Below are 57,671 nucleotides of genomic sequence, written 5' to 3' on the forward strand. Positions count from 1 at the left end.
TGACATATCTCATAAGAAAACTGCTTTATATCATCTGATATTTGTTTTGACATCAGCAATTTCTTTCTATACTTGCATACGAAAATAATATGATACTGTAACAAATATTTGTGTCTGTTTTTGATTTTCACGTTTCCATAACGCAAGTATAGCACAAACCTCCGCTTCCGGCTACCTTAACCCACCGTCTAAAGCCAGTGGGATTGCGGTAGCCCTATTTCAAAGAAGGATAAATGTCAGCTGATCTGAGCATTCATCCTCTTCCATTGTTTCCTATAATATTGCTATTTAGAAGTCATCATCCATATCACAATCATCGAAGTCAATGTCATCCTCGTCGTCATCATCTTCATCGAAATCTCCGGCATCTCCAAAAAGAGCCTCGTGTTCCTCTTTGCTGGTACACATTAATTCATCCCATAAGAATCTTTCAGTTGCATCAATTTTTCCATCACCGTTAAAATCCTTCCACTTCATACCGGCGCCCTCCTTAAAGATTGCTGATTTGTTTTTCTTTGTACCCTTATCATAACACAAATGCTGTCCAATAAAACGGACTATTCATATTTATTACTTTGTTTGAAATATCTTTTTGGAATCTGTAAACTCCCTATTACCTCGTTATTGGAAATCTGGCAGTTCCAGCCTTTTTAATTTGTGAGCATCCAATCCGATAACCGTCTCCACACCGTTCACTTCGGCTATCTCCCAGAACTCCTTCCAATAATGATGTTTGTGTCGCATGGAGGAACAATTCTTTTCCAGAGGCAATCCATATTTCACAGCTGCATCAATCACCCGTACAGCAACTGCTTCCATTTCCAGAGTCCAGATTTTCTGTCTTCTGAAAATCCGATCCGGATGAGCAACGATCTTGAAACAGCCTGTTTTCATTCCCGCGATCATCGCATCGCCAAGAACTGTGTATTCGTCAACCTGTAATCGTTCTTTCGGCCATTCGAACGTATAATGCTCTCTGTCTTCCGGGTCTTCTGCCATATGCTGTCCAAGCAAAAGAATTTCCAAATCCGAATTATTGGAAAGTTCTTGATAATATCCACTCTGATCATATCTGGAAAAATACTCAATCTCCAGTCCGATATGAATTTTGATTTTTCTCTGATACTGTTCCTTCAGATTTTTAAGAGTGGATATGTATTCCGGCAGTTCCTCATACTTCATCCGTCCGCCAAACGGATTACCGGGGAATGGAGCGTGATCCGTAAAGCAGATATCAGTTGCTCTAAGACCAATCGCTTTTTTGATATATTCTTCATCGGATACCATCTCTGCATGTCCGCAGCGGAACGTATGCACATGGAAAAGATATCGTTCTCCTAATGAAATCATTTTTACGCTCTCCTTTCATGGTGCCAAACACATGACGGCATACCATTAAATACATTTTATAAACGGTAGGGTATCCGTTTGAATTGTAGAGCCGTATAATCCAGCTGTATAGCAGTTCTCCAGGATACGGCCGGAAACATGTCGGCATGGTTATTGCATTCATGTAATCTTCTCTCTTTCATCATTATTTTTTGTGAAAGAATTATGGAAAGAAAACGATTTGTTTTGGCAAAAAAAGAAGCACGGACCGTGACGATCCGCGCCTCCTGTCGTAAGTACAAATGCTTTATATTTTGGGAATACCGAGCGAAATTTCTTCTGCCTGAAATGAGATGCAGCCGTTCTGAGTAAGGGAGAAGCCGTGAGTGATCATATTCTGGCACACCTGCATATAAACCAGTACATTTTTCTGTCTGGAAACCAGATTTTGCAGATGCAGTTTGATTTCCCAATCATTGACCTCACGACCATACTTAATCGCTTTCACAATACGAAGCATCGGATGAGCGGTCTCGCGGATCTCTTTTACCCATTTCTTCCGCTTTTCCTCAAATTCTTCCATGGACATATCCATAAATTTGCCATCCTTAATGTCCGTGATGATATCCGGATACTTTTTGGTTCCCCAGATATCCAGATATGAGCAGCGGGCTTCTACCGGAGTGAACAGCACCTCCAGCAGATACTCAAAATCGGGATCCGCGTCCACTCTTGAACCAAGCCCCAACCCGATATCATGGCTTTCTTTGGAGATCAGTTCTTCCAGTGTGTCGTACAAATCAAACATCTCATGAGTGTCCGGGATAAACATAGTTTTCCATCATATGAATTTCTCCTTTCCTTCCAGAACAATAGATTTTTTTCCGTATTCTTCGTTTTCCAGTTCAATCGCATTTGCCGAAGTTTTTATTGAATCTGATCAGATATATTTTTTGATCCATTGATCAAGGAATGCCATCTGATTGTCCGTGTGAAACCAATGTTCCCCGCCTTTCATGACGGTCAGTGTGGCACCAATCTGGTCTGCAAAACAGGAAATGGTTTCATAAGATGTCAGGCTATCCCGATCCCCGTACAAAATGTGTGTCGGAACATTCCACGCAACAGGATGTTCTTTTACATAACAAAGATATTCCCATGAAAGTGTTTCACCGAACGCTGTCGGGATATTCTTCCTGCACTTAAGCTCTTCTTCCGTAACATTGGCCCACAGCATCATATCAGAAATCAGCTTTTTCATGTCTACGACTGGTGAAATAAAATAAGCTTTGCTGATTTTTTTGTCCGTTAAAGCGTTCATGGAAAAGAAAGCTCCTATGCTGTTGGCAATGATTTCCACAGGCTGAGCATTCCGGCAGACCGTGTCAAAGAATTTCGGAAATTCTTCCCTGGCCTCCCATGGTGTCTGCGATTCATAATCAAAACCAATGACATCACAGTTGCCAAAAAGCGGCTTATAATGAATGGCTTCTTCGGCATTACCGCCTTTGCCGTGAATGTATATGATAGTTTTTGCCATAAAATGATTCTCCCAGTACGTTCAATTTATTCTGTCTCCAGTATAAGCCGCCGCACGGACTGCGTCAATCACACACTTGTGTATAAGAGAAACATAGAATCCCACGCGGCACTTCGGAGACGCAGGTTGAGTGTAATTACGGCACTCCGCCTGCTGTCCTTTTTACCTGCATTATGATAGAATGGACCCATAATGATCGAACACGCAAAGGAAATGATGGGTATGAACATTGAATTAAGAAAACTTCTGGATTCGGATAAGGAGACATACTTCGAATTGGAAAATGAAACATGGGTAAACAAGCGCATGCTGCAGGACGAAGAAGCGAACGACCGATCGTGGAAAGCCATGTTTGCCGATACCGAGGCTCATTATGCCGTTCTTATGGGCGATCAGATCTGCGGATTTGCTTCCATTCTGAAACTGGGCGAAGAAGTTCAGGAATTTGGGCTGGAACTTTTTGAAAGATTCCGTCATCAGGGGATTGGATATGCCGCTTTGGTTCGGTTACTGGAAATCTGTAAGAATGAATATCATGTGAAGAAACTCCACAGCAAGGTATACCCGGATAACTTTCCAAGCATTTTGCTTATGAGAAAGATCGGCGGTACTCCCTATGAAATCACGGAGAACCCGTGCATCGAGGAATCTTTACGGACAGAGTTTCAAAAAAACAATGCTGAACTGATTTCGGATAACGTGAAAAGAATGGCGGAACTCTTTGGCGTTGAACCGGAGCTGCTGCTTTCCAATTTGCTGGTATTTCAGATCCCGCTCCAGCCTGCGGAAATACGTTTTTCTCTTTCTTTGACCGGTGATCTCAGTTATGAGAAAAAGATAGAAACCAAAGCAATCAACCACATGTATCAGGAAACAACTCGGATTCTGAAATCCATACTGGAAAAGGCGAAAAAAGGCACAGAAGAAGATTTTAGGAAAGAAATGATGGATATGATTGAAAATCTTGAATCGCGTATGTAATGCAGGACTGAGCAGGGAGATTTTTGAAATTCTGTGAATCATCGTTTTTTCAGGTAAAGAAAAAGCACGGACGCTGGGTTCGTGCTTTTTCTTTGGGTAAATTGGTGAGTTTAGATTGTTGGAATGAAGGTGCCGTTGTTCCAGGTATCTGCTCGTTTTGTGAATTCAGGATGAGACCAGTATCCTACAAACATATTTTCAAAATCGGATACATTTGTAATGTCCCAGTGTTTGATGCCGCTTTCCTGCCGATTCTGAAAGACTTTGCGGAGATCACCGGTTCCAGACTGAAAATCCAGCAAGACCCGTGGCATGACATCACGGCAACTTTCAGCAGTCAGTGCGGCATTGATATTACGCCGCGTGAAAAGAGAATGCGTATGGTCATCTCGGCCGCCGATCATATCAGCATCAATAAACAGACCGATTCCGACCGGGTGGATTTTTCTCTTATCTTCGGTTTTCCGGATGATGCAGAATAAGAAACAACAGGGATGTACGGATCAATCTAAATCCGTCATCCCTGTTTTCGTATATATACATCTCTCCTACAGCTCGTCCACCGACTCCACGATCTTTCCGTCTCTCCAGATCCTCTCAAGATCATAGAACAGACGGTCTTCCTTGGAGAATACGTGTACGATCACATCGCCGTAGTCCATGAGTACCCATGTAGAGCTCATGCTGCCTTCTTTCTGGTGGCACTCGTAACCTGCCTTGAAGAGCTTCTCCTCCACTTTATCAACTAATGCCTGTGTCTGGTTTGCGTTGGAAGCGCTCGCGAGAACGAAGTAATCCGCGATCACGGAAACGCCTTCAATGTCGATAATTTTTACATCTTCGCCTTTTTTCTCTTCCAAAGCCTCGACTGCAAGCTTTACCATTTCTTTTGACTGATTCAACTGATTGTTCCTCCTTGTCTTGATCGGTCTCTCCGGCCGCGCCGGCTGTCTCTTTCTGTTTTTCTGAAACGACACGGCGCATATCCTGGCAGGCCGCCTCCGTCATCGGATCGATCTGGCACCCGGTGCTCTTCAGATACTCGAGAATGCTCTCCATGATCTCAAAGCATGCCTGATCCAGGTCAATAAAGGCAAGCTTCCGCATTTCAGGAAGATTTGCCGCCTTGGACCGTCTCGGTTCAATATAATCCGCCACATAGAGGATCTTGTCGAGCAGACTCATGCCCGGCTTTCCCGTCGTATGGCAGGTGATCGCGCTTAAGATCTCCGGATTATCCACTCCATATTTGTTCTCAGCCATCCACGCCCCGAGTTTCGCATGGAGCAGGGACGGGTCGCGCTCTTCCTCGGCTGTCACCGGGATCCCGCGGTCCAGACATTTCTGAAGCATGACCGGATTTTCAAAGCGTTTTGCCGAATCATGCAGAAGTCCCGCAAGATCGGCTTTATCAAGATCGTACCCATACCGCATTGCAAGCGCCTGACAGGTAAATTCTACGCCGAGCGTGTGCTCGTACCGGTACGCATCGAGTTTTTTCTTTAAATGTTTTCTGATTTCAGGTACCCGACTATCCATAATGAATCTTCTTTCTGAATCTGCCCCGCCGGGATATCTCCCGCACGGTTCCTTCGTTTTCACCTGTTTTATTACAGTCAGGAGCCGGACTGTCTCCTTGCAGTTTACCTGCCTCTATTTCCTGTACAATCCTGTTTCCCTGATGTAATTTGCAACGGCTTCGGGCGTGTCTTTCGAGAGGTCCTCCCCCAGCGCCGCCCGTTTCCGGATATCCGCGGACGCTTCCTCGATCTTCGGGTTGTGGAGGATCCGGATATCAGCCCCATATTTTTTATTGAGGTAAGAAACCTCATCTTCAAGGGAAACACCGCCGTCCTCGTATGTCCTTCCGGAGACCAGGAGTACCGCCTGTGCCATCACCTGTTCGGGATGATACCAGGATTCCAGCTGATACAGGGAATCTGCCCCGATGATAAAATAGACCTCGATATCCGGGTACGCTTCCTTCAAAAGCGCCAGTGTCTGCGCCGTGTAGGTATTTCCTTCGCGTCCCATCTCAAAATCGGAGACCGAAAAATACGGAACGGATTCCGTGGCAAGCTCCAGCATCCGGATGCGCGCCGCTCCGTCTGTGATATGATGATCTTTTTTGTGCGGCGGAACATGAGACGGCATGAACCAGATCTCATCCAGCCCATACTCCCGGTGAGCCTGTTCTCCAAGGAGCAGGTGTCCGTTATGGACCGGGTCAAATGTTCCCCCAAGAATACCAACGCGTCTCATAGGATCCTCCATTACCGACAGGATTATCGTTTTTCCTGTTCTTCCCGTTCCGCAGTCCGTGCGGAGATCACTTTCGCAAATTTCCGGCACAAAGCGGACATTCAGGAATACAGGTATTTCCGCGGCAATTACGGAAGAACGATCTTCCGGTCTTTCTCTTCCTTCGCCGGTTTGTACAGAACGATCATCTTTCCGATCACCTGTACAACCTCAGAATGAGTACGCTCTGCAAGGATCTGTGCAAGGTCTTTTCCGTCATCCGCACAGTTCTTCAGAACGTGGATCTTGATCAGCTCTCTCGCGTTTAATGCTTCCTCAACGGATTTTGTGATCTCCGGTGTGAGGCTGGATTTACCGATCTGTAAAACGGCATCCATCGTCATTGCAAGTCCCTTTAAATAGGAACGCTGTTTGCTTGTCATAATAACTCCTTTTCATATATGGAAAAGCGCGGCTCCCTGGATGTTCCCATGAAACGCCCGGGAAGCTCCGGCGCATTATTTATAGTAATCAAATACGAGTCCGTACATGCGGACGGTATCGCCCTCCTGGATCCCCGCTTTTTCAAGATCTGCAAGGATTCCGGACTGCTTTAAGAATTTCTGGAAGAAGTCAAAACCTTTCTCGGAATCAAGATTCGTGTATCCGAGCATCTTCTCGATCCTCGGTCCCTCGACCACGTAAATGCCGTCCTCATCCTTCTCGACCGTGTACGGAAGGGAACGATCGCCGACATACTCGATCTCGAACTCTTTCTCGAAGATCTTCGGTGTGCGGTCTGTATTTTTGATCACGTCATAGAGATAATACAGAAGATCGTTCACGCCCTCGCCGCTGACTGCGGAGATTCCGAATACCGGGATCCCCATCGGCTCGAACTCTTTCTTCAAATCTGCAAGCGGATCTGCGCCCTCATCATAAACTGCATCCAGCTTGTTGGCTGCGATCGCCTGCGGAAGCTTTAAAAGCTCCGGGTTGTAGGCGGAAAGCTCATCCATGATCGCATGAACATCCGCGATCGGATCACGTCCCTCTACGGAAGCCGCGTCAACCACATGGAGCAGGACTTTCGTGCGCTCGATATGACGAAGGAACTCATGTCCAAGACCGGCTCCCTCGGATGCGCCCTCGATCAGTCCCGGGATATCCGCCATTACAAAGCTGTTCCCGTCACCGAGATTTACAACGCCAAGGTGCGGATTCAGGGTCGTGAAATGGTAGTTTGCGATCTTCGGTCTCGCATTGGAAACGCGGGATAACAGGGTGGATTTTCCGACGTTCGGGAATCCGACAAGTCCCACATCCGCGATCACCTTTAACTCCAGCTGTACCCAGAGTTCCTGTCCCGGCTGTCCCGGCTGGGCATATTTCGGAACCTGCATCGTCGCTGTTGCGAAGTGCATATTTCCAAGGCCGCCCTTTCCGCCCTTTAAGATCACTTCACGGCGATTTTCGCCGGACATATCCGTGATCACTTTTCCGGTTTCCAGGTCCTTAACGACAGTACCTTCCGGGACCTTGACGATCAGGTCCTTTCCGTCAGCGCCGTGGCAGCGGCGTTTTCCGCCTTCCTCGCCATTTCCGGCCGCATATTTTCTTACATGACGGAAATCTACGAGCGTATTTAATCCATCATCCACTTCGAAGATGATGTCTCCGCCTCTTCCGCCGTCACCGCCGTCAGGTCCTCCATTCGGAACATACAGTTCACGCCGGAAGCTTACATGTCCGTTTCCGCCGTTTCCTGATCTGATAAATACTTTTGCACTGTCTGTAAACATGGAAAACCGTCCTCTCAATAAATCTTTTGTAACTACTCAGTATCCTCAAGCCTGTGTCTTATTACGGTCAGCGCAGCAAGTGCGCAGACCTACTGGATTGTTACAATCTTTTACCTATAAAAAATGTAACAGCAAAACCTTTCTTTCCTGTTTCCATGAATCCCGAGTCTCACTGTTACACTGCCATCTAATCTTAAAAAAGCTCCATACCATCCAGTATGGAGCTCTTCGTTATTATTCGTTGATTGCCTGAGGATATACAGAAACCTGTTTTTTGTCTCTGCCCTTTCTCTCAAACTTAACAACACCGTCAACTTTTGCGAATAATGTATCATCGCCGCCGATGCCTACGTTAAGACCCGGATGGATCTTTGTTCCGCGCTGTCTGTAAAGGATGTTGCCAGCTAATACGAACTGTCCGTCTGCTCTCTTAGCTCCAAGGCGTTTGGACTCAGAATCACGTCCGTTCTTTGTGGAACCAACACCTTTCTTATGAGCAAATAACTGAAGGTTCATCTTAAACATATCGTTACACCTCCCTGAATCGAAATTTGATATATTCTGCTCCATATTCATCCCGGATGTTTTCGAGTCCGAGGATCAGGGATTTCATGAGGAGCTGCGACTCAGAACTTATTTTATCCGGGAAGGAAAAAGAAAAGCTTCCGCCGTCTTCCCCCACACTTCCTTCGAAGTGATCGTCCGTAAATGTTTCAACGGAGTTTGCCATGTTGAGAACCAGTGCGGAAACAGCAGCACAAATCACGTCCTGTCCGTATTCTGCATAGCCAGCATGACCATTGATATCGATTCCCTTTACTACTTCGTTCCTGTCACGCAGGATATTTACCTGAATCATAATCTTAATTAAGCATTGATCTTTTCAATCTTAACCTGAGTATAAAGCTGTCTGTGGCCATTTTTCTTATGGTAGCCAGATTTGCGCTTATACTTGTAAACGATAACTTTTTTGCCCTTGCCAACTTTCTCTACTGTTGCAGATACTGTTGCACCCTCAACGGTCGGGCATCCGATTGTAAGCTCTCCGTTGTTAACAGCAAGAACCTGATCAAAAGTTACTGCAGAACCAACCTCTGCGTCGATTCTCTCGATCTTGATGCTGTCGCCCTCGGCTACTCTATACTGCTTACCGCCAGTTGCAATAATCGCGTACATATTGCACCTCCTATTATCATTACTCGCCAGTTATGGTGTCCTCCGTTATGGAGTCCTTGGAAACCTCACTGTGCGGCACACTAGATAACTATATCAAATACTTTTCTTGTTGTCAATCACTTTTTCTGCAATTTTTTACATTTTTATTTTCTGTCTCCGGGGGCTCTCTCTTCATATCTGAAATCCAGCTCTCCCAGTGAATATCTTCATTCAGAGCGAAGATTTTTTCCGTTCACCAACTGTTATCTTCTTTCTGTCTACACCCGCACCTGCTCATGCAGCGGCCGCCGGATCTTCTTTCTCGTGAGCTCCACAAGGCCTAACGGCGTCATGTCCACGAGGACTGTCTTTACGAGATCGGCAGCAACCGCCCGCCGCATCGCCGCCAGGAGCGCTTTCCGGCTCTCCTCCTCTTTCATGTCGATAAAATCAACGATGATGATCCCGGAGAGATTCCGGAGTCTCAGCTGGACAGCGATCGCCTCCGCCGCCTCCAGATTCGTCTTCAGATACGTCTCCTCCGAAGTTTTCTTTGAGACACTCTTTGCCGTATTGACGTCGATCACCGTGAGCGCCTCCGTCGGCTCGATCACAAGATTTCCGCCGGATTTCAGCCAGACCGTCTTCGCGAGCGCCTGCGACAGGATCGTCTCCAGGTGATAGAGCGCGGTGAGTGGAAATTCATCCTCATAAAACCGGATCACCGGTCTCCCTGCGCCCATGCCTGCGGCGTGCTCTCCGGAGCCAGCCGCATTGGGAGATGCACCGGAAATCGCATCCGGAAGAACCGCCGTTCCCAGTGCATCCTGAAGTTCCTTATAAACTTCCGGCAGGTCCGTAACAACCTCAAGACCTTCCGAGATCTTCAGATCCCGCACCGTGCGGACTGCAAAGCTCTCCGGCCGGTACAGCACGCTGCAGCATGTCCGGCTCGCCGCTATCCTGCAGATCTCCTGGTAACGCTCAAACAGTGATTCAAACTCCGCAAACACCGCGTCGAGCCCGGCTGTCTCCCCGTTTGTGCGGATGACAAGACCGCAGTTTCCGTGGGAAGTCTCTTCCCAGTGGCGTTTTGCCGCCTCCCGCCATTCCTTATCGCGGATCTTTGCGGAGATCCCGAGGGAACTCGTCCCCGCAGTGAGCACTGCCGTCTGCCCGGTCAGTGTGAGATTCGAGGTGAGGACTGCGTCCTTCGTCTTCACGGCGGACCGCTCCACCTGGACAAGGATCTCATCCCCCGCTTTTAACGGGCCATGATCCGGCTTCCCGTCCGCATACAGCGGGCAACTGTTCTCCTTCAAGCTGTAAAACCCGTTGACTCCCGGCCGGTACTCCACGAAGGCCGCGTTGATGTTCTTTGCGATATTCTTTACTTTTCCGACGAAGATGACCCCCGTCTCTTCCTCCGCCGCCTCCGGCTCAAAATCGATCCGGACGGCACGTCCATTTTCAAAAAGCACTGCGGCGGTCTTCCCGCGCAGTGCCGTAATGATCAGCTTATCCAATCTTTTCTCCAATTTCTTCCCCGAAGGATTCCAGAGTCACAAAATCATGGTCTCCTGCATCCGCGTAAACTTCCTCACGGTTGATGCGGAATGCAAACTGCGGATACTCTTTTCCGATGGACTTGCAGTACGCCTCAAGAACGAGCTCCGGCTTTACGTTGGCGGCACTTCCGGAGGATAACTGAAGGAACAGTCCGTCTCCGTTCTCCGCGCGGTGTGCCTTGTAGATCAGGGGCTTTAAGTCCATTTCCTTCTCGCCCTTTTTCGTCTTTTTCACGATATTAAGGTTCCCGTTTTCGATGAAATCAAGGATTCCTGTATAGAACTCCTCCGCCGTCATGGAGAGTCCGTTCTCGTAATCATCCCTCAGGACGATCGTGTAGTCACAGGCTGCGACGATACTCATCGCATTCTCCGCATTGTCCGGGAGCAGACGGTAGCTTAAGACCTCCACGCCCTCGACCATCGTCTCATTTAAGCGTTTTACCATCTCCACAGAGGAATCCGTGGACAACACTTCGATATCGAGGTACTCTCCGCTTCCCGTGAGACCGACACCAAGCGGTGCCGCAAAGGACATGATCTGGTGCGGGGAGAAACCTTCGGAATAGCGGATATCCACATCCGCGCGGCGCATGGCCTTCTGGAAATAGCGCATCGTGTCGAGATGTCCGATGAACTTCATGGCTCCCTGCTTGGAAAACTTAATTCTGATCTTCATAACAGACACCTCCTCCAAATCTTCTCACACCGCAGCCGGAACAGCGCATTCTGCAGTTCGGGGTGACAGTCTCTTTGGTCGCGTTGATCCACTCTCTCTTTAAGAATTCCTTCGTCACACCTGTGTCGATGAAATCCCACGGGAATATCTCATCGAGAGAGCGTGCTCTCGTCGTATAGAAATCGATGTCCACGCCGCATGTCTCAAAGGCATTCATCCAGATCTCATTGTGAAAGCTCTCAGACCATGCGTCATAGAGCGCGCCCTGTCTGTAGGCCTCCTCAATGACAGCAGCGACCTTCCGGTCTCCACGGGCAAGAACGCCCTCGAGGACCGTCACGTCCGCCTCATGCCAGTTGTATTTTAAGCTCTTGTGGTTCAGCATCTCGTGCATCTTGTGGTTTACAATGCGGGCTTTTCCGAGGAACTCCTCTTTTGTACTCATCTGCGCCCACTGGAATGGGGTAAATGGCTTCGGAACGAAGAATGACGTACTCGCAACGACCTGTACCTTTCCGTTTCGCTTGTCCTTCGGAATCTCGTAGTACTTCTCCGCGATCTTCTCGGAAAGCAGGGCAATTCCTTCCATGTCCTCCACAGTCTCCGTCGGAAGACCCAGCATGAAATACAGCTTTACACGGTTCCATCCGCCCTGGAATGCCAGTGCGGAGCCATTTAAGATATCTTCCTCTGTCAGTCCCTTATTGATCACGTTTCTCAGACGCTGGGAACCCGCCTCCGGCGCGAAGGTCAGGCTGCTCTTCTTGACATCCTGAACCTTGCTCATAACGTCAAGGGAGAAGGCGTCGATACGCAGGGACGGCAGGGACACGTTCACGCCTTTGCCGTGGAAGGTATCAATCAGGAATGTTACAAGCTCTTCCAGACTTCTGTAGTCACTGGAACTTAAGGAGCTTAAGGAGATCTCCTCGTGTCCCGTGCTCTTTAACATTTTATAAGCCAGCTCTTTTAAATGCTCTACATTCTTCTCGCGGACCGGACGGTAGATCATTCCCGCCTGACAGAAACGACAGCCGCGGATGCAGCCGCGCATGATCTCGAGAACCACGCGGTCCTGGGTCGCCTTGATAAACGGAACCAACGGTTTCTCCGGGTAGACGGACTCTGTCATTTCCATAACAAGCTGCTTTTCCACCTTCTCCGGCACCCCCGGCGCTGTCGGCAGAAAGCTCCTGATCGTGCCGTCTTCCTCATATGTCACTTCGTATAAGGACGGGACATAGATTCCCGGAATTCCCGCTGCCTTTCTCAAGAACTCCTGTCTGGAATCCCCGTTCTTTCTGGACTCCTTGTAGACATCAAGAAGCTTCCGATAGGAGACCTCTCCCTCTCCGATATAAAACATATCAAAGAACACCGCGATCGGCTCCGGGTTGTAGGAACACGGACCGCCACCGATGACGATCGGATCATCCCAGGTACGATCCTCCGCGTGAAGCGGAATGCCGGAAAGCTCCAGCACCTGTAAAATATTCGTGTAGCACATCTCATACTGAAGCGTGATTCCAAGGAAATCGAATTCCTTCACCGGGTCCTGGGACTCAAGGGCAAATAATGGGATATGTTTCTCCCTCATGATCTTATCAAGATCCGTCCACGGGGAGTATACACGCTCACAGTACACGTCCTCGTACTTGTTAAACATATCATAAAGAATCTGGATTCCCAGATGGGACATTCCGATATCGTATACATCCGGGAAACACATGGCGAACCGGACGTCCACAGCGGACGGATCCTTCTTCACCATATTCACCTCACCGCCGATGTAGCGGGCGGGCTGCTGGATACTCAAGAGTATCTCTTCTGGCAATGCTAATTTTCTCATAATTACCTGTTTTTCCTGTCTTATTTAAAGTTTGCTGTTTCTATCTATCCTGTTGCGGACACACGAACCCGCAGAAACGTAGTCAATCCGCATCATTATACGTTATTTTCCTGTTTTCCGCAAGGGATTATTCTCGGTTTACCCCTCAAACATCTCCGCAAATTCCTCCGCAAACTCATCTTTCAGCATAAACCGGTCGATCATGCCGTTATTCAGGTACCATTCGAAATCGGCTCCTCCCTGTTCCGCGATCAGGATCAGACGGATCTCCGGATTGATGCGGCGGACTACCTCACACAGTTCGATTCCGTTCATGGTCGGCAGTGTGTACTCTGCGATCAGAAGATCATAGGCTGACGGATCTTTCTGGACCCGGTCAATAAGGGCCGCCGGGTGTGCGTACAGATCTACCGTCTTCCGGCTGTGAGATGCGGCCGCTTTCCAGGTCTTCGCGGACTCTTCACTGGAGACAATCGCGATCTTTTGGACATGCTTCAACCGTTTCCGGCCATCATCTTCTACCTCTGTGCTGTTCTGCGGGATCTCCAGGATAAATGTGGTTCCCTCTCCCGACTTACTCTCCACACAGATCGTTCCGCCGACCGATGTCACCATATTCTGGACCACCGAAAGACCAAGTCCGGTACCCTGTCTGGATCCCTTTGTCGTGTAGAACGGTTCAAAGATCTTCTGCATGGCATCGTCCCCGATTCCGCAGCCGGTATCGGACACCTGCAGACAGATCATATCGTTCCCTTTTGCCTCCAGACGGATCAGCAGTTCTTTTTTCTCCGTCTTTTCCATGGCCTGAAAGGCATTTTTACTCAGATTCAGCAGGATATGTTCCGCCATCCGTCTGCGTCCTAAAACATACAGTGGCTCCTCCGTGATCTCTGTTTTCAACGTGATCGCCGCCGGGGCAAGCTGCCGCACGATAGATACCGCATTCCCGACTTCTTCCGTAAAGTTCAGCAGTTCCAGCCGCACACCGGTATCCTGTCTGGAAAAGGCAAGCAGTTCTTTTGACAGATTCGATGCCTGATCCACCGACTTTGTGATCTCATGGATCATCTCCTGATTCTCGGAAGAAATGGATTCATCATTCTCAAGAAGCTCCGCATAGATCAGCACCGGTGTCAGATAATTGTTGAATTCATGCGCAATGTGGCTCGCCATCATTCCCAGCGACTGGATTCGCTGGTAATGCCGGATCTCGTTGTTTTTCTGGACCAGCATCTCCATTCCGTGATTGATCTCTTTTAAATACGTGATCTCCTTTTGCTGGGATTCCGCCAGAAAACGGTTTCTCAGAAAGAACACTGTGACCACCACAAGAATCAGGACATAAGGTATCATAACCCCGATCATCATCGTCATCATGCTTTCCAGTGGCCCCGAAAGTTCCTGGAGCGGAAGTGTGGAATTAATGATCCATCGTTCTCCCTGGATCGAGATCGCCTGAAATGCGACGACACGTCGGACTTTTTTTAATCTCGGATCATCCCATACATAGGTGTCGATCACACCGGTTCCGGAATCTTCTTTTTCCTGTCTGGAGATCCAGGTTTCTAGACTGCTCAGATCCAGATCCGGATATTTCTGGATGCGCCCCTCAACTGCCTCCAGACCGATCTGATTCTTCGCATGGTGCATGATGATATTCATGTTCTGATCCTTTACCGTGGAATATCCGGCCTCACCGATCTTTACCGGCGCGACGATCTTCTCGTACAGTGCTTTCAGATCCATGGCAAATGTAAGGGTACAGATTCCGGACATGGAAGAAACTTCCTTCTCAATATAAAGCTCATACCAGCCCGTCCGGTCCGAAATTTCCTTTCCGGTGATCCTGGCCTTCTGATCTTTGTTCCCGGGCGCCACGCTCATCGTCTTCTCAGCTGAAGATTCCTGAACTGCTTCCTTTCCCGATTCATACTTAAACCTTGTCCCGTCTGGCTCCGTCACTGTGATCCAGTTATAGACATCTGCATTCTTCTTTAAAAAATATGATGTCCACAGCTTGATCCCATTGGACTCTGCCCATTCTTCCGGGATCCCGCGCTGTGAATAAAACAGATCGATCTCATCCAGCTGCTGTTCCAGATAGGAATCGAGATTGTTTCCTACGATCCCGGCCATAGTCAAAAGCTGGCTCTCCTCTGTCCGGATCACCTGCTCCCGGTACCGGCTGTAAAATCTGAAGCCTGCAAGCACCACCACAAGGGATAAAGCGATCAACACCCCAACTGCCATCAGCTTCAGTTTCCATCGATTTAAGAATTCTTCTGTCTTCTTCATTTTTTATCCCTACACATTCAGCATATATCCGATTCCACGCACCGTCTTCAGATACCGGGGCTGCTTCGGGTCATCCTCGATCTTGTTCCGGATCCGTTTCACATAGACGGTGATGGTATTGTCATCCACCACTGCCTCATTCCACACCTGCGTGTAAAGCTGTTCCTTCGTAAATACCTGTCCCGGATGCTCCATCAGGAACCGGAACAGGGTCATCTCTCTGGCAGTAAAATTTAACGGCTCACCGTTTTTCAGGCACTCCATCTTTAAGGTATCTACTGTAAACGGACCCTTGCGGATCCCGGCGTCTCCGGCTGCTCCCTGGCTGTAGATCTGACTTCTGCGGATCAGCGCCTTTGCTGTCTGGATCAGGATCGCAGTATGAAACGGCTTTGTCAGATAACTGTCCGCGCCAAAGCCCAGCCCCAGCACCTGATCCATCTCATCGGATTTTCCCGACAGCATCATGACCGGCGTGTGGTCTCCCGCAGCGCGCATTGCCTGCAGCACATCATAACCACCCACATGTTCCATCATTACGTCCAGGATCACCAGATGGAACTGTTGTTTCTTTAAAAGTTCCAGAGCTTCGCTTCCATCGGCTGCCTCCGTCACCTGCATTCCTTCACGGGTCAGGGCGGTCCGCACAGCCAGCCGGATCGCCCGCTCATCGTCCACCAGTAGGATTTTTTCTGTATTCATAAACTTTCTCCTGCATCATTTTTCTTTCATTATAGCAAAAAATCCTGTTCTGCGGTACAAGATCCGTACTGCAGAACAGGATTTTCATTCGTTATGTATCATTTAGATGGCAACAATGCCAAGGATCACACCGAATACCAGCATGATAAGGCTGATAATGTAGTACGGCGGAATGCTGAATTTCATATGATCTTTCAGCTCTGTTCCGGTCAGACCGATCGCAAGGTATGTTGCCGGTACTAACGGGCTTACCATTAACGCGAGGTTCTTACCGATCAGCATGGTCAGAGCAGTATTCAGGGAAGCCACGCCATAGGTCTCGCCTACCTGCATAACTAACGGCATGATGCCATAGAAGTATGCGTCTGTTCCAACACAGAGACCAAGCGGAAGCGCAAGAATACCAAAGATGATGTGAATGTACTTTCCGAGAGCTGCCGGAATGATCGCCATGATCGCATTTGCCATTGCTTCCAGCATACCGGTTCCGTCGAAGACACCTACCATAGCACCTGCGGCAAACAGTGTTGCGGAAATGATCAGGGCTGCCGGAGCATGCTTCTTGATCAACTTGTCCTGAGTCTTCTGGTTCGGATAGTTGACAGCCAGAAGGATGCAGAGACCAAGCATGAAGATTACATAGGATTTACCGACACCTGTGGATAACAGGGCAATCACACCTACTGTAAGTAAGAAGTTGAAGATCAGGTAAGCGTTGGATTTTCTTAAATCAGCCGCCTCTTTCTTCGCTTTCTCATCAGACTCCACCTCTACGCCCTTTCCAGCGCCGGCACCATGCCTAATCGCAAACATGCCGAGGAGTACAGCAAGAATGATGTTCATCATCAGGCCGACAACCTGAAGCGGGATCAGCATGTGCCATAACTCAGTGGCATCCATAGCGAGTACCGTAGCCGCTCTCGCTGTCGGACCGCCCCACGGAAGCAGGTTCATAACACCCATGCAGGCACCTGTCAGGCAGAGAAGAATACGGGAGTCAATGTTCATCTTCTTATATACCGGGTACATTGCCGGGATCGTAATGAGAACGGTGACAGCCGTAGTACCGTCCAGATGAGCGATCGTTGCGATCAGCGCTGTAACTACCGTGACCGCGATCACATTATTTCCGGCTTTTTTTACCAGCCATCCTACGATAACATCAAAGAGTCCGGTGTCTGCCAGAACACCAAAATAAATTACTGAAAAGATAAATAAGATACCATTGCTTGTGGTGGTTTTGATTCCATCCGCAATGAAGTCCATGACCTCTACCGGGGAGAAGCCAAGGATCAGGGCTGCAATGACCGGAATCACCGCAAGTACCACGATCGGAGACATTTTGCCCTTTAAGAGCAGTGCTACGATCGCGATGATCATCAGAAAACCAATAGCTGCTGTCATAATCATCTTCCTTTCTGGATATTTGTTAAATTCCTTACAGATTCATATTTTACAGACAGCAGTTTAATTGTTCATGACTGGAAAATGACAATTTTGTCATATTTTTGCGGTTTCTTCCTGTTTCCGCTTCCGAAATTCCTCTTTGATCTGTTCCAAAAGCTCTGGTCTTTCAATCATGTCGATGCATGTTCCCGCAAGGATCTCCGAACCGGACCGGATCGCTTCATGAGCCCGCTCCGTCTTTCCCGCATCGAGATATTCCTGCGAATGCGCCGCGGTACCCTCCGGCACAAACGCTGTGCGGATGCAGCATCCGGGCACATCATACATAACATTTCCAAAGTCCGTGGAGCCCGTCTTTTCACGCGGTCCGGCGAGCTGTGGTGCCTCAAATTTTCTTGCATTTTCCATGATCAGGTCATTCAGGGTCAGGCACGGGATCTTTGCCTGAAACGGGTAACTTCTCTCTGTCTCACAGGTCGTTCCCGTCATCAGGCACGCACCCTTTATGATGTCCTGAAATCTCGGAACGATGACCTTCTCCAAGTAATCCGTACTATAAGAGCGAAGTGTATACTCTGCCTTTGCCGTCCCGGGAACGATGTTCGATGGACCGCCGGCATCAAGGACCGTATAATGCATTCTGGAATCCTCAAGAACATGTTCCCTCATAAACTCGATCCCCTGAAAAGAAAGAAGCGCGGCATCAAAGGCGCTCTTCCCTTTGTGCGGGCTCATGGCGGCATGGGCCTCTACCCCATGAAAGGTAACATAAAAGCACTCAAGTGCCATACAGCGGACATCGACGCAGGTATTGGGAGCTGCATGCATCATGAGCGCAAGATCAATATCCTGAAAGCATCCTTTCTCCTTCATAATGATCTTTCCGCCGACCGTCTCCTCCGCCGGTGTCCCGTAGATCACGATCTTATAGGGCTGATCCTTACAGAGATCCCGAAGTACCAGAGCAGCTCCGATCACAGACGGTCCCTGCATGTGATGACCGCAGGCATGACCGATCCCTTTCAGTGCGTCGTACTCTGCCAGAAATCCAAAGGAAGGTCCTCCTTTTCCCTGTTCATAGACAGCACGGAAAGCCGTCGGAAGCCCCGCGATCCCACGCTCGATCTGAAATCCCTTTTTCTCCAGATAATCTGTAAGGATCGCACTGGAGCGGACTTCCTCAAGCCCCGGCTCAGCCAGATCATAAATCCTGTCTGCCATTTTGGTAAGCTCTGCCATGTAAGGCGCAACGGCCTGCTTTATTGTTTCTTTCTTCATATCTCCATTCTCCTGTCACAATTTCGTGAAGATCCAAAGCGATCCGATCCATTCCTGAATTCCAGATCGATCTCTTTCAGCAGTTTTCTAAGCTCCGTCACCATCCGGTTTCTCTGTCTCACGAAAGTTGTCTGATAGAACAGGCTCCAATCCGCGGGACTGTTTTCAGGGAGTGCCTTCGCGGAAGCTTTAAGAAGCTGCAGCGGACCATATGCAAAAGAAGCATCCTGTTCATACGCGGAGCCTGTGGAGTGCATAAGGCGGCTGAGAACTCCTCCGACGAGACGGCAAAGGCGGTTATGTTCTTCGATTTTCTCCGTTCCCCATATATGTTCAAGCATTTCACAACGATCCAGAACCTCTTTCAGAAGTGTTTCGATCTCATCCGCCGCCTGTTCATGCTCCTCTGAATTTTTTAACGTCTCAAAGTATGGGAGCCAGGTTTTTGCATAGCTGCGATAATCGGCAGGAAGCTTCTCCTTCGAGAGGAGTTCATACAACAGAACGCCCACGACTCTTCCGTCCCGCAAAAGCCCGTCAAGATCGATCTTGTCAAAGGTATCGTCGATCGTATGCCACCAGTACACGCCGGGACCCGGAGCATCCGAGTGTTTTCGTTCTTTTTTCGCCTCATAACGTGGATTGATGTGATATGGGATCTCTGCGCCCCAGAGCGACTGGTCCGCTCCCCGCCCGATACGCCCAAACATCATTTCCGCCGCCGGATCTACCTTCCGCACCTGCTCTTTCAGCCATTCCTCGCCCTCAAGCCCCGCTGTCCGGATCGCAAGCGTATGGTCTGCTCCTTTTGATCCCAGAAGATCAAGATTCAGGTGAGCGATGCAGTGCTCCTCAAGCTCATCCCAGTGGTGATCACAATACCAGGTGGATCCCATATAGCGCCCGTTGGAATGTCCCGGCCACCAGGCGATCCGCAGGGAATAGAACATCTCATCCTGATGTTCTTTCATATAACGAGCAAGCTCCAAAGCCAGCGCATTTGCCGTGCAGTTGTCAAAAGCGCCACGGTACCAGGTATCATAGTGACCGGAGAGCAGGACAAAATCCCTGCTCTTTCCCGGGATCTCGGCGATCGGCAGCGCGACGTTTTTTACGCATGTGTCCACCTCGCTGGAAAGCTGCGCAAAAAGCTGTTTTCCTTCTGCCTCATATGTTTTCAGCTTCCGGATCAGTTTCTCCCCGCAGGGCTTTGAGACGGCGACCACCGGCATCCGTAACTGGAACAGAGATGAGTCCATATCCGGAGTTCCCCAGACAGGACTTACCGTGTCCTCATGGACCGCGTCCTCGTCGGAGGTCCAGATCTGGATCCACCCGGCCGCTCCATGCTGCTCCAGCAATTTTGCGTAACGCTCATCAAATCCGTACCCGAGGACAAGCTTTCCGGCAACCGTTTCCATAAACTGTTTCTGTTCTGAAAGGGAGACTTCCGTTTTTGTTCCGGGATCGTAGATCAGTGGGATCTCGATCCTCCCTTTTGTGCTCTCCGAGAAAGACCTTGGACGGCATGGGAACTCCTCACCATCTGCGATAAGGACACTGCTCACCGGATTGCTCAGATAAGCCGGAAAATCCTCCTCATGGCAGGAGATCCCGGATTTCTCCAATACCTCAAGAATATACTCGACCGCGCGATATGCCTCGGGTTCACCGGAAAGCTTGTCGAACGAACAAAGGTACTCCAGATGTTCTCTTAAACGCTCCTTCACTTCAAAATCCTGCATCTTCTCTTTTCCTCCGTCTTAATAGCCGATCATGAGTGCCCCAAGCATGAACAGACATCCGAAGAATGTCCAGATCAGGAATAACGGCATCATGAATTTTAACCATTTTACATACGGGATCTTCGAAACGACGAGATAACCCATCAGCGCAGAGGATGTCGGAAGAACAGAGTTTGAAAATCCGTCTCCGAGCTGGAACGCAAGGACGGCTGTCTGCCTCGTGATACCGATCAGATCCGCAACCGGTACCATAAGCGGCATGGTAACCGCGGCCTGTCCGGTACCGGAGGTGATCACACAGTTGACAAGTGACTGTGCAAGGAACATTCCGATGGCTTTTAAGGACTGCGGAAGAATGTTTACGATACTTGCGATCGCATGGACGATGGTGTCAAGGATCATCGCGTCAGATAATGCAAGCTCAACACCGCGGGCAATACCGACGATCAGAGCTCCCACAACGATTCCCTTCGCTCCGTTTCCGAACGTAGCGGCGATCTTGTTTGGGCTATAGCGGTTCACGATACCGCAGAGCACACCCATCGCGATAAAGATCGCAGACATCTCCTCAAAATACCATCCGAGCTTACTGAGTCCATAGATCAGGACTGCAAAGCCGGCTACGATCACTGCCAGAGTCAGACCATGGGTCAGGTTCAGCGCTTCTTCTGTATCATCGAAAGTAAATTCCTGATCCTCAGGCTCTCCGTAAATGATACTCTTTGTCGGGTCCGCTTTCACGCGCTTCGCGTACCAGGTAATGTAGACCGTATTGATCACCAGAAGAACTCCGAGAATAAAAATGCGGTATTCCATACCGGAAAACATCGGGATCTCCGCAATATCCTGAGCAACACCGACATTGAAGGGATTCAGGATTCCGGCTGTAAATCCGGATGCGGCGCCCATAGCAATCATTGCGGTACCTGTCACTTTGTCAAGTCCCAGAGATGCCGCAAGGGCAATTCCGATCGGCACAAAGATCATGACCTCCGCAGACATTCCCATCGTTGTTCCAAAAACAGAAAATAACAGCAGAAATGCAGGGATCACAAAATACTCGCGGCCGCGGAAGGCTTTCGCCATCTTCTTGCAGAGAACTGTAAGGATCCCTGTGGATGTGATGATCTCAAAGGAGCCGCCGATAATAAGGATAAACGTAACTGTGCTTGCCGCCTTTACGATCGCCCTGTAGATCAGTGCCGGAACGGTTAAAAAGCTTACCGGGTGAGATTCGACATAATGGAAGCTCCCTGCTTCCACGAGGGTTCTGTTTGTCGCCTCATCCGTATACCGGGTATACTCTCCGGCAGGCACAACATAAGTGGCTGCGACTGCCAGAAGGATCAGCACTACAAGGATCACAAATGTGTGCGGCGCCTGAAAAGGCTTTTTTTCTTTTAATGGTTTCATACTTCCAATCCTTCCTTGATTTGTTTTCTTTCTTAGACTATAATCAAGATATAAAATTAAAGCAAGTTTAATATTTTTATTGTTTTATTTAATATTGTTTATTTTTATGCGAAATTGCAAATATTTATTCAGGGAAAGGACCAGCGAAACGCCATGGATATGCGGGAACAGCTCTATATGCTTGAAATTGAAAAACACAGGGGAATTAAGGATGCGGCGCAAGCCCTGCATATCTCTCCGCCTGCCCTCAGCATATTTTTAGGAAATCTTGAAGAACGCACCGGGACAAGATTTTTCGACCGGATCGGGAAACAGTTTGTCCCAACCGAGGCTGGAAAGATCTATTTGGAACATGCAAAAGAAATGATAAAAATAGAAGCCCATTATGAAAATGAGCTTCAAAAATACATGGGTGGCTCTTCGGGAACGATCCGTTTCGGAATCCATCCCAGAAGAACACTTTATCTTCTTGCGAAGGCACTGCCTGTTTTTTCCGCCCGCTATCCGGACGTGAAGCTGGTCCCATACGAGGAATCTACTGAGCAGATGATCCGGCATCTGCTTGCCGGAGAGCTTGATTTTGCCATCGTAAACGAATCCTCCAGCCATCCGCTGCTGGAATACCGTCCTCTCTATGAGGACTATATGGTCGCTGTTGTCTCCGTCGGGCACCCACTGTGCACCGGCGCGGCAAAGAAAAGCCGGAAAGATCCATGTCCGAGGATCGATCTCAAACAATTTAACGGGGAACGTTTTATCCTGCAAAAGCCGGATCAGTCCTCCAGGCACTACACAGACCTTGCCATCGCTTATGATCACGCCGAACCGGGACAGGTCTTTCTCCTCGAAAATCTTGAATCTGCCTGTCAGCTCGCAGCAGAAGGCTATGGGATCGCATTCAACTTCTACCAGTATATGAAAAATTTCCACTATCCCAAGCCTGTCCGCTGCTTCCGGATCGGAAATCCGGCTGATACTACCAGCTACTCCATCGTTACGCTGAAAGGGAAACAGACACTTCCGGCGATGGAGGAGCTGATCCGGCTGCTGCGGGAGTCCGCGTAAGAACTACAGCAGACGGATCAGTTTATGCGCCATTAGATCAGATAGCTTCCGAAACGATCCTGATTTTACTTTTTAGGGAGCGTATCCTTATAATCCTGATAGACTCCGGTCGTAACCAGCTTGGTATAGGCATCATACGACTCTTTCAGGTCTTGATACTTTGTTCCATTCTCCGTACACGCCACATAATCGTCCGGTGTCAAATGATCTGCGATCGCCACATAGCTGTTGCTTCCCGATCGCCTCGTAGCTGTTGTTGTCTCAGAAACATAATATCGTCCATCCCCGGTGCTGATGATCACCGGAATCTCTTTTCGGCTAACCGCAATAAGTGGTTGAAAACCCATATTCCGAATAATAATCTTTATGATGTTCTCAGGTTGAAAACCGTTGAAGAATGTCATACGAATTTACCGAGTAAGATGATTCTTACTCGGTATTTTTATGCCATTACAGGAATACGTGTTTCCTCAATAACTGGTTGAAAAATAGTCCCATTAGTAGTACAATGATAAGTAGAGATTCCTCAATAAGTGGTTGAAAATTAGTATTTTATATCGGCTCAATGAGCTGATTTCAGACATATTGATTTATGAAAAATACAAAACAAAAGGAGAACGATAATGGCTGAAGCACAGAAAAAAACGAATCTTGATTACGTCAACGAAATATGGAACATTGCGGATTATGTAAGGGATGTGATTTCCCGTGCAGATTACAACAAGGTGGTACTTCCGTTCGCACTTCTTCGCAGACTGGAATGCGCTCTTGAATCAACAAGAGCTGCGGTATGTGACGCAGTAAAGGAACATGAAAAGGACTGGGGACGTGAATCCGATAACTATTGCCAGTATTCCGGCAAGGCATTTTATAACGTTACTCCATTCAGACTGAACAATCTTGGTGCCGGTGATACATACGCTGCTCTCGATTCCTATATCAATGGTTTTTCACCGAATGCCCGTAATATCATGTTGAAGTTCGATATGGAAAGCACCTGTAAGAAGCTTCAGGATCACGGTATGCTTTATTCGGTATGTCAGAAGTTTTCTGCCCTCCCGTTCGATTCAGCTACGGTTTCTGACCGTGATATGTCCGACATCTATGAGCATCTCATTCAGAGATACGGTGATGAAATTGCGGAGGATGCCGAGGACTTCATGACTCCGAAGGATGTAGTCCGTCTTTGCGTAGGTATGATCTTCGCAAACGATGATGAGTTAATGAGTTCTGACACCGGTATTGTTCGTACACTGTACGATCAGACCTGCGGAACCGGAGGATTTATCACGGATGCACTCGATCTTCTTAATGAGTGGCATGAAAATAAAGAAATGAAAGCTCCGGCGGTAATCGTTCCGTATGGTGAGGAACTTTCCGGTGTTACATGGGCGATGGGTAAGGCAAATCTCCTCATTCGTAATGTTTCAGATGAGCAGAAGGATGTTTATGATCAGACCAAAGATTTATCCGCACATATCGAAAACGGGGACACGCTCTCCGATGATAAGTTCCCAGACAAGAAGTTTGATTATTGCGTCAGTAATCCGCCTTACGGCAAAAAGTGGGAAAAAGAAGCTGACGAAGTAAGATCTGAAGCCGCACACGGATTTGCAGGAAGATTCGGTGCCGGGCTTCCTTCCATCAGTGATGGATCCATGCTTTTCATTCAGAATATGGTCGCTCATATGAAGACCGCTGAGGAAGGTGGCAGCAAGGGTGGTATCGTGTTATCCGCTTCTCCGCTCTTTAATGGCGATGCAGGTTCCGGCCCATCTGATATCAGAAGATGGCTTTTTCAGAAGGATCTCGTTGACTGCGTAGTGAAGCTCCCGACTGACATTTTCTTCCGAACGGGCATCAATACCTATTTATGGATCTTAAATACAAAGAAGGATGAAGCACGTAAGGGCATGATCCAGCTTATCGATGCTTCTGATTGCGGAGAACTTCGTAGAAAGTCTCTTGGTAACAAGCGTAAGGATGTCCCGGAAGATAAAATGAAGTGGATCATCCAGACATATATCGACGGACATGACCATGGTAAATCCGCGCTGCTTCCGGTCGAGGAATTCATGTACCGCGCTGTTACGGTCCAGCGCCCATTAAAGCAGGTCATTACCTTTGATCTTGATAAGTGGGCTGATTTATTCACCATCAAAGCTATGCAGAAGCTCTCTGATGGCAATAAGGATTCTTTGAAACGTGCCGTAGCAGCTTATGACGGACAGACCGTAAAGTATAACTGGTTTATCAGCCACTCTTCTGATTTTAGAGATAAGCTTGAAAAGCCGGAAATCACAAATAAGCAGCTTCAGGATGCATTTATTAAGGCGTTTGGTGTAAAGACGGAATCGGATGAAGACATCGTTTACGACAAGAACGGAAAGCCAGTGGCAGACGCAGACTTAAAGGATACCGAGAAGGTTCCATATACACAGAACATCAATGAATATATGGAAAAGGAAGTATATCCGTATGTGCCTGATGCGTGGGTGGATGAATCCGTGGTCGATACCGGAATCATGGGCGATCATCAGGTAGGTGTTGTTGGAACACAGATTTCCTTCGATAAGTATTTCTATCACTACGAAGCTCCACGTAAGCCAGAGGATATTATGGCAGAGATCAAAGCACTGGAACCGGAAATTGAAGAGGCTCTGAAAGGGGTGTTTGCATGAATAGGGAAATGAAAGACTCTCGTGTGGAATGGATTGGGGAGATACCGGAGGATTGGGAAACACATAAAATTAAATTTGGATTTACAGAGGTAAACTATAAAAATACCGATGGTTTAATCAAAAACGCATTAAAATTCAGATATGGAAACATTGTTTGCAAAGAAAATTTTGATGCAGATACAGAAGAATATGTTGCCGACACAATACTTAATTACAATGTTGTTAAGCCTGGTGACATTATGATAAACGGATTAAACCTAAACTTTGACTTTGTAAGTATTCGGTCTGCTATCGTAGAGAACATAGGCGTAATTACGTCTGCTTATCTGGCTCTAAGACCAAATGAGCAGATAATACTTCCGTATTATGCTAATTACTTATTCCGCAGTTATGATGTCTGTAAAGCATTCCACAATATGGGAATTGGAATGAGGAAAACATTAGCATTTAAGGAATTTAAAAACCAACCATGTATTTTTCCATCCCCTACCGAGCAGCAGCAGATCGTCCACTTCCTCGATCGCAAATGCACTGCCATCGACACTGCCATCGAAAAGACGAAGAAATCCATTGAAAAACTGGAAGAATACAAGAAGGCAGTCATTACAAAGGCAGTTACAAAGGGAATTGACCCGAATGCGAAGATGAAGGATTCTGGTGTAGAATGGATTGGGGAGATACCGGAGGATTGGAATATAGGACGTGTTAAATTTTTGTTAGATGAACGCAATGAACGGTCCATATATGGAAAAGAAGAACCTCTTTCTATGAGTCAAAAGATCGGAATTATTCCAACAAAGCAAATGAATCAAGTTCCTCATATGGCAGCTTCCTTTGTTAATGCAAAAATATGTTATCCTAATGATTTAGTCTTTAATAAACTCAAAGCTCATTTAGGCGTTTTTTCAGTTTCGGAATATCATGGTGTGGTAAGTCCTGATTACGCAGTATATTTTGAAAACAAATACTCTCATGCTAAATATTTAGAATACCTGTTTAAAACGCCTCAGTGTATAAATGAATTCAAAAAACGTATTACTGGAGTTGGACAAGGATTATCACGACTTTATACTTCGGAATTATATGATGTTATTGTTCCTACCCCAACTAAAGAAGAACAAATACGTATCGCTAATGAAATAAGAAATAAATGCGAAGCTATTAATAATCTTATTAAAAAGAAACAAACGGCTATAAATAAATTGGAGGAATATAAAAAATCTCTCATTTACTATGCAGTAACCGGAAAGATTGATTGTAGAGGTGAGGAGTTGTGAGCCATTTCGTTGATTATTGTAATGAAATAGAATCCGCTCGAAAAAGTGGTTTTGGTCGAGTGGTTCTCCCAGCTGCAATTTCGTTGCCTGATATATGCGGCAAAATTGAATATCCTGATTTATCAGGCAACAAAAATGTTGGAGAACGCTATAAAAAATGGGTTCAGACATTTCTTAAAGGGGTTTGTCCAATAGAATCTACTCTTGAATGCCTTGAATGTCAAAGAAATAATACCTCGGAAAAATTCACTTGTGGTGATAGTTGCAAAAAGCAGGATGAAACTTATGACTACGGAATTACTCAACTTGCGATACGATTATATCAATTAAGAAATAATGTTACGCATGAGGGTAATTTGCAGGGAGATCATTATTTATTTGATTTGGCATATTCCGATGCTGAATTTCCAATACAGATACAATCTTTTACTGATGGTAAATGGTCATATGGAAAGGCAGTTGTTAATTTGGGTGTGCTCATAAATGCGCTATGTTTGAATGCAATTCGATATTATAAGAATGCTGACGCTGAAAAGAAAGCTAAGCTTGATGATTTTGATAAAGAAATTTTCCATAGCGATAATTTTTCAGAAGCGTTTCAACGAATGGAGCACCTATATGACTAAAGAATTTGACCTCAACATAGAAAAAATACTGGAAAACTGGGAAGTCTACCATGCTGTCCGTGAGATCATTGCAAATGCTCTGGATGAACAGAAGCTGACTGAAACCAAAGAAATCTGTATTCACAAGGAAAATAGTGTTTGGCATATCACCGATTACGGACGGGGGCTTAACTACCACCATCTCACGCAGAATGAGAACGATGAAAAGCTCTCTGCGGAAGAACTGATCGGGAAGTTTGGTGTTGGACTGAAAGATTCCCTTGCCGTGTTCTATCGTAACGGGATTCGTGTGACGATTCGTTCCTGCTATGGAGTGATCACGCTGAAGCAGATGAAAAAGGCTGGATTTGATGATGTTATGACGCTTCACGCTGAAATTGCAGATCCAGATGATCCAAACATGGTCGGCACGGATGTTTCACTTGATGGCTGTACAGATAAGGATATCGAAAAGGCAAAGAATCTTTTTCTCTGCTTTTCGCATGAAATCGTACTGGAAGATACAGGTTTTGGCGCGGTCCTTGAAAAGCCGATTCACGAAAATGCAGGCATCTATATTCATGGCGTAAAGGTAGCGGAAGAAAGCAATTTCCTCTTCTCTTACAACATCACGAATCTTCCGAATAAACTTCGGAAAGCCCTCAACCGTGAACGTGATAATGTTGGACGTGCAGCTTACACGGACTCTATCAAAAACATCGTAAAAAGCGTTGAAGATGAAGTAGTTCTCAGAGCCTATATGCATGATCTTGAGCAGGTTACGAAAGGCAGCGGCCATGATGAAATGAACTGGATCGATGTTCAGCTTTACGTCCTTGAACAGCTTTCCCATAAAAACGACAAGCTCTTATTTATTACAGGTGATGAGGCGGTCAAACGCCGTGCTGAAGTATCGGATGCGCAGGATGAAGGATATCAGATCTTCATTATTCCAGATAAGCTGAAAGAAAAAGCGAAGTCGATCCGTACAGTTATGACACTTGAGAAATATAACCAGAGTAAAAATAATGCTTTCTCCGGTGACGCTTTAAATATCTCCGATCTCACACTGGCGGAACAGGAAGTCTACAACATGATGCCTGAAATTTTAGCATTTATGAATGGACTTCCGGGTGTGATTGCAAGTGTAAAAATATCAGAAGAATTATACACAGATGAAAAGAAAACTATTACTTTAGGTTTATGGGATGCCAAAACACGCACCATCTGGATTCGACGGTCGCAGCTTTGTTCTATTGAGAGCTTTGCCGGAACATTGATTCATGAATGCACACATGCTGCAAGTAGATGCGGCGATGTATCGAGAGCATTTGAAACAGCACTTACAGAAAACCTTGGCAGACAGGCTGCCTATTATCTCAGATAAGGAGGGTAAGAAAAATGCCTGATGATCTTAGACTTGAAACAAACTTTGAACATTATATTAGCCGGAAGCTGAATGAGCTGTCGGACAGCGGATGGAAAATCAGTGAAAATGATAACGGCTTTGACGCAGATACTGCGCTTTATGTAGATGATTTTATCAGCTATATCATGGCTACTGCTCCGCAGAAGATCGAAAAGATGAAGAAAGATCTTGGCGACAGCTGGAAGTCAAACCTCGAAAAGAATCTCGTACATAGCCTTGAAATAAATGGCACGGTACAGACGCTTCGAAATGGATTCTTTATGGCCGGATATCAGACGATTGAGTGCTCCGGTCATTACCCGGATGATGTACGGATCCCGAATATCAAGGAAAAGTATGATGCCAATATCCTTCGTGTCATGCATCAGGTCCATTATCAGACGGCTGGCAACAAGTCGCTTGATTTAGTGTTCTTTATCAATGGTATTCCGGTTGCAACGGCAGAAGTAAAGACGGAGCTTACACAGACAGTTTATGATGCTATCGAGGAATATCAGACGCAGAGAAAGCCGATCGAACCGGGAACCAGGAGAAAGAATCCTCTTCTCATGTATAAGCGTGGTGCCGTGGTGCATTTTGCCATTTCAGAGTCAGAAATCTGGATGTGTACGAATCTTGAGCCGGAAGTACCGCGTTTTCTTCCGTTCAATAAGGGCACATCGGATGGACATGCTGGCAACGATCCAATGCGGGAAGGTGATACTGATTATCCAACCGGATATTTCTGGAACGAAATCTGTCAGAAGGAAAACTGGCTTCGTATCTTCCATGATTTTATTTTTGAGAATGTTTCTAAGAAAGAGGATGCTACAGGACGCTTAAAGGAGGTCCGCACACAGTTATTCCCACGTTTCCATCAGTGGAGCTGTGTAACGAAATGCTTAAATGATGTAAAGAATCACGGTGTCGGACGGCGGTATCTGATTGAACATTCCGCAGGTTCCGGCAAGACGGAAACAATCTCATGGACTGCACACGAGCTGATCAACCTTCGGAAACCGGATGGGGATAAGGTATTTTCATCTGTTATTGTCGTTACGGACCGTGTAGGCTTGGACTCCAACATTAAAGGAACTATCAAGCAGCTTAAAAAGACACCGGGGCTTATTGAAATGATCGGTGGAGATGCGGATACGCGCTCACAGGGAGCAAAGAATAAGCAGCTTGCCGAGGCGCTTCATCAGCGTAAAGAAATTATCGTTGTTACCCTTCAGACATTCCCGTTTGCACTCGATGCGATTGCGACAGATGATATGCTGATCGGTGCAAATTTTGCGGTTCTTATCGATGAGGCACACTCTTCTCAGACCGGACAGTTTGCAGGAAAAATGAAGGCGGCTTTAAAACTTGCAGCGAAAGAAAAGACAAAAAAGACCGGCAAACCGGATGCAGGCGTTACGGATGAGGAAATGATTCTTGCATACTTCCAGAAAGAACAAAATGACCGCTCATGGCCGGAGAACGTATCTTTCTTTGCTTATACAGCTACACCAAAGCCGGAAACAAAAACACTGTTTGGGCGTGATTCCGAAAAGATTGATCAGAAGACTGGACGACCGATTCCAGAGTCTTTTGACCTTTATCCGATGCGTCAGGCAATTGAAGAAGGCTATATTCTGGATGTCCTGAAGGGGTATATGCCTTATAAAACAGCTTATCAGCTGAAAGATGAACTCGCTTCCGATAAACTTGTAGATGAGCGTGCTGCAATGCGGACGATTGCCATGTGGGAATCCCTGCACCCAACAAACGTCATGCAGAAGGCACAGTTTATCATCGAGCATTTTATGAAGAATGTTTCCAAGATGCTTGGCGGACAGGCAAAGGCAATGATCGTAGCATCTTCACGTCCAGCAGTTATCCGCTATAAGTATGCGATCGAAGCGTATTTACACGCACATCCTGAGTATGACCGGGAACAGGTCGCAGATGCAATCCGCTTTCAGGTTCCGGGAGAACCACTTGTTGCTTTCTCTGGCAAGGTAAACGGCGCAACAGCAATCATGGATGAAGACGAAAGCACCATCACGGAATTTGATTATTTAAAAGAGAATCCATTCGCAGCCATCCGCAGAGATTACGATTATACGGAAGAGAATTCAAATAATATTGGCTGGCAGAAGGTAGACGTTGCATTCGATAAGCCCGAGAACCGCATTATGATCGTATGTGATAAGTTCCAGACCGGCTTTAATCAGCCAAAGCTCTGCGCTATGTACATTGACAAGTCTCTTTGCAATGATATCGAAATCGTGCAGACCTATTCCCGACTGAACCGCACCTTCTCCGGTAAGGATCATGTGTTTATTGTCGATTTTGTAAATGACCCGGATACCGTTGAAAGAGCGTTTGCAAAGTACGACCACGGTGCAAAGATGGAACACGCTCAGAGGCTTGAGATCGTCTATGACACGAAGAAACGCCTTGATGAGCGGGATCTCTATACTCAGAATGAGATCGATACATATAAAGTGATTCGCTATAAGTCCATTGATGCTCTCTCTGCATCCATGAAGGATGCTTACCGGAAAAAGCTTTTCATGTCAGTATCTGCTCCGGCTGAAAGATGGAATAACGCTTACAAGGCAAATCATAATGCTTATGCTACATGGTCTGCAAATAAAGAAGAAGCAGAAAGAACGGGTAACAAGGATTTACTTGAAGCGGCAAAAGCGCAACTTGAAATCATTTCTAAAGAACAGGAAAGCCTGCTCGATTTTAAGAAGGACTTAAAGAAATACTGTTCCGCATATACCTATATTTCTCAGATTGTAGACCTCGGAGAGCCTGATCTCGAGATTTTCTATGGATTTGCGAAGCTTTTACTGAAGCGCCTTGATGGTACGCCACTTGAAGATATTGATATATCGAGTCTTGTACTTTCTGATTATCGCATCAGTGAGCTTACCCACAAGCCGTCTGATGATGAACCTGTACTTCGTCCAATGGGAGGCGGAGCCGGAACGTCCAAAAAGAAGCGTACAACGCTTAAGGAAGTCATTGCGAAGCTGAATGAGGCATTCGGTGAGAATGTAAGCCCTGTAGATGGTGCAAGAACGGTAAATGCGATCGTTGATTCTGTATCTGCGGATGATGTAAGCCGTATCCAGATCCGCAACTCTACCAACAGCCGTGAAGCAATCATTGCAGACGGCAGACTGGAGAACATCATTAAGGTGGCCGCATTGTCACTTAAGAATAATGAACTCGGACAGCTCGCAACGCAGATTCTGGATGATCCACAGGCGATTAGACCGATTGCAGAAATGATTTACGATCTTGTAAATAAAAAGAAACACTTGGATGTCGAAGAGATCTCTGAGTACGCAAATAACAAGGAGTAAACAGATGGCAGATAATATGGCTTTAATGCTCCTCGACTTTAAAGATTATAATATCGAAGGCATTGAAGATGTGTATGATAAGGCTAAACATTACAAGCGCATTTCTCTGACATACAGTGGGGATATCCCTGCTGTATGTCCCGTATGCGGAAATCCTTTATATAAACACGGCAAAAGAACATTACAGGTAAACGACACTCCGTTACAGGGGTGTCCGGTTGTTCTGAATATTGAGATACCTCGTATGCGTTGCCGAAATGAGGGTAATAAGAAGCATATATGGACGCCAGAGCTTTATAATGTCGATGAAAACCATAAAATGACAAGACGTGCACTTCTTGCTCTTACGGAACATTCCATGAGAACAACATTTGAAGATGCTGCGATTGATTTTGTATTAAGCCCAAATACAGTTAAGAACGTATTCGTTGATTTTTTAGAGGATAATCGCAAAAATCTTCGTTTTAAGACTCCTGCATTTATCGGCATTGATGAAATAAAGGTAAAGAAGCTTGGCGAACTCACAGTTATTACGGACATCGAGCATCGAACTCTATACGACATTCTTCAGGGACGCAATCAGAAAACCCTGACAGAATATTTTATGAGTCTCAGAGATAGGGAAAAAGTGCAATGGGTATGCTCGGACATGTATCGTCCATTTGAAAAATCGATATCAGATGCTATGCCGAATGCAAGATGGGCGATCGACCATTTTCACGTTGTTATGAAGGCAAATGAAGCGGTCGATGCTGTAAGACGTGAAATTCAGAAAGGGATGGCCCGTGTAGATCGTATCAAAACTAAAAAAGGGCTTGCCTATACTTTGAAAACACGGCTTAAAGATCTCGATCCTGAAGACGCAGCTAAAATCAAAGCGGCGCGAAGTAATCCTGAGCTTGCTCCTCTTGCAACAGCCTTTGACCTTAAAGAAGACTTTTTTAATATTTATGATGAAAACCCATCATCAAAGGATAATGCAAAGAAGGCATTTAAACAATGGGAGCAATCTATTCCGAAGAATGCGATATACGATAAGTTCCGAGAGCTTGCTGCTACGGTCCATCGCTTTGAAGACCAGATCTTCGCCTACTGGGATTGCCCTATTGCGATTTCTAACGGCTATACGGAATGCACCAACAGACTCATTCGCGAGAATAACCTGCGTGGACGTGGATATTCTTTTGAAGTCCTACGCGCACGAACTCTATACCGAAAAACAAACCTTCGTGCAATGCTTGAAAACGGTCTTATAGATGTAGGACCAGTCATTCCAGAAGATCAACCTGTCTTCCATTTTGAAAGTGCTAAGGAGGATGAAGATGAGGATCTTGAGGATGACTATGAGCCATTCCCAAATCCAGAAGAAGAATAATTTTCAACCTGAAGATCAAATTTCCACGGTTTACAAAAATAGTAGTTTTCAACCTGAACACTATTTTTTAGGTCGTGGATTTTATATTCTTATGATTCTCTTTTTCAACCAGTTATTGAGATATCATATATTCCCACGCGCTGATTTTCAACCACTTATTGCGACCAAACGAATATAAGAAAAAGGTATCCATATAAGCAGTTTCAAACACTTATTTCGGATACCCGTATTTCCTCTGTTACGCAAAACAGGCAGCCGACCCATCCCTGAATCAACTGCCCATTCCCATTCATCAAATATACAATTTTTAAATTTTCTTCTTCTCTTCCTTCTCCAGAATCTTCGCCTCTTCCAGCATCTCTTCTGCCTCTTCCTCTGTCTCCTCCGGAGTCTCATCTTCTACCGGAAGTTCACCGATGCTGATAAAGATCCGGGCGACAGCAAGGGGAATAAAGCCTACGCAGGCGCCGAGGGCGTTGCCGAAGGCAGCTACACCGGTGACACCGAGGAGAGCGCCAAGGAAGAACATAAGTACCGTGTTGCTGTAGAGCACCGCTTTTCTCTTAAATTCTTTATCTTTCGTCAACGCATACTGCGTCCAGCCGAGGACGGATTGTTTGAAGTTGTTTGTGATGAAGACCGTCGCGCTGTTGAAACCATCTGCGCCGGAATATACACCCCACTGGAATGCCGAACAGAAAAAGATCGGGTAAACACCCGCAATCGGCGAGAACCAATCCGGCAGCAGGGCCGTAAGTCCGAGACCGGCCGCATCCACCCAGATCGCCAGCTTCCGCATATGTAAGTTTGTATAGTTTGTCAGCATATAGGAGGCGATCACACCGCAGGCGAAGATCACCATCGCCAGCAGACGGAGTCCCAATTCCTCCCATTCCATAAATCGGACGTTCGAAGCCATCTCCATCAGGTTTCCCGTCTGTGCGGAGCCGAAGACTCCGGCATGGGAAAGGATTGCATAACCGCCGAGGAAACCGCCCACAAAGGAAATATTCCAATGCAGGATCGCGTCCAGACGTCTTTGAATCGTTTTTATCATAATCTGTACCGCCTTTCTGCGCATAATTATATCGTGACTTCGTCACTCACTAATTTCGCCGTTCGCCATAACCGTGCAGGCACGCTTCTGACTCACTGTCGCTCATTATATCATGAATAATCTGCCCCTTCAACATAAAGACATGTTCTAAATTACATTCATACATCCAAAAAGAAAAGCGGGAAGCGACATCCAGCGCCTCCCGCATTTTCTAAACAGCCATATCCTGATCCAGATTTTATGCCTGCTTCTCAACCTTCGTAAACTTTTCTGCGATCTTAAGAAGCAGCTCCACTGTCTTCTCCATGGACTGAATGCAGATGAACTCATACTTTCCATGATAGTTATGTCCGCCGGTACAGAGGTTCGGACATGGAAGTCCCATGTAGGAAAGTCTCGATCCATCCGTGCCTCCGCGGACCGGATTGATCGCCGGAGTCTCGATGCCAAGCTCCTTAAATGCCTCAGCAGCCACATCCATCAGGTACATATGCGGACGGATCTTCTCAGCCATATTGTAGTAGGTATCTGCGATTTCCACCTCGACTGTTCCCTCACCGTACTTCGCGTTCAGGAACTCGCCGATCTTATTGCCGAGTGCTTTTCTCTCCTCAAACCGCGTCATATCATGGTCACGGACGATATAGTGGAGAGTCGTATTCTCCACATTTCCGCCGATATTGTTCAGATGGAAGAATCCCTCATATTTTTCCGTATACTGCGGCTTCTCGTTCTCCGGCAGCATCGACTGGAATTCCAGACCGATCAGGATTGAGTTTTTCATCTTGTTCTTCGCGCTGCCCGGATGAATGTTACTTCCATGGATCGTGACTTTCATGGATGCCGCGTTGAAGGTCTCATACTCCATCTCGCCCCAGGCGCCGCCGTCAACGGTATAAGCCACATCTGCGCCCCATCCGGGAACATCAAAGAAGTCAACACCGTGTCCGACTTCCTCGTCCGGTGTGAAAGCGATCTTGATGGTTCCGTGCGGGATCTCCGGGTGTGTCAGAAGTGTCTCCGCCATGGTCATGATCTCGGCAATTCCCGCCTTATCATCTGCACCTAACAGTGTAGTTCCATCGGTAGTGATCAGATCCTGCCCCACATAGTTTTTTAGGAATGGGAACATCTTTGTTGTCATCTTTACACCGAGTGCCTTATTTAAAGTGATATCCTTTCCGTCGTAGTGCTTGACGAGCTGTGGGCGGACATTCTCATCCGGACAATCCGGTGAAGTGTCCATATGCGCGAGGAAGCCGACGGTCTGGCAGTTATAATCCCCGTTTGCCGGAATCGTTCCGTACACGTAACCGTGCTCACTCATGGAGACGTCCTTCACCCCGATATTCTTTAACTGTTCGGACAGAAGCTTCGCCAGAGCGAACTGTTTTTCCGTACTCGGAACTGTCCCCGCATCCTCTGCTGACTGCGTATCGAATGCTACATACTTGAGAAAATAATCAACTACTTTTGACATAACCCTTCTCCTTTACCGTATCATTATTTATCAGACATCCACGATCTTTTTTACTGACCGCGGTTATGTCCCGCAGCAGCCTGCTTCGTCCGGATCGTTCCGGGTCCACAGCATCACTGCTTCACAGGATTTTTCCGCTGTTGCGGTTTTATCCTGGCCGTTCCTTAATAGTTTCCCCTGAGGATCTTCGCAAGCTCTGAATTTTCATCCAGAATGATCGTCTTATTATCTCCCTTGAGACTCGCCTTTAACGCGTCCAGACTGCGGATATAATTATAGTAATCGGCCTTTCCCTCGTCATTGTACGCGCCGGAAAGGATCCTCATATACTCTGCCTCGCCTTCCGCCCGGATCTTCTCCGCCTGGGCCTGCGCCTCGGAAATGATGATAGAGACTTCTTTATCTGTGCTGTTCTTGATGACATTGGACTGGTACTCACCGTCTGCGATATATCCGGCAGCGATATTCTGCCGTTCAGAGATCATACGCTGGTAAACAGCCTCCTTGTTGGAATCCGGAAGGTCTAAAAGCTTCGTCTCCACCTTTTTTACCTTGATTCCGTAGCTGTCCAGGGAAGAACCGATCTTTTCCGTGATCATCTCTGCCAGCTTTCCGTCACGGCCGGAGATCACATCTGCCTGATCCGTGGAGGAAATGACATTTTTCACAGCATTGTATACAACAACGGAAATTCGGCTTTCCGCATTTGCCTTGTTTGCTCCGAGTCTGGAAAGGTATGCCAGCGGATCTGTGACACTCCACAATGCGAAGGAATCCGTTACCATCACCTTTTTATCCCTCGTATTAACCTCACTCGGAATAAGGTCATAGATCATCTCATAATTAGGAATCGACTGTGTTGTCTGAAGAAACGGGATCTTAAAGCTGAGACCCGGTGTCTCCACCACCCGGACCACTTTCCCAAACTGGAGAATGAGCTTATACTCATCATTGTATGTGCTCACCATACTGCCCTGAAGCAGAACAACGATCAGAAGGAGAACAACGATCCCTATGATTCTTTTTCCTGTCTTTTTCATTTAGTTCCCTCCTCCCGTCTGTGCTGCGCTGCCGGAAGCTGTCTCTGAGAATGGTTCTAACGGCAGCAGCGTCTGTGTGCCGTTTCCACCAGTGATGATGACCTTGAGATCCGGAAGAACTTCCTCCATCGTCTCATAGAACATACGCTTTTTCGTGATCAGCGGGTACTTTACATACTCCGCGTATGTGTCCTCGAAACGCGCCACCTGTCCATTTGCCTCGTTGATCCGCTGTTCCTTATATGCCTCGGCATCCTGCAAAAGCTTATCGGCCTTTGCCTTCGCCTCCGGAATGTTCTCAGACTGATATTTCTTTGCGGAGTTGATTGCCGTCTCCATGCCCTGTTTCGCATCCTCAACGGCTTTGAAGGCATTTGCCACATCATCTCTCGGCATCTCCGTATCCTGGATCGACACGTTGTAGATGCCGTATCCGATGTTCTCATCGACGAGACGGTTTGTGAGCTGCTCTTTGATCCGCTCCTGAATCTGAGTCTTTCCGGTAGTGATCACATCATCAACATTATAAACTCCGACGGTATCGCGGATGTAGCTCTGAGCCAGGTTCTTGATGATAGACTCGTACACACTTCTGTGACGCACCGCCTGAACCGGATCCGTGACCATGTATTCTACATAGAAATCCACGTTTGTCAGATTGAAATCCTTTGTGATCATCAGGCTCTCGTTCTCAATGGATACCGGATTGTCTATAGAGGCGCCGTCCGCCCGGGCCGGGTCCGTCGTGTAGCCGATCTGCATACCCGTGATGGCTTTGGAAACCTTAGTCACACGCTGGATCACCGGAATTTTAAAGTGAAGACCTGATGCCTCCTCCACCGACGGTTTTCCGAACGTGGTAACCACCGCCATCTCCTCCTCGGAAAGAGTATAGAAGCTGTCAAAGGAAAGCACTGCCGCCGCGAGGACGATCACAACCATAGTCACCGCAAAACCTGTGTGCTTCGGGACCCGGATCCCCGGCCCCTTCTTCTTCTCCTTCTTCCCGGAACCTTCCTCCGACTGTTCGTACACCACGCGCTCTGCCTGATTTTCTTTCCGCTTCTTTGCCCCCGCAAAAAGTTCGTCCAGTGTCCCGTTCTGTTTTAACGCCCGGAACACAAACACCGCGATCACAACGAGCCATATGACCATCTCAATCATTCGCCGTCTCCTCCTTTTTCTTCCTTCCGGTCAAGATCCTGCTGGATCCCTTCCAAGTAATGGACATACATATCCCGGTGGCTCCGGATCCTGTACGCTTCCGGCACCACCTCATCATAGGTAAAGCTTTTTCTTCCGCCCTCTTCCATCCGTTCCCAGAAACGGTTCACCACATCAAAAGGAACATAATAGATCTCGTTCTCCGCTGTAAAGGAGAGGATAATGAAGGCAACTCCGCCCTGGGCTTCAAATTCCTTCATGAACGCGATCTGGTGCGGGTGGATGTTCTGAAGTGGGAACGTCCGCACCGCGCATTCCTTCGCGTCAAAGCAGACCGGAATCCCCTGAACCGCGCCGATATAGTCGACCGTACTTTTCATATCGAAGTACGCCAGCGTGATATGGCGGCTCTTTTTATCGATCTCGATGGGCGTGATCGGGGTCGGGATCTTCTGGATCAGGGCCAGCTTCTTTTCCCGGTAGCTGTCATTGGTCCGGTTGATCAGATCTTCCAACGTGGAACCACGAAGGCCCCTGGTTTTCCATGTTCCCATAGCTGTTCCTTATCATCAATGTAAAGATTTTCGAGTGGTTTACATAAGTATTTTATGTCAATCAACCGCTTGTCATATCTCTGTCCGGAGTTGCCAGCTTTTATGGCAGCCTGATCCCGGTCTCTTTCAGCACCGAAGCAAAATATCCCGGCATCGGCGCCTCAAACACCCTCCCGGAAAGATAGGCAAACGGTTCCGCAAGCTTCGGAAACTCCAGACGGTAAGAATGCAGGAGCTGATACTTCACGGTTCGCCCGGAGGGGTTCACCTTCGAAACTCCGCCGTACTTGGAATCCCCTACGATCGGATGCCCAAGAGACGCTAAATGGGCGCGGATCTGATGGGAACGTCCTGTCAGAAGTGTTACTCTGAGCAGCGTAAACCTTCCATCCGTTGCGATCGGCTCATATTTTGTCCGGATCCGTTTCGGCTCCTCGTCTCCGCCTCTTCCTCCAAAGCGCTTTGCCTCCGCCTCCGTGAGGATCCGCACCTGATTCCTCTTCTCATCCTTTAAAAGCCAGCCGTCCACCGTCTTCACGTCCCGGATCTCGCCAGATACGAGACACTGATAATACTTGTGGATCGAGCGGTCTTTAAACACGCCGGAAAGCATCTGAAGACCCGCCAAAGATTTTCCTGCTGCCACGATACCGCTGGTATTCCGGTCCAGACGGTTGCAGACCGAAGGGCGGAACGCGCGGAGCCCGCTCTCCGTGAGCTTGCCGCTCCCCAAAAGATAATCGATCAGATACTCCACCAGAGACTCATCGGTCTCCTTAGCCTTCTGCGACAGCATCCCCGCCGGTTTGTTGACCAGAATGATCTCGTCATCCTCATAGAGAATATCTAGATCTACTTTCTTTACCTCCTGCACCTGAACACTGGAAAATTTTTCGATGGTGTCCTCCGCAAGAAACAGCTTCACGACATCGCCTTCGGCGAGTTTTTCATTTCCCTCACACTTTTTCCCGTTCAGCGTGATGTTCTTCTTGCGCATCATCTTATAGAAAAAGCTCTTCGACGCCTCATTCATGTACTTCGCGAGAAATTTATCCAGTCGCTGTCCCGCCTCGTTCTTTTCAATCACGATCTCTCTCATCTTTTATTCCCCTACATGGAAAGACTCTTTAATAACTTTAAAACATGTGGAGCACTTCCGTCATCCTCTTCCTCTGTGACGGTCTTAAGCTCAGAAAGCCTCCGTAGGAACTTTTTCTCCTCGTTCATGACCTTCGCGTTTCCGTCCAGCTTCCAGCCGACTAACATCTCGTTTAAAAATTTCTCCGCTTTCTTCCGGTCCACTTTCGGGTTCGTGCAGTAGAGATACACTCCGGTCGGATGAACGACCGCCGCATCGACCGGCATGATCAGATCGTTGGAGGTGATGACCAGATCATATAAGATCGGGAATTTGTCCTCGTACGGGAGACACGCCTTGTGGAGCTCCTCCGGGACCTCCGGGATCCTCGATGCGACGACAAGCGGTGATGCCAGGTTCGCCATTGGGAGTACCGTGAGGATCGCACTGATCGTGACGAGATTCTTATAGATCTGCTCCGTGACAAAATTTCTTAAGATAAGCTGTGCCACGATCGCCAGGATGAACAGGACAACGAAGAAAAGCTGACGCTTTTTGTAGGCAGTCCTGTATCCATAGGTTCCTTTTTCCAGTCGTAATTTCAAATCTTTTTCCTCTTTTCCGGGAACTGCTCAGATGTCCGCAGTCCCTTTTTCTATTGCTGTATGTGATGCGTAAGACCAGCCCGCATGCGGTGTGCGGTCCGGCAGTTACCAGTTGATAAACCCCATTAAGATCTCGTGGGGAACGATCCGGCAGAGAACGTAAAACGCCTTCATCCAAGGTCCGTACACTGAGATCCGTTTGCCTTTCATGCTGTCCATGAGTGCCTTTTTTACTACCTTTTTCGGCTCCGCCATCGTGAGCTTCTTGATCGGAGCGAGTTTTCCCCCGTCCAGGGCGATCCCGAAGAATTCCGTCTCCACCGGCCCCGGACATACTGCCGTCACATAGATATTTTTCTTCTTCAGCTCCACGGCCAGCGCCCGGCTGTAGCTTAACACAAAGGATTTTGATGCCGCGTAGACAGCAAAGCCCGGCTGGGGCATAAACGCCGCCGCGGAGGCAAACTGGATGATCCTGCTGTTCTTTGAGATATACGGAAGCACCATCTCCGTCACGGCAACCAGCGCCTCATCGTTTAAGCGCACCATGCCGACCGAGAGGTCCCGCCGGATCGTTCCGACCGCCCCGGTCTTTCCGTATCCTGCGCCGTTTACCAGGATCTTGACGTTCGGCTGCTCTCTCTTTAAAAGGACGGAGAGTGCGCCGAGGTCCTCCTCACTCGTGAGATCAAGCGGCAGGATCCGAAGACGGACCGGAACCTTTCCGACAAGCTCCTCGAGTCTCTCTTTTCTCCTCGCGACTACCCAGATCTCCTCCAGCGCTGCGAAATGATCCGCGAGAAGATACACCATCTCCCGTCCCATTCCCGATGACGCGCCGGTCACGATCGCAATTTTCTTTCCGCTCATGTGATCTGCCTTTCTGAATGAAATGTTGACCGGTATCTGTTCTGATATGATCCCGGACCGTTCTTTATTTCCTGTTTCTTCCCTGCTGCGGTCTTGGTTTCGGCTTCCTGCCGCCGGTCTGGCCTGCCATCCCTTTCGCCCTGCCTGATACGGTCTGACGGCTGTCATTTCTGGTTTTTCCGGCCTGCGATGCGAAGCGGCTGTCATTTCTGCTCTTCTCGGACCGTGACGCAGCGCGGCCGTTATTTCCGCCATGTCTTTCGCCATCTCTCCGGACGGAACCGCCTCTGCCGGAAGCTGCCTTTCCCGAATGACCGGAATGGTCTCCGCCCGCCATGTCTTTCGCCATCTTCCGCGGCTTGATCAGGCATTTCTGGTCGAATCCGATCAGATCCTCTCGTCCGGCCTTGATCAGTGCCTCTTTTACAAGATCATAGTTGTCCGGATTCCGGTACTGGATCAGGGCACGCTGCATCGCCTTTTCATGCGGGTTCGTCGGCACATAGACCGGCTCCATCGTCCGCGGATCGAGTCCCGTGTAGTACATACAGGTCGATATCGTCGACGGTGTCGGGTAGAAGTCCTGTACCTGCTCCGGCATGTAGCCGAGGTCTCTCAGGTGTTCCGCAAGCTCCACTGCCTCTTTCAGCGTGGAACCCGGGTGGGAGGACATGAGATACGGGACAAGGTACTGCTTTAACCCGAGCTTCTCATTCATCTTTTTATATTCCTGCGCGAACTTCTCGTAGACCGCATTTTCCGGCTTTCCGAGAAGGCGGAGGACCTGGTCGGAGACATGCTCCGGCGCGACCTTCAGCTGTCCGCTGACATGGTACATGCAGAGTTCCCGGAGGAAATCCTTCTTTTTATCTGCGAGCACATAATCGAAACGGATTCCGGAACGGATAAAGACCTTCTTGACCTTCGGAAGCGCCCGGAGTTTCCTGAGGAGTGCGATATAATCCGTGTGATCCGCGATCAGGTTCTCGCATGGCTTCGGGAACAGACACTGTTTTCCCGGACATGCTCCGTATTTCAGCTGTTTCTTGCAGGCCGGGAAGCGGAAGTTCGCCGTCGGACCGCCGACATCATGGATATAGCCTTTGAAATCCGGCTCGTTTGTCAGATATTTGGCCTCCTCGATGATAGACTCATGGCTCCGAACCTGGATGATCCTGCCCTGGTGGAAGGTCAGCGCACAGAAGCTGCAGCCGCCGAAGCAGCCGCGGTTGCTGATGAGGCTGAATTTCACCTCAGAGAACGCCGGGATCCCGCCCGCCGCGTCGTAGGACGGATGCCATTTTCTCATATACGGGAGCGCGTAGACATCATCCATATCCTGGATGGAGAGCGGTTTTGCCGGTGGGTTCTGGACCACATATAAATTGTCGCGGTACGGCTCCACCAGGCGTTTTCCGGAGAACGCATCCGTATTCTTATACTGGATCCCGAAGCTCTCCGCATACCGTCTTTTATCCGTTTTGATCTCATCATAGGACGGCAGGATCACCGCATCGTAGACGGAATCCAGACTGTCCGTTTTATAGACGGTTCCGTCGATGAATGTGATGTCCTTCACATCAAGCCCGGAATTTAAGGCGTCCGCGATCTCAACGATCGACTTTTCCCCCATTCCGTAGGAGATCAAATCCGCCTGAGAGTCCACGAGGATCGAGTGTTTTACTTTGTTTGACCAGTAATCGTAGTGTGCGAGACGACGTAAGCTCGCCTCGATCCCACCGATCACGATCGGGATGTCTTTGTAGACCGAGCGGATCAGGTTGCAGTAGACAACCGCCGCGTAATCCGGCCGTTTTCCCATCACACCGCCCGGCGTGTAGGAATCTTTATCGCGCCTTCTTTTCGAGACGGAATAATGGTTTACCATCGAGTCCATGTTTCCGGCGCTCACGAGGAAGCCGAGTCTCGGTCTTCCGAGGATCTGGATGCTTTCCTTATCCTTCCAGTCCGGCTGGGCGATGATCCCGACTTTATATCCGTAGGATTCCAGCACACGGCTGATGATCGCCGATCCGAACGACGGATGATCCACATAGGCGTCCCCGCACACATAGACGAAATCGCACTGATCCCAGCCTCTTTTTTCCATATCTGCCCGGCATACCGGGAGAAAATCATGTATCATATTCCATGTCCTTCATATATTGTTTCCAGCCACCGCCAGTCTGACATATTTGTTCCGAACTTACCGTGGTCTGCCGTAGGCGGAGAACCCAAACTTTCATCCCCCGCCGTTATTATGTTTTTTGTATTTCTTTCTGCATCTCCAGCGAATTTCCAGCTTAGGAAAGTCACTGTTTTCACTGAAATATTTGCAGCTTTATAAAAGTTCTCTGTAATCCGCGATCACCGCGTCCGCGAGTGCTCGTTTCTCGTCCATCAGGTCTTTTGAGAAATCATCCTCCACGGCGATCACCGGCATTCCTGCCGCTTTGCCCGCCATGATCCCGGCCGGGATATCCTCAAATACGAGGCACTCCTCCGGCTTTACGCCAAGGCGCTTCGCCACTTCCAGGTAAATATCCGGCTCCGGTTTTCCGTGAGCCACCTCGCAGGCCGTCACCACCACGTCGAAATATTCCTTCACATTTAAGGAAGTCAGGACCGCGTCCACAATCTCGCTTCCGTTGCTGGTCCCGATCCCCGTGCGGATCCTGTTCTCTCTGCAGTATTTTAAAAACTCCGGCACACCCGGCTTCAGCGGGACCTCATAGCGGTACTTGTCGATCGACATCTGAACCCAGATTGCCTTGATCTCGTCCAGGCTTAACGGAAGCTTAAACCGTTCCTTAAAATACACGGCCGTCTCCGAAAAGCTCATTCCTTCAATGGCTCTCTGAAGATCCTCCGGGCACTCGTAACCATACGCTCCAAGGAATTCGATATCGATGGCTTCCCACATCCACATGGAATCCACCAGGGTCCCGTCGAGGTCAAAAAGCATCGCTTTTTTATGATCCAAAAAATTTTTTATCATAAGTTTTCCAACAACTCCCGTTCTTTATCCGTCAGTTTCCGGTACTCACCGGGTTTTAATGTCGCATCCAGCTTCAATGGTCCCATGGACAGGCGTTTCAGGTGGACAACCGGACAGCCGACTTCCTCCATCATACGCTTTACCTGATGGAATTTTCCCTCGTGAAGAGTCAGACTCACCAGACTCTCCGCCTCCGTCCCTGTCTCCGGATCCCCGGCCTTCCTCTCCAGGATCTCGAGTTCCGCCGGCATGCAGGAAAGTCCGTCCGAGAGTTCCATCCCGTCACGGAACTTCTGTACCGCTTCATCCGGGACAAGTCCCTCACATCTCGCCTCGTAGACCTTATCTACATGGTGACCCGGGGCAAGAAGGCGGTGGGCAAGCGCCCCATCGTTTGTGATGAGGAGCAGACCTTCCGTATCGATATCAAGACGTCCCACCGGGAAGAGATCTTTCCTCTGCTTTTCATCGATCAGGTCCACGACCGTCTCCCTGCGGCGGTCCTCCGTCGCCGAGATCACGCCCTGCGGTTTATTCAAAAGATAATATTCCAGTTCCACGTACTCCACCGGCGCATTGTCGAGCAGGATCGTATCTTCGCCCTTCCGGATCTTTGTCTCCGGTTTTTTCACGACCTCGCCATTCACCTTGATCCGTCCTTTCCGGATCATCTCCTTGAGCTCCGTTCTCGTACCTTTTCCCATATCAGCCAGATATTTGTCCAGCCGGATTGCTTTTTCCAAATATTTCTCTCCTTCCGATCACGCGCTCTCCGACATTTCCACAGCCGCACCCGCAGACTTTCCAGGTTTCGGACTTTATCCCGGAAATGCATTTTAAACAGAAAAGCGCACTATATTTATCATATCAAAATTCCGGGGAAAGTACAATGAAAATAATAGAAAGAGTTCTGCAGCATCGGCGGGCAGGTTACAGTACGCGGGCAGTGCTTTTTTCGTAAGATCCGGATGCGGCCATGAATCCTGAAAAAATTCTGCAAAAAGGAGTGTTTATGATAAAACGAGCTTTTCTGATCTTGCTCTGCTTGATCTTTATGATCTTTCACGCGGATCTCGTAACAAAAGGGGCTGTGTCCGGACTTCTTTTGTGGTATTCCTCCGTCGTCCCGGCGCTTTTTCCGTTTATGGTACTGTCTTCCGTTCTCTCCGCCTCCGGCGGGGTCCAGGCACTCATGCGTCCGTTCACGGTAATCTTCCGCTTTGCCGGACTGTCGGCGGACGGCTGGTATGTTCTCCTCACCGGTCTTCTCTGCGGCTGCCCCATGGGAGCAAAGACATGTGCCGATCTTTACGCGGAAGGGCGGATCAGCTCCGGGGAGGCGAAATTTCTCTTTGCACTCTGCAATCATCCAAGTCCCATGTTTCTCGCAGGTTTCGTCTGTCCCATGTTTGCTTCCCAGGTCCCGTTGTCATATTTTGTCTTTTCTATCTACGCACCTCTACTCCTTCTCGCGGTCCCGGCCAGCCTGATCTACCGTAGAGAACACGTCCGGGCCTCCTTTCCGGCCAGCATCACCGCAAAGGCACAGACGAAGCATTCCGCGATCGCTCTCAACGCCGCGATCATGAATCCTGACGCTCCATCTGTCAGCAGGCTGACCAGACCCGCGATCACACTCGACGCCGCGATCATGAATTCCGCGGAGATTCTCGTAAAAATCGGCGGATATCTTATCTTTTACTCCATCCTGATCCTCGTTGTCCGGAACATTTCCCGGATCCCTGCCCCGGTCCGGCTGTTTCTCTGCGGCAGTCTGGAGATCACCACAGGGATCCGGACGGTTCATAACTCCCTTCCGTATCCGGTTTCCGCCGTCGCCGCAGCTGCCATCTTTTCCTTCGGAGGCTTTTCCGCCCTGTCGCAGACAAATGCGGTGATCCAAAGCGAGAAGTCCCATCAGAACTTTCCGGCAGATAAAGAAGAAAGTTCTCCGGTGCATGGAAATTTCCCGTTAAACAATAAGCGAATAAAAAAAACTGCCGGACTCTCCATCCGGCAGTATCTTCTCTGGAAAATTGCCCATTCCGCCCTGGCTGCTGCATTTATGGCAGTTCTCACCGGCATTCTGGGATTTCACTTTTTTTAAATATCGGTTCTCATAAAATACCACTCCCGCATCCTCTCGCAGATCCGGTCCGGTCAGGCCGGTACGCCGTCGACAGCGTTTCCGCAATCAAGCCTCAGTGGAATCCTGTTTTTCCGGCTCAGCGCTCTCCTCTTTTTCAGTGATGATCCCGGAGGAAAGCTCCTTTCTGTTGGAGGAGACGATATCATAGCTGGACTTCATGGAATTCATGAATGCGTCGAAGCGGCCCTGAGCGCCCTCCATCGTGTGGTTCATGATCGTCTGGAGACTCTTTAACATATCATCGGTATACTGGATCGAACCCTGACGGACACTGTTCGCATCAGCGACCGCATTGTCAACGATCGTCTGAGCCTGCGCCTGCGCCTGCTCGATGATCTCATTTGCCTGGGCATAGGCTCTCTGCATGATCTCGTGTTCATTTACAAGCTCGTTTGTCTGAGCAGTTGCCTCTGCGAGCATCGCATCCGCTTTGCTGTGAGCATCGGAAAGGATCGCGTCCTGATTGCTGATGATCTTCTGATACTGCTTGATCTCATCCGGGATTCTTAAACGGAGCTCGACTAAAAGCTCGTCCAGTTCCTCTTTATTTACGATGATCTTTGATGTAGATAACGGCTGAAATTTACAGCTGTCGATGTATTCCTCAATTTCATTGATTAACTGTTCAATTCTGCTCATGTTGTTTCCTTTTCCTTTCCCTTACGCCTGACTGCCCTGTCTCTCACGCAGTCTCTTATGTACTTCATCCGCCACATAAGGCGTTACAAAATTTGAAATATCGCCGCCGTAAGCCGCTACCTCTTTCACGGTACTGGAACTTAAATACGCGTACTCGAGACTTGTCGTCAGGAATACTGTATCGATACTCGTATCCATCACGCGGTTTAACTGGGCGATCTGGAGCTCATATTCAAAGTCAGTGATCGCGCGGAGTCCGCGGACAACGGCGTTCGCGCCGCATTCTTTCGCGAAGTCAACGGTAAGACCCGCAAAACTTTTTACCTCCACGTTCGGAATGTCTTTTGTGACCTCTTTTAACATCTTAACACGTTCTTCCACGGAAAACAATGGCGTTTTCGCACGATTATTAAGAACGCCGATGATCAGATGATCAAACAGCTTTGACGCACGTCTGATCACGTCGATATGTCCCAGTGTAACCGGGTCAAAACTTCCCGGATAAATTGCTTTTTTCATAATTTCTGTCTCACACCGCGAAAACCCGCGGTTTTTCTCCTCATTTTATATCGTTCCGTTTTTGTATTTTGACCCGGCTTCAGCCTTCAGTCTCTGACCGCCGGATCTGTCTTCCCTTTTTCAGTCCCCTGAACAGATGATTCTTAATTTTTTCTCAGGAATACATGCTTATTCGTCTTATATTCCTTACTCTTCTCAATCTCATACCCGAGCGCTCCAGCCCAGGAAAAATCAGTATCGAGAGCTTCCTCGACGATGATCAGCGTCTCCTCATCCGCAAGAGAAGTGTCCCTCAGCGCTTCCAGCACCTTCTTCGGAAGATCCATCCGGTACGGCGGATCCATAAAGATAAAATCAAACGCCTTTCCTTCCCGGTCAAGCTTCCGGATCGCCTCTGTCACATCCGCGGACATCACACGAGCCCTCTCTTCCAGATGGGTCGTCTTCAGATTATCCCGGATACAGGAAATCTGTCCGTCTCCCTTGTCCACAAAGACCGCTTCCTTCGCCCCACGGCTCAGCGCCTCGATCCCGATCGCCCCGCTTCCCGCAAAAAGATCCAGAAATCTCGCCCCGTAAAGATCATTCTGAAGCATATTAAACAGAGTCTCCTTGATCCTGTCCGTAGTCGGTCTCGTCTCCATTCCCTCGACCGTCTTTAAAAGCAGCCGTCTCGCACTGCCTGCGATTACTCTCATATCTCAACCTCTAACTCATAAAATACCACTGCAATTTTTATTCTCCGCCCCATTATAATCGTATTTTTTCTATTATACAAGTGTTTTCTGAGCCTTTTTCAGACATTGCATAAACCAACGATAAACTTCCTCCCCGCTGTCACACCCCCACTCTTTTCGCCCCACCATCCCACAGCGGTGAGTTTCCGCCTGGGAGCGCCTTGATCCGGGGATCTGGCTTCCTCTTAGCTCGCGGGTGACTGCGTTGGAAAAAAGATGATACTTGTTTGAGCGCAGCGAGTTGTATCATCTTTTTTCCGCCTTTAGCAATCTCCCGCAAGCTTAGAGGAACCATCCCCGCATCCCCGGGCGCTCCCAGGCGGAAACTCACCGCGTACTCTCGCCAATCACCTCACACAGAAAAAAGCCTCCGTGAGGCAACCAGAATCAATAGAATTCTGTCTCTCCTCGCGAAGGCCTCTCCCTCAGATGCTCAGGCTCTAACCCTTATTTGCCCGCCATCTTCTTCTCCTGCTCCTCGATCATCTTCTTAACCATATAGCCGCCGACGCTGCCGTTCTGGTAAGAAGTCAGATTGCCGTTGTAGCCGTTTGTAAGCGGCACTCCGAGCTCATCCGCGATCTCCATTTTGAATTTGTCCATCGCTTCCTTTGCTTCCGGAACTACTACACGGTTAGAAGAAGAACTGCTTGTGTTAGACATAAGATACGCCTCCTTTTAGTGTAATGCCTTTCCTGCTCTCGCATCGGGCATGTTTGATGGTACGTTCCTAGTATGATCGTCCTGAAAAATAATACACTGGAAGGTTTTTCGTCAAATGTCATTTTTTGCGAACCCCCGCATTCTCACACGCCTAATTCTCCTTAAGCGCAAGAAACGCGCAGAGATTCCCTCGCTTCTCTCCCATCGCCCGGTGGGAAAACAACTTATCCGGATTGCATCTCGTGCAGATATCAGTGACGGAAATATTTTTTTCCGGGACTCCGGCCTCCAGAAGGATCCGTCGGTTCGCCTCCCAGAGATCCAGCTGCCTCTTTCCGATCATGCCCGTCTTCGACGGCAGAACGATCGCCCTGCAGTCTTCCTTAGAAAACGCGTCATAAAACTTGTCCGCAACATCCTCTCCAACCTCGTAGCAGTCACTGCAGATACTCGGTCCCACACAGCAGACAAGGTCCTCCGGCCGGCTTCCGTATTCCCGCTTCATGGCCGCCACCATCTTTTCTCCCATACGGTTCACGGTTCCTCTCCAGCCCGAATGGGCGAGTCCGATCGCACGATGCTTCGGATCCACAAAGTATAACGGCACACAGTCTGCAAAAAACGTCACGAGCGTCACACCCGGCATATTGGTCAGGAGACCGTCAATATCCCGGTAATCCCGTTCCTTCACAACTCCCTTTCCAAGATCATCTTCCGATACAACGCGGATATTTGTCGTGTGCGTCTGCCAGGTTAAGACCATCTTTTCCCGCTTTACGCCGAGCGCCGCCGCCATCCTGCTGTAATTTTCCAGCACATGTTCCCGGTTGTCACCGCGTGTGAAAGAGAAATTCATGGTCGAATACCAGCCTTCGCTGACACCTCCCATCCGCGTGGAAAACGCGTGAGTGACGATCCCGGTTGCATCAAGTGCCGGGAATGTCAGGTAGGTGACACCGTTATTTGTCACTTCCTTCATATGATCCGCCGCATCTGTTTTTCTGATCCACTGATCCATAATTTTCCCCTTTCCGAGATATCTCATGCAGAATTTTTTCATTCAACGATATGCGCCGTTCTCAGCCATGCGGAAAGTACGCATGCTTGTTCCGGATACACGATCAAAAGCATAATGGATTTTTGCGAGTCCCACGTACATTCGGCCTGAACCTTAAAATGCATCCCTGATATATGTGATCTCATCCCCATCGATCCCCGCCGCATCAAACCGGCACGGTGTCTCCTCCGGAAGCTGGTGGGAATACAGATAATAGACTGCCGCATTCCGGATCCGAAGAGCCTTTCTGTGGTCGATCGCTTCCAGCGAAAACCCAGCTGAACCACTGGCACGGTATTTCACCTCGATAAACACGAAATAGCTTCTATCTTTCGCAATAATATCGATCTCGCCCTGTTTACAGCGGTAATTCCGCTCCAGGATCACAAATCCGTTCTGTTTTAAAAAGGCAGCGATCTTTTCCTCATAGATGCTGCCCACTGCCCGATTATTTCTTGTCACAAAAATCCCCCATCGATGACTCGCTCAGCTTTGTTTCTCTGATACCGCATTGCTCCGCACTTCGTGCTCCCGCAATGCTCAAAAGCATTCATAATCCGCTCATTTTTCTTCGAAAAATGGCTGCTTATCACACAAACTTCGTAATAAATGTACGTCTGTGGATCGGGGTCGGTCCGAACTCTTTCAGCGCCGCGATATGTGCGGCAGTTCCGTATCCCTTATGCTTTGCGAACCCATACTCCGGGTATTCCTTATCATACTCTTCCATCATGTGGTCCCTGGTGACCTTTGCGAGGATGCTTGCCGCCGCGATGGAAACGCTCTTCGCATCGCCCTTGATGATCGGCACCTGCGGGATCGCAACCTGCGGGATCGTCACCGCATCGTTTAAAAGGATCTGGGGCGCCGGGTCAAGTTTCGCGATCGCCTGGCGCATCGCCTCATAAGTCGCCTGCAGGATGTTGATCTCATCGATCCGCTCAGGACCCACGATCCCCACCGACCAGGCGATCGCTTTCTCCTTGATCTCCAGGAACAGTTCCTCTCTCCGGCTCTCAGAGAGCTTTTTCGAGTCGTTTAAATAAAGGATCTGGCAGTCCTTCGGCAGGATCGCCGCACCGGCCGCAACCGGCCCTGCAAGAGGTCCGCGGCCCGCCTCATCGATCCCGCAGATAAACGCACAGTCCTCATACTGTCTCTCGAACTCCCGCATGAGGGAGAGGCGTTCCAGCTCCTTTTCCAGTTTTTCTCCGGTCAGCACACGTCTTGCCATATTTCTTTACTCCTTATCCCTGCGTATTCATGTTCCACACTTTATTCCGCCGGCATCTCCAGCGTGATCCTTCCGAGCTTTCCGCCGCGGAATTCATCAAGAAGAAGTCTCGCCGCCTTTGTCAGATCATTCACGCCTCCCTTTGTCAGGCATGCACGCGCCGTTGCAATCTCATCGAGGAGCTCATACGGCTTCTTTCCTTCCTCCTCGATCCCGTAACGCTCTTTTAAGAGACCAGGAGTGATCTCCTTAAGATATCCCGCAAGTTCGGAAGCCAGTTCATCTTTCTCCAGGATCTCATCGTTGATGGAGCCTAAAAACGCCAGTAAAAGACCAACTTTCTGGTCCTCAAATTTCGGCCATAAGATACCCGGAGTGTCGAGAAGCTCCACCTGCTTATTTAAACGGATCCACTGATTTCCCTTTGTGACGCCAGGTTTGTTTCCCGTCTTCGCAGCTGCTTTTCCGGCAAAGCTGTTGATGAACGTGGATTTTCCGACGTTCGGGATCCCGACCACCATCGCACGCACCGGGCGGTTTAAGATACCGCGCCTTCTGTCGCGCTCGATCTTCTCCTTACATGCCTCCTGGATCAGGGCATTCAGCTGTTTTAACGTCGCTTTCGCTCTTGCATCGATCTTCATGACCTGGAAGCCCTGTCCCTCAAAATAGGAGATCCATGCGGCATTTGCCTTCTCAGAAGCAAGATCCGCCTTATTTAAAAGGATCACACGGCCTTTTCCGGCTGCGAGGCTGTCAATATCCGGATTGCGGCTGGCAAGCGGCGCTCTCGCATCCACAAGCTCGATCACGAGGTCTACAAGTTTCACGTCCTCTTTCATGGCGCGTTTCGCCTTTGTCATATGGCCTGGATACCACTGTATATTCATAGTAATCGTCTCCGTCCTTTCCTGCTACCGGACGAAACCAAGTCTGGAAAATGGCTGAAACCGCAGCCAGACGCGTCCGATGAGATTTTCCCGTTTTATATTTCCAATGCCGGAAAACCGGCTGTCTTCACTTGATTCACGGTTGTCACCCAGGAGAAAATATTCATCATCCCCGAGCTCGACCGGATACTCGGCTGCCCCGGCGATCGTCGCCTCGGCAAGTCCGTTTTCCGCTTTTAAGAGTTCCCCATTGATATAGACGGATCCATTTTTGATCTGGACCGTCTCACTGGGAAGTCCGATGATCCTCTTGATCCCCGGCTGCTGTCCTTCCCGTTCAAAGACGACAACATCAAATCGGACCGGTTTCCCGACATCATATGCGAGCCGGTTTATCAGCACCACATCTCCGGACTCCAGCACGGGTTTCATGGAACTTCCATTCATCTCAACCCTGCTCCCAAAACAAAACACGAGATAGCACGCAAGAGCGATCATGACTGCGCAGTCGACCGCCCATTCCGTGATCCGGTGAAGCCTGTTCGGTTCCTTTTTCTCAAAAAATTCCATGAAGGGACCTCCTGAATCCATGACAGAACATCTGTACTTTATGCAAGGGGAATTCCTGCTGTTTTAGTAAAAACAAAGGGACAATTTTCATTGCCCCTTTGATCTACTGACTCTCTGTACAGTTATTATGAATTATTTTACTAATTCTTTAACCTTTGCAGCTTTACCTACTCTTGTTCTTAAGTAGTAAAGTTTCGCGCGGCGAACTTTACCTCTTCTTACAACCTCAACGTTCTCAACAGACGGAGAATGAAGCGGCCATGTCTTCTCAACGCCGATACCGTTGGAGTTCTTTCTTACTGTGAAAGTCTCTCTAACGCCGCCGTTCTGTCTCTTGATAACAGTTCCCTCGAAGATCTGGATTCTTTCACGGTTTCCCTCTTTGATCTTAGCGGATACTCTTACAGTGTCACCTACGTTGAAGCTCGGTACAGACTCTTTTAACTGTGCAGCTTCGATATTCTTGATAATGTCGTTCATTGATATGAACCTCCTTAAAGTATTCGATGTTCTTACCCGCATCTTCTTTTCCTGCGGCAGCGGAACATCTCTTATGATTTAAGTCTCCGTATTGACAGGGTTCTCCCGTCTTTCGGATACCACAGTTTTGTATTTTATCATACCGCAAGCCAAAATGCAAGCGGTTTTCTCATATATCGTGCAATTTTTTGGTCACGGTTTTTCGGTCTCCTGCTGTCTCAGCAATTCATCCAGAAACTTCTGCTCCTTTTTCGAAAGGACAGCGTCCTCCAAAAGTTCCGGGCGGTTCTTCAGTGTGCGGATGATCGACTGCTCCCTGCGCCATTTCTCGACATTTGCATGATGCCCGGAAAGAAGAATATCCGGCACTTTTTTGCCCATGAACACTTCCGGGCGCGTGTACTGCGGATACTCCAGAAGGTTATCGTGGAATGTCTCGAACTCCGCAGACACATTGTTGTTCAGCACTCCCGGGACAAGTCTTGAAATACAGTCGATCATCATCATCGCCGGAAGCTCTCCTCCTGTGAGGACATAATCTCCTGCGGAGAGGTAATCTGTCGCGATCATCTCCAGAACGCGCTCATCGACCCCCTCATAGTGACCGCAGAGGAACACCAGATCCTCCTCCTTCACGAGATCTTCCGCAATATTCTGATTGAAAGTCTTTCCCTGGGGAGTCATGTAGATCACACGCGGTTTCTTTCCGATCTTCTCGACAAGTGCCTCATAAGCGCGGTAGATCGGCTCCGCCTGCATGACCATCCCGGCGCCGCCGCCGTAAGGATAGTCGTCCACCTTTCCGTGGCGCTCCAGCGTATAATCGCGGATATTCACCGCCTCAAACGATACGATCCCCTTCGCTGCCGCGCGGCCGAGAATGCTGGTCTCCAGACCGTTCATGATCATCTCCGGGAACAGGGTAAGTACATGAAAATTCATCGCGGCCTCCCCTTACAGATCCAGAAGTCCCGGAAGAACATGGACAAGCATCTCTTCCTTATCAAGATCCACATCGAGAATGCAGTCGTGGATCGCCGGGAGAAGAAGTTCCTTTCCCTCCGGTGTCTTTACACAGTAGACATCGTTTGCTCCTGTCTCCATCACATCCGTCAGCGTTCCGAGCGTATCCCCTTCGTCCGTGACAACAGTAAGTCCGATGAGGTCGGTGATAAAGAATTCGTCCTCCTGAAGAGGCACTGCCTGGTCTCTTGTGATCAGAAGGTCCTTCTGGCGCCATCCTTCCACCTCGTTCATAGTGTCAACCCCGTCGAATTTCAGGATGACCATGTTTTTGAAGAATTTTACCTGACGGATCTTTAACTCCCGGCTTTCTCCTCTTCCGAGGTCCAGGATCACATGATCTAATTTTTTAAAGCGCATCGCGTCATCGGTGGTCGGATAGACCTTCACCTCGCCGCGCACGCCGTGCGGGGAGGTAATGACGCCTACACGAAGATATTTTTCCATATTTGTCTCCTATCGTAACTGTGAGGGAACCCGGGCAGTCAGCTCCTGTCATTCTATCAAGCACGGCACGGCTGATACCTGCCCGCAGAAACCGTCTCTGATAACAGAAAGGGGACTGCAGCCGGGAAAAATCCTGTCCACAGTCCCTCACGATTACTGAATTTCAACAATCACTTTCTTATCCATCTTGGAAGAAGCCGCCTTCACAACGGAGCGGATGGCTTTCGCGATCCTTCCCTGCTTTCCGATCACCTTTCCCATATCGGTCGGGGCAACCTTGAGCTCGATGACGATCTCTTCTTCTTTTTCAGATTCCGTAACAACGACTTCATCTGGATTATCAACCAGCGCTTTGGCGATAACTTCTACCAATTCCTTCATTGAATCCACCTCGATTACTGGATACCGGCTGCCTTTAAGAGCTTAGCAACAGTCTCAGTCGGCTGAGCGCCTGTTCCTAACCACTTCTTAGCTGCTTCCTCGTCGAATTTGATGGTGCTCGGCTCTGTGTTCGGATCGTAGTATCCAACCTCTTCGATGAAGCGACCGTCTCTCGGGGAACGGGAATCTGCAACGATAATTCTATAGAAAGGAGCCTTCTTCTGACCCATTCTTCTTAATCTCATCTTAACTGCCATGACAATTTCACCTCCTTGGTTTCTTTGTGTATCAGCCATGCGGGAATCGCATTTGCCTTCTTATCATAATGCGGTACTTAGAATGGTAATTTCATCTTTCCAAGCATACCGCCCAGTCCGCCAAGCCCTTTCCGCTTTCCGCCTCCCATCATTCCAGGAAGCTGCTTCATGAGCTTTTTCGACTGTTCAAACTGTTTGACGATCCGGTTCACCTCGGCAATATCTACTCCGGCGCCCTTCGCGATCCTCTGTTTTCTCGACGGATTCAGGAGTGACGGGTTCGCCCGCTCTTCCTTCGTCATTGAGAGAATGATCGCCTCCACTTTATCCATGGATTTCTCGTCTATTTCAACATTTCCCTTCATCTGGGCCATTCCCGGCATCATGTTCAAGATGCTGTTCATTCCGCCCATCTTTTTGATCTGACGCATCTGATCAAGGAAATCGTTAAAATCAAATTCTGCTTTGCGAAGTTTCTGGCTCATCTCTTTCGCCTTCTCTTCGCTCACCTCAAATTCGGCTTTCTCAATCAGGGAAAGGATATCACCCATTCCAAGGATTCTCGAAGCCATACGGTCCGGATAAAACTGTTCCAGGTCAGAGAGCTTCTCGCCCATACCGACGTAGAGGATCGGTTTTCCCGTCACGGCACGGATCGATAACGCCGCACCGCCTCGTGTATCACCATCAAGCTTTGTTAAGATCACGCCATCGACGCCGATCTTGTCATTAAAGCTTCCGGCAACATTGACTGCATCCTGACCGGTCATCGCGTCGACAACGAGGATCGTCTGGTCGACATCGACTGCTTCTTTGATGTTGACGAGCTCATCCATCATGGACTCATCGATCTGAAGACGTCCTGCCGTATCGAGGAATACAAGATTCATGCCTTCTTTTCTGGCATGTTCCACAGCGGCTTTTGCGATATTCACCGGATTCTGGTTATCTCCCATTGTGAAAACCGGAACTCCGACTTTCTCACCGTTTACCTGTAACTGCTTGATCGCAGCTGGTCGGTAGACGTCGCAGGCCGCAAGAAGCGGCTTTCTGCCTTTTGCCTTGAACTTTCCGGCAAGTTTTGCCGTAGTCGTTGTTTTACCTGCGCCCTGAAGACCGATCATCATGATGACCGTGATCTCATTCTGGGGCTTTAAGGCAATCTCTGTGGTCTCGGAACCCATCAGTTTTACGAGTTCTTCGTTTACAATTTTTATTACCATCTGTCCCGGAGTCAGGCTCTCTAAGACATCCTGTCCGATCGCTCTCTCCTGTACAGAACTGATAAACTGTTTAACAACTTTAAAACTTACGTCGGCTTCCAGGAGAGCCATCTTGACTTCCTTCAGGGCAGCTTTTACATCCGCCTCTGACAGTCTTCCTTTGCCTCTTAAGTTTTTAAAGACATTCTGTAATTTATCGGCTAAACTTTCAAATGCCATGAAAACTCTCCCTCTGGCTTACAGCTTCCCGATCTCCTCGGAAATTGCTTCGATCCTGTCGATCAGGGATCGGTCGCCGTCCTTTTTATATTGGCCAGCCAGTTCCTTAATCTCTTCTACCATTTTCTTTGTCTGGTTGAATTTCTCGACAAGCTTCAGTTTTTCCTCGTATCCGGAAAGAATCTTGTCACAGCGCTTCACCAGGTCATGCACGCCCTGTCTGCTGATTCCCTGTTCTTCGGCGATCTCGCTGAGGGACATGTCATTAAATACCACATCTTCATATACACGCCGCTGGTGCTCCGTCAGGAGCTCTCCATAGAAATCATACAGAAGACCCTGTGCTACAATTTTTTCCATATCAGGTCACCTGCGATATCATACTATAAACGGTGATGGTTGTCAAGTGTTTTTGCTTGACATTTTATTTATTTTTTTCGCAGCGTAGAATTTCCGGCTTATAAAACATAAACACCCGCCATCAGGCAGGTGTTTATGTACTCTTACTTATAGGAAGGAGCGATTGTTTTATAATGCTACCAGCACCATATCTTTTGCAGATTCCGGAAGTTCT

At 48.4% G+C, this 57,671-nt stretch carries 61 protein-coding genes (1 of these 61 running past the window's edge); 10 read left to right on the top strand and 51 right to left on the bottom strand.

What is annotated here, in order from left to right:
* From V2546_RS01385 to V2546_RS01405, 5 genes are all read right to left on the bottom strand, one after another.
* Positions 1 to 146: transposase (locus tag V2546_RS01385; RefSeq protein WP_486463550.1), on the bottom strand; the 146-nt coding region annotated here is incomplete at its 3' end.
* Between the two features lie 142 nt (positions 147 to 288).
* On the bottom strand, positions 289 to 477 hold the full coding sequence (locus V2546_RS01390; protein ID WP_118529910.1) for a hypothetical protein: 189 nt from the start codon (positions 475 to 477) through the stop codon (positions 289 to 291).
* A 144-nt stretch (positions 478 to 621) separates the two neighbouring features.
* Positions 622 to 1,350 (bottom strand): PHP domain-containing protein, encoded by a 729-nt coding sequence (locus V2546_RS01395; RefSeq protein WP_329751357.1) that lies wholly within the window; start codon positions 1,348 to 1,350, stop codon positions 622 to 624.
* 286 nt (positions 1,351 to 1,636) lie between these two features.
* The gene (locus tag V2546_RS01400) at positions 1,637 to 2,128 is read right to left on the bottom strand and encodes a hypothetical protein (protein ID WP_329751358.1); all 492 of its coding nucleotides are present in this window, start codon (positions 2,126 to 2,128) and stop codon (positions 1,637 to 1,639) included.
* Between the two features lie 141 nt (positions 2,129 to 2,269).
* Positions 2,270 to 2,869 (bottom strand): alpha/beta fold hydrolase, encoded by a 600-nt coding sequence (locus V2546_RS01405; RefSeq protein ID WP_118297999.1) that lies wholly within the window; start codon positions 2,867 to 2,869, stop codon positions 2,270 to 2,272.
* Positions 2,870 to 3,091: 222 nt separating this feature from the next.
* Here V2546_RS01405 and V2546_RS01410 point away from each other — a divergent pair, with 222 nt between their 5' ends.
* Both V2546_RS01410 and V2546_RS01415 read left to right on the top strand, forming a co-directional pair.
* A complete protein-coding gene (locus V2546_RS01410) occupies positions 3,092 to 3,850 on the top strand; it encodes a GNAT family N-acetyltransferase (RefSeq protein ID WP_329751360.1) in 759 nt (252 codons plus the stop codon).
* Between the two features lie 23 nt (positions 3,851 to 3,873).
* On the top strand, positions 3,874 to 4,332 hold the full coding sequence (locus V2546_RS01415) for a hypothetical protein (RefSeq protein ID WP_329751361.1): 459 nt from the start codon (positions 3,874 to 3,876) through the stop codon (positions 4,330 to 4,332).
* Positions 4,333 to 4,398: 66 nt separating this feature from the next.
* On the opposite strand, the gene rsfS is transcribed toward V2546_RS01415, so the two are convergent.
* From rsfS to V2546_RS01500, 17 genes are all read right to left on the bottom strand, one after another.
* Entirely contained in the window at positions 4,399 to 4,752 is a 354-nt protein-coding gene (gene rsfS / locus V2546_RS01420) for a ribosome silencing factor (protein ID WP_486463545.1), read from the bottom strand.
* Entirely contained in the window at positions 4,667 to 5,389 is a 723-nt protein-coding gene (yqeK, locus tag V2546_RS01425) for a bis(5'-nucleosyl)-tetraphosphatase (symmetrical) YqeK (RefSeq protein WP_329751362.1), read from the bottom strand. Before yqeK ends, rsfS begins: the two co-directional genes overlap by 86 nt.
* Before the next feature lie 114 nt (positions 5,390 to 5,503).
* Positions 5,504 to 6,112: a nicotinate-nucleotide adenylyltransferase gene (gene nadD, locus V2546_RS01430; protein WP_118529892.1), complete on the bottom strand. Its 609-nt coding sequence runs from the start codon at positions 6,110 to 6,112 to the stop codon at positions 5,504 to 5,506.
* A 128-nt stretch (positions 6,113 to 6,240) separates the two neighbouring features.
* On the bottom strand, positions 6,241 to 6,534 hold the full coding sequence (gene yhbY / locus V2546_RS01435; RefSeq protein WP_015554475.1) for a ribosome assembly RNA-binding protein YhbY: 294 nt from the start codon (positions 6,532 to 6,534) through the stop codon (positions 6,241 to 6,243).
* Between the two features lie 75 nt (positions 6,535 to 6,609).
* Positions 6,610 to 7,893: a GTPase ObgE gene (obgE, locus tag V2546_RS01440; protein ID WP_118322675.1), complete on the bottom strand. Its 1,284-nt coding sequence runs from the start codon at positions 7,891 to 7,893 to the stop codon at positions 6,610 to 6,612.
* A 234-nt stretch (positions 7,894 to 8,127) separates the two neighbouring features.
* Positions 8,128 to 8,418, bottom strand: coding sequence for a 50S ribosomal protein L27 (gene rpmA, locus V2546_RS01445; RefSeq protein WP_015554473.1), 291 nt, complete (start codon positions 8,416 to 8,418; stop codon positions 8,128 to 8,130).
* A gap of 4 nt (positions 8,419 to 8,422) precedes the next feature.
* Entirely contained in the window at positions 8,423 to 8,752 is a 330-nt protein-coding gene (locus V2546_RS01450; RefSeq protein WP_015554472.1) for a ribosomal-processing cysteine protease Prp, read from the bottom strand.
* A gap of 8 nt (positions 8,753 to 8,760) precedes the next feature.
* Positions 8,761 to 9,069 carry a 50S ribosomal protein L21 gene (rplU, locus tag V2546_RS01455; RefSeq protein WP_021905027.1) on the bottom strand — a complete coding sequence of 103 codons (309 nt, stop codon included), beginning with the start codon at positions 9,067 to 9,069 and terminating at the stop codon, positions 8,761 to 8,763.
* A gap of 257 nt (positions 9,070 to 9,326) precedes the next feature.
* A complete protein-coding gene (locus V2546_RS01460) occupies positions 9,327 to 10,574 on the bottom strand; it encodes a ribonuclease E/G (RefSeq protein WP_329751363.1) in 1,248 nt (415 codons plus the stop codon).
* Positions 10,567 to 11,295: a TIGR03936 family radical SAM-associated protein gene (locus V2546_RS01465; RefSeq protein ID WP_142411606.1), complete on the bottom strand. Its 729-nt coding sequence runs from the start codon at positions 11,293 to 11,295 to the stop codon at positions 10,567 to 10,569. The genes V2546_RS01460 and V2546_RS01465 overlap by 8 nt, the downstream gene beginning before the upstream one ends.
* Positions 11,279 to 13,144: a TIGR03960 family B12-binding radical SAM protein gene (locus V2546_RS01470; RefSeq protein ID WP_329751364.1), complete on the bottom strand. Its 1,866-nt coding sequence runs from the start codon at positions 13,142 to 13,144 to the stop codon at positions 11,279 to 11,281. Before V2546_RS01470 ends, V2546_RS01465 begins: the two co-directional genes overlap by 17 nt.
* 138 nt (positions 13,145 to 13,282) lie before the next feature.
* Positions 13,283 to 15,442, bottom strand: a complete 2,160-nt coding sequence (locus V2546_RS01475; RefSeq protein WP_329751365.1) for an ATP-binding protein — start codon at positions 15,440 to 15,442, stop codon at positions 13,283 to 13,285.
* Between the two features lie 9 nt (positions 15,443 to 15,451).
* Positions 15,452 to 16,144: a response regulator transcription factor gene (locus tag V2546_RS01480; protein WP_015554466.1), complete on the bottom strand. Its 693-nt coding sequence runs from the start codon at positions 16,142 to 16,144 to the stop codon at positions 15,452 to 15,454.
* Between the two features lie 102 nt (positions 16,145 to 16,246).
* Entirely contained in the window at positions 16,247 to 17,548 is a 1,302-nt protein-coding gene (locus V2546_RS01485; RefSeq protein WP_118529884.1) for a CitMHS family transporter, read from the bottom strand.
* Positions 17,549 to 17,644: 96 nt separating this feature from the next.
* Positions 17,645 to 18,829 carry a M20 family metallopeptidase gene (locus V2546_RS01490; RefSeq protein ID WP_329751366.1) on the bottom strand — a complete coding sequence of 395 codons (1,185 nt, stop codon included), beginning with the start codon at positions 18,827 to 18,829 and terminating at the stop codon, positions 17,645 to 17,647.
* The gene (locus V2546_RS01495) at positions 18,826 to 20,574 is read right to left on the bottom strand and encodes a M28 family peptidase (RefSeq protein WP_329751367.1); all 1,749 of its coding nucleotides are present in this window, start codon (positions 20,572 to 20,574) and stop codon (positions 18,826 to 18,828) included. The genes V2546_RS01490 and V2546_RS01495 overlap by 4 nt, the downstream gene beginning before the upstream one ends.
* An 18-nt stretch (positions 20,575 to 20,592) precedes the next feature.
* On the bottom strand, positions 20,593 to 21,987 hold the full coding sequence (locus V2546_RS01500) for a YfcC family protein (protein ID WP_329751369.1): 1,395 nt from the start codon (positions 21,985 to 21,987) through the stop codon (positions 20,593 to 20,595).
* Between the two features lie 177 nt (positions 21,988 to 22,164).
* On the opposite strand from V2546_RS01500, the gene V2546_RS01505 reads away from it, so the two are divergent.
* Positions 22,165 to 23,052, top strand: a complete 888-nt coding sequence (locus V2546_RS01505) for a LysR family transcriptional regulator (RefSeq protein ID WP_329751370.1) — start codon at positions 22,165 to 22,167, stop codon at positions 23,050 to 23,052.
* 65 nt (positions 23,053 to 23,117) lie between these two features.
* Here the strand turns inward: V2546_RS01505 and V2546_RS01510 are convergent, their stop codons facing one another.
* Entirely contained in the window at positions 23,118 to 23,354 is a 237-nt protein-coding gene (locus V2546_RS01510; RefSeq protein WP_329751371.1) for a hypothetical protein, read from the bottom strand.
* A 321-nt stretch (positions 23,355 to 23,675) separates the two neighbouring features.
* On the opposite strand from V2546_RS01510, the gene V2546_RS01515 reads away from it, so the two are divergent.
* The 6 genes from V2546_RS01515 to V2546_RS01540 are packed head-to-tail and all read left to right on the top strand — an operon-like array spanning position 23,676 to position 33,763.
* Entirely contained in the window at positions 23,676 to 25,733 is a 2,058-nt protein-coding gene (locus tag V2546_RS01515; protein ID WP_329751372.1) for a class I SAM-dependent DNA methyltransferase, read from the top strand.
* Positions 25,730 to 27,010, top strand: coding sequence for a restriction endonuclease subunit S (locus tag V2546_RS01520; protein ID WP_329751373.1), 1,281 nt, complete (start codon positions 25,730 to 25,732; stop codon positions 27,008 to 27,010). The genes V2546_RS01515 and V2546_RS01520 overlap by 4 nt, the downstream gene beginning before the upstream one ends.
* Positions 27,007 to 27,636, top strand: coding sequence for a hypothetical protein (locus V2546_RS01525; protein WP_329751374.1), 630 nt, complete (start codon positions 27,007 to 27,009; stop codon positions 27,634 to 27,636). Before V2546_RS01520 ends, V2546_RS01525 begins: the two co-directional genes overlap by 4 nt.
* Positions 27,530 to 29,002 (top strand): hypothetical protein, encoded by a 1,473-nt coding sequence (locus V2546_RS01530; protein ID WP_329751375.1) that lies wholly within the window; start codon positions 27,530 to 27,532, stop codon positions 29,000 to 29,002. Before V2546_RS01525 ends, V2546_RS01530 begins: the two co-directional genes overlap by 107 nt.
* A 14-nt stretch (positions 29,003 to 29,016) precedes the next feature.
* Positions 29,017 to 32,388 carry a type I restriction endonuclease gene (locus tag V2546_RS01535; RefSeq protein WP_329751376.1) on the top strand — a complete coding sequence of 1,124 codons (3,372 nt, stop codon included), beginning with the start codon at positions 29,017 to 29,019 and terminating at the stop codon, positions 32,386 to 32,388.
* 4 nt (positions 32,389 to 32,392) lie between these two features.
* Entirely contained in the window at positions 32,393 to 33,763 is a 1,371-nt protein-coding gene (locus V2546_RS01540; protein WP_329751377.1) for an ISL3 family transposase, read from the top strand.
* Positions 33,764 to 34,070: 307 nt separating this feature from the next.
* Here V2546_RS01540 and V2546_RS01545 read toward each other — a convergent pair whose 3' ends face one another.
* The 11 genes from V2546_RS01545 to V2546_RS01595 form a co-directional block, all read right to left on the bottom strand.
* The gene (locus V2546_RS01545; protein WP_117513226.1) at positions 34,071 to 34,820 is read right to left on the bottom strand and encodes a YoaK family protein; all 750 of its coding nucleotides are present in this window, start codon (positions 34,818 to 34,820) and stop codon (positions 34,071 to 34,073) included.
* A gap of 238 nt (positions 34,821 to 35,058) precedes the next feature.
* Positions 35,059 to 36,300 (bottom strand): peptidase T, encoded by a 1,242-nt coding sequence (pepT, locus tag V2546_RS01550; protein ID WP_329751378.1) that lies wholly within the window; start codon positions 36,298 to 36,300, stop codon positions 35,059 to 35,061.
* A gap of 164 nt (positions 36,301 to 36,464) precedes the next feature.
* Positions 36,465 to 37,340 carry a protease modulator HflC gene (gene hflC / locus V2546_RS01555; RefSeq protein ID WP_015554456.1) on the bottom strand — a complete coding sequence of 292 codons (876 nt, stop codon included), beginning with the start codon at positions 37,338 to 37,340 and terminating at the stop codon, positions 36,465 to 36,467.
* Entirely contained in the window at positions 37,341 to 38,504 is a 1,164-nt protein-coding gene (hflK, locus tag V2546_RS01560) for an FtsH protease activity modulator HflK (RefSeq protein ID WP_329751380.1), read from the bottom strand. It abuts the gene before it with no gap.
* Complete coding sequence (locus V2546_RS01565; protein ID WP_118728514.1) at positions 38,501 to 39,058, bottom strand: Holliday junction resolvase RecU; 558 nt, start codon at positions 39,056 to 39,058, stop codon at positions 38,501 to 38,503. Before V2546_RS01565 ends, hflK begins: the two co-directional genes overlap by 4 nt.
* A gap of 100 nt (positions 39,059 to 39,158) precedes the next feature.
* Positions 39,159 to 40,157 carry an RluA family pseudouridine synthase gene (locus tag V2546_RS01570; protein ID WP_329751382.1) on the bottom strand — a complete coding sequence of 333 codons (999 nt, stop codon included), beginning with the start codon at positions 40,155 to 40,157 and terminating at the stop codon, positions 39,159 to 39,161.
* An 11-nt stretch (positions 40,158 to 40,168) separates the two neighbouring features.
* A complete protein-coding gene (locus V2546_RS01575; protein ID WP_243022229.1) occupies positions 40,169 to 40,741 on the bottom strand; it encodes an O-linked GlcNAc transferase-like protein in 573 nt (190 codons plus the stop codon).
* Positions 40,742 to 40,846: 105 nt separating this feature from the next.
* Positions 40,847 to 41,611 (bottom strand): SDR family NAD(P)-dependent oxidoreductase, encoded by a 765-nt coding sequence (locus tag V2546_RS01580; protein WP_329751383.1) that lies wholly within the window; start codon positions 41,609 to 41,611, stop codon positions 40,847 to 40,849.
* 64 nt (positions 41,612 to 41,675) lie between these two features.
* Entirely contained in the window at positions 41,676 to 43,757 is a 2,082-nt protein-coding gene (locus V2546_RS01585) for a YgiQ family radical SAM protein (RefSeq protein ID WP_329751384.1), read from the bottom strand.
* A 195-nt stretch (positions 43,758 to 43,952) separates the two neighbouring features.
* On the bottom strand, positions 43,953 to 44,609 hold the full coding sequence (locus V2546_RS01590) for an HAD family hydrolase (protein WP_215703018.1): 657 nt from the start codon (positions 44,607 to 44,609) through the stop codon (positions 43,953 to 43,955).
* Entirely contained in the window at positions 44,606 to 45,352 is a 747-nt protein-coding gene (locus tag V2546_RS01595; RefSeq protein WP_118322720.1) for a pseudouridine synthase, read from the bottom strand. The genes V2546_RS01590 and V2546_RS01595 overlap by 4 nt, the downstream gene beginning before the upstream one ends.
* A gap of 269 nt (positions 45,353 to 45,621) precedes the next feature.
* Between V2546_RS01595 and V2546_RS01600 the strand changes: the two genes are divergently transcribed.
* Entirely contained in the window at positions 45,622 to 46,716 is a 1,095-nt protein-coding gene (locus V2546_RS01600; protein WP_329751385.1) for a hypothetical protein, read from the top strand.
* An 87-nt stretch (positions 46,717 to 46,803) separates the two neighbouring features.
* Here V2546_RS01600 and V2546_RS01605 read toward each other — a convergent pair whose 3' ends face one another.
* The 17 genes from V2546_RS01605 to V2546_RS01685 form a co-directional block, all read right to left on the bottom strand.
* On the bottom strand, positions 46,804 to 47,397 hold the full coding sequence (locus tag V2546_RS01605; RefSeq protein WP_118297966.1) for an ATP synthase subunit B family protein: 594 nt from the start codon (positions 47,395 to 47,397) through the stop codon (positions 46,804 to 46,806).
* A 21-nt stretch (positions 47,398 to 47,418) separates the two neighbouring features.
* Positions 47,419 to 47,916 carry a pantetheine-phosphate adenylyltransferase gene (coaD, locus tag V2546_RS01610; RefSeq protein WP_118322729.1) on the bottom strand — a complete coding sequence of 166 codons (498 nt, stop codon included), beginning with the start codon at positions 47,914 to 47,916 and terminating at the stop codon, positions 47,419 to 47,421.
* 143 nt (positions 47,917 to 48,059) lie between these two features.
* Positions 48,060 to 48,614 carry a 16S rRNA (guanine(966)-N(2))-methyltransferase RsmD gene (rsmD, locus tag V2546_RS01615; RefSeq protein WP_118322725.1) on the bottom strand — a complete coding sequence of 185 codons (555 nt, stop codon included), beginning with the start codon at positions 48,612 to 48,614 and terminating at the stop codon, positions 48,060 to 48,062.
* Between the two features lie 486 nt (positions 48,615 to 49,100).
* Positions 49,101 to 49,316 carry an alpha/beta-type small acid-soluble spore protein gene (locus V2546_RS01620; protein ID WP_118297964.1) on the bottom strand — a complete coding sequence of 72 codons (216 nt, stop codon included), beginning with the start codon at positions 49,314 to 49,316 and terminating at the stop codon, positions 49,101 to 49,103.
* Between the two features lie 151 nt (positions 49,317 to 49,467).
* A complete protein-coding gene (pgeF, locus tag V2546_RS01625) occupies positions 49,468 to 50,334 on the bottom strand; it encodes a peptidoglycan editing factor PgeF (protein ID WP_118298056.1) in 867 nt (288 codons plus the stop codon).
* Between the two features lie 153 nt (positions 50,335 to 50,487).
* Positions 50,488 to 50,835, bottom strand: a complete 348-nt coding sequence (locus V2546_RS01630; RefSeq protein WP_329751386.1) for a YraN family protein — start codon at positions 50,833 to 50,835, stop codon at positions 50,488 to 50,490.
* A 127-nt stretch (positions 50,836 to 50,962) separates the two neighbouring features.
* Positions 50,963 to 51,607, bottom strand: coding sequence for a ribonuclease HII (locus V2546_RS01635; protein WP_118297962.1), 645 nt, complete (start codon positions 51,605 to 51,607; stop codon positions 50,963 to 50,965).
* Positions 51,608 to 51,648: 41 nt separating this feature from the next.
* A complete protein-coding gene (gene ylqF, locus V2546_RS01640; protein ID WP_118297961.1) occupies positions 51,649 to 52,497 on the bottom strand; it encodes a ribosome biogenesis GTPase YlqF in 849 nt (282 codons plus the stop codon).
* A 24-nt stretch (positions 52,498 to 52,521) separates the two neighbouring features.
* Positions 52,522 to 53,067, bottom strand: coding sequence for a signal peptidase I (gene lepB / locus V2546_RS01645; protein ID WP_329751387.1), 546 nt, complete (start codon positions 53,065 to 53,067; stop codon positions 52,522 to 52,524).
* A gap of 132 nt (positions 53,068 to 53,199) precedes the next feature.
* Positions 53,200 to 53,547, bottom strand: a complete 348-nt coding sequence (rplS, locus tag V2546_RS01650; protein WP_118297959.1) for a 50S ribosomal protein L19 — start codon at positions 53,545 to 53,547, stop codon at positions 53,200 to 53,202.
* Between the two features lie 192 nt (positions 53,548 to 53,739).
* On the bottom strand, positions 53,740 to 54,489 hold the full coding sequence (gene trmD / locus V2546_RS01655) for a tRNA (guanosine(37)-N1)-methyltransferase TrmD (protein WP_329751388.1): 750 nt from the start codon (positions 54,487 to 54,489) through the stop codon (positions 53,740 to 53,742).
* A 12-nt stretch (positions 54,490 to 54,501) separates the two neighbouring features.
* A complete protein-coding gene (rimM, locus tag V2546_RS01660) occupies positions 54,502 to 55,017 on the bottom strand; it encodes a ribosome maturation factor RimM (protein ID WP_118297957.1) in 516 nt (171 codons plus the stop codon).
* Positions 55,018 to 55,170: 153 nt separating this feature from the next.
* Positions 55,171 to 55,398, bottom strand: coding sequence for a KH domain-containing protein (locus tag V2546_RS01665; protein ID WP_015554337.1), 228 nt, complete (start codon positions 55,396 to 55,398; stop codon positions 55,171 to 55,173).
* Between the two features lie 14 nt (positions 55,399 to 55,412).
* Entirely contained in the window at positions 55,413 to 55,655 is a 243-nt protein-coding gene (rpsP, locus tag V2546_RS01670; protein ID WP_015554336.1) for a 30S ribosomal protein S16, read from the bottom strand.
* A 77-nt stretch (positions 55,656 to 55,732) separates the two neighbouring features.
* On the bottom strand, positions 55,733 to 57,097 hold the full coding sequence (gene ffh, locus V2546_RS01675; protein ID WP_118297956.1) for a signal recognition particle protein: 1,365 nt from the start codon (positions 57,095 to 57,097) through the stop codon (positions 55,733 to 55,735).
* An 18-nt stretch (positions 57,098 to 57,115) separates the two neighbouring features.
* Positions 57,116 to 57,457: a YlxM family DNA-binding protein gene (gene ylxM / locus V2546_RS01680; protein WP_015554334.1), complete on the bottom strand. Its 342-nt coding sequence runs from the start codon at positions 57,455 to 57,457 to the stop codon at positions 57,116 to 57,118.
* Positions 57,458 to 57,625: 168 nt separating this feature from the next.
* A protein-coding gene (locus tag V2546_RS01685; protein WP_118297955.1) for a twitching motility protein PilT crosses the window boundary here: on the bottom strand, positions 57,626 to 57,671 show its end. 374 nt of this gene lie beyond the right edge of the window; the window shows 46 of its 420 coding nt (coding positions 375-420); the start codon falls outside the window, past its right edge; the stop codon is at positions 57,626 to 57,628.

Source organism: Clostridium sp. CM74B_53 (assembly GCF_036318045.1).
Classification (GTDB): Bacteria; Bacillota; Clostridia; order Lachnospirales; family Lachnospiraceae; genus Pilosibacter.

Bases quoted from the DNA above. Each gene is read 5' to 3' on its own strand.
- V2546_RS01390 (WP_118529910.1), bottom strand. From the start codon at position 477: ATGAAGTGGAAGGATTTTAACGGTGATGGAAAAATTGATGCAACTGAA.
- V2546_RS01395 (WP_329751357.1), bottom strand. From the start codon at position 1,350: ATGATTTCATTAGGAGAACGATATCTTTTCCATGTGCATACGTTCCGC.
- V2546_RS01405 (WP_118297999.1), bottom strand. From the start codon at position 2,869: ATGGCAAAAACTATCATATACATTCACGGCAAAGGCGGTAATGCCGAA.
- V2546_RS01410 (WP_329751360.1), top strand. From the start codon at position 3,092: ATGAACATTGAATTAAGAAAACTTCTGGATTCGGATAAGGAGACATAC.
- yqeK (WP_329751362.1), bottom strand. From the start codon at position 5,389: ATGGATAGTCGGGTACCTGAAATCAGAAAACATTTAAAGAAAAAACTC.
- nadD (WP_118529892.1), bottom strand. From the start codon at position 6,112: ATGAGACGCGTTGGTATTCTTGGGGGAACATTTGACCCGGTCCATAAC.
- yhbY (WP_015554475.1), bottom strand. From the start codon at position 6,534: ATGACAAGCAAACAGCGTTCCTATTTAAAGGGACTTGCAATGACGATG.
- obgE (WP_118322675.1), bottom strand. From the start codon at position 7,893: ATGTTTACAGACAGTGCAAAAGTATTTATCAGATCAGGAAACGGCGGA.
- rpmA (WP_015554473.1), bottom strand. From the start codon at position 8,418: ATGTTTAAGATGAACCTTCAGTTATTTGCTCATAAGAAAGGTGTTGGT.
- V2546_RS01450 (WP_015554472.1), bottom strand. From the start codon at position 8,752: ATGATTCAGGTAAATATCCTGCGTGACAGGAACGAAGTAGTAAAGGGA.
- rplU (WP_021905027.1), bottom strand. From the start codon at position 9,069: ATGTACGCGATTATTGCAACTGGCGGTAAGCAGTATAGAGTAGCCGAG.
- V2546_RS01465 (WP_142411606.1), bottom strand. From the start codon at position 11,295: ATGAAGATCAGAATTAAGTTTTCCAAGCAGGGAGCCATGAAGTTCATC.
- V2546_RS01470 (WP_329751364.1), bottom strand. From the start codon at position 13,144: ATGAGAAAATTAGCATTGCCAGAAGAGATACTCTTGAGTATCCAGCAG.
- V2546_RS01475 (WP_329751365.1), bottom strand. From the start codon at position 15,442: ATGAAGAAGACAGAAGAATTCTTAAATCGATGGAAACTGAAGCTGATG.
- V2546_RS01480 (WP_015554466.1), bottom strand. From the start codon at position 16,144: ATGAATACAGAAAAAATCCTACTGGTGGACGATGAGCGGGCGATCCGG.
- V2546_RS01485 (WP_118529884.1), bottom strand. From the start codon at position 17,548: ATGACAGCAGCTATTGGTTTTCTGATGATCATCGCGATCGTAGCACTG.
- V2546_RS01490 (WP_329751366.1), bottom strand. From the start codon at position 18,829: ATGAAGAAAGAAACAATAAAGCAGGCCGTTGCGCCTTACATGGCAGAG.
- V2546_RS01495 (WP_329751367.1), bottom strand. From the start codon at position 20,574: ATGCAGGATTTTGAAGTGAAGGAGCGTTTAAGAGAACATCTGGAGTAC.
- V2546_RS01500 (WP_329751369.1), bottom strand. From the start codon at position 21,987: ATGAAACCATTAAAAGAAAAAAAGCCTTTTCAGGCGCCGCACACATTT.
- V2546_RS01505 (WP_329751370.1), top strand. From the start codon at position 22,165: ATGCTTGAAATTGAAAAACACAGGGGAATTAAGGATGCGGCGCAAGCC.
- V2546_RS01515 (WP_329751372.1), top strand. From the start codon at position 23,676: ATGGCTGAAGCACAGAAAAAAACGAATCTTGATTACGTCAACGAAATA.
- V2546_RS01520 (WP_329751373.1), top strand. From the start codon at position 25,730: ATGAATAGGGAAATGAAAGACTCTCGTGTGGAATGGATTGGGGAGATA.
- V2546_RS01530 (WP_329751375.1), top strand. From the start codon at position 27,530: ATGCTGACGCTGAAAAGAAAGCTAAGCTTGATGATTTTGATAAAGAAA.
- V2546_RS01535 (WP_329751376.1), top strand. From the start codon at position 29,017: ATGCCTGATGATCTTAGACTTGAAACAAACTTTGAACATTATATTAGC.
- V2546_RS01540 (WP_329751377.1), top strand. From the start codon at position 32,393: ATGGCAGATAATATGGCTTTAATGCTCCTCGACTTTAAAGATTATAAT.
- V2546_RS01545 (WP_117513226.1), bottom strand. From the start codon at position 34,820: ATGATAAAAACGATTCAAAGACGTCTGGACGCGATCCTGCATTGGAAT.
- pepT (WP_329751378.1), bottom strand. From the start codon at position 36,300: ATGTCAAAAGTAGTTGATTATTTTCTCAAGTATGTAGCATTCGATACG.
- hflC (WP_015554456.1), bottom strand. From the start codon at position 37,340: ATGAAAAAGACAGGAAAAAGAATCATAGGGATCGTTGTTCTCCTTCTG.
- hflK (WP_329751380.1), bottom strand. From the start codon at position 38,504: ATGATTGAGATGGTCATATGGCTCGTTGTGATCGCGGTGTTTGTGTTC.
- V2546_RS01565 (WP_118728514.1), bottom strand. From the start codon at position 39,058: ATGGGAACATGGAAAACCAGGGGCCTTCGTGGTTCCACGTTGGAAGAT.
- V2546_RS01570 (WP_329751382.1), bottom strand. From the start codon at position 40,157: ATGAGAGAGATCGTGATTGAAAAGAACGAGGCGGGACAGCGACTGGAT.
- V2546_RS01580 (WP_329751383.1), bottom strand. From the start codon at position 41,611: ATGAGCGGAAAGAAAATTGCGATCGTGACCGGCGCGTCATCGGGAATG.
- V2546_RS01585 (WP_329751384.1), bottom strand. From the start codon at position 43,757: ATGATACATGATTTTCTCCCGGTATGCCGGGCAGATATGGAAAAAAGA.
- V2546_RS01590 (WP_215703018.1), bottom strand. From the start codon at position 44,609: ATGATAAAAAATTTTTTGGATCATAAAAAAGCGATGCTTTTTGACCTC.
- V2546_RS01600 (WP_329751385.1), top strand. From the start codon at position 45,622: ATGATAAAACGAGCTTTTCTGATCTTGCTCTGCTTGATCTTTATGATC.
- V2546_RS01605 (WP_118297966.1), bottom strand. From the start codon at position 47,397: ATGAGCAGAATTGAACAGTTAATCAATGAAATTGAGGAATACATCGAC.
- coaD (WP_118322729.1), bottom strand. From the start codon at position 47,916: ATGAAAAAAGCAATTTATCCGGGAAGTTTTGACCCGGTTACACTGGGA.
- rsmD (WP_118322725.1), bottom strand. From the start codon at position 48,614: ATGAGAGTAATCGCAGGCAGTGCGAGACGGCTGCTTTTAAAGACGGTC.
- V2546_RS01620 (WP_118297964.1), bottom strand. From the start codon at position 49,316: ATGTCTAACACAAGCAGTTCTTCTTCTAACCGTGTAGTAGTTCCGGAA.
- pgeF (WP_118298056.1), bottom strand. From the start codon at position 50,334: ATGGATCAGTGGATCAGAAAAACAGATGCGGCGGATCATATGAAGGAA.
- V2546_RS01635 (WP_118297962.1), bottom strand. From the start codon at position 51,607: ATGGCAAGACGTGTGCTGACCGGAGAAAAACTGGAAAAGGAGCTGGAA.
- ylqF (WP_118297961.1), bottom strand. From the start codon at position 52,497: ATGAATATACAGTGGTATCCAGGCCATATGACAAAGGCGAAACGCGCC.
- lepB (WP_329751387.1), bottom strand. From the start codon at position 53,067: ATGGAATTTTTTGAGAAAAAGGAACCGAACAGGCTTCACCGGATCACG.
- rplS (WP_118297959.1), bottom strand. From the start codon at position 53,547: ATGAACGACATTATCAAGAATATCGAAGCTGCACAGTTAAAAGAGTCT.
- trmD (WP_329751388.1), bottom strand. From the start codon at position 54,489: ATGAATTTTCATGTACTTACCCTGTTCCCGGAGATGATCATGAACGGT.
- rimM (WP_118297957.1), bottom strand. From the start codon at position 55,017: ATGGAAAAATATCTTCGTGTAGGCGTCATTACCTCCCCGCACGGCGTG.
- V2546_RS01665 (WP_015554337.1), bottom strand. From the start codon at position 55,398: ATGAAGGAATTGGTAGAAGTTATCGCCAAAGCGCTGGTTGATAATCCA.
- rpsP (WP_015554336.1), bottom strand. From the start codon at position 55,655: ATGGCAGTTAAGATGAGATTAAGAAGAATGGGTCAGAAGAAGGCTCCT.
- ffh (WP_118297956.1), bottom strand. From the start codon at position 57,097: ATGGCATTTGAAAGTTTAGCCGATAAATTACAGAATGTCTTTAAAAAC.
- ylxM (WP_015554334.1), bottom strand. From the start codon at position 57,457: ATGGAAAAAATTGTAGCACAGGGTCTTCTGTATGATTTCTATGGAGAG.